The 57,671-nt window shown below is 69.2% G+C and carries 55 protein-coding genes and 1 pseudogene (1 of these 56 running past the window's edge); 44 read left to right on the plus strand and 12 right to left on the minus strand.

Features of this window, described 5'->3' with window-relative positions; all coding sequences use genetic code 11:
• From CcI49_RS36490 to CcI49_RS36500, 3 genes are all read right to left on the minus strand, one after another.
• A partial coding sequence (locus CcI49_RS36490; protein ID WP_198955738.1) for an ABC transporter permease occupies positions 1–759 on the minus strand: 759 nt, incomplete at its 3' end.
• 60 nt (positions 760–819) lie between these two features.
• Positions 820–2,334: an ABC transporter substrate-binding protein gene (locus CcI49_RS36495; protein WP_076834140.1), complete on the minus strand. Its 1,515-nt coding sequence runs from the start codon at positions 2,332–2,334 to the stop codon at positions 820–822.
• A gap of 801 nt (positions 2,335–3,135) precedes the next feature.
• Entirely contained in the window at positions 3,136–3,816 is a 681-nt protein-coding gene (locus CcI49_RS36500; RefSeq protein WP_054571300.1) for an SGNH/GDSL hydrolase family protein, read from the minus strand.
• Positions 3,817–4,083: 267 nt separating this feature from the next.
• Here CcI49_RS36500 and CcI49_RS36505 point away from each other — a divergent pair, with 267 nt between their 5' ends.
• The 3 genes from CcI49_RS36505 to CcI49_RS40245 all read left to right on the plus strand — a co-directional run bounded on the left by CcI49_RS36505 (position 4,084) and on the right by CcI49_RS40245 (position 6,216).
• Positions 4,084–4,710: a TetR/AcrR family transcriptional regulator gene (locus CcI49_RS36505; protein ID WP_054571299.1), complete on the plus strand. Its 627-nt coding sequence runs from the start codon at positions 4,084–4,086 to the stop codon at positions 4,708–4,710.
• 884 nt (positions 4,711–5,594) lie between these two features.
• Positions 5,595–5,774, plus strand: a complete 180-nt coding sequence (locus tag CcI49_RS44305) for a transposase (RefSeq protein ID WP_277872777.1) — start codon at positions 5,595–5,597, stop codon at positions 5,772–5,774.
• Positions 5,775–5,895: 121 nt separating this feature from the next.
• Positions 5,896–6,216 (plus strand): transposase, encoded by a 321-nt coding sequence (locus tag CcI49_RS40245; protein ID WP_347280170.1) that lies wholly within the window; start codon positions 5,896–5,898, stop codon positions 6,214–6,216.
• 241 nt (positions 6,217–6,457) lie between these two features.
• On the opposite strand, the gene CcI49_RS36525 is transcribed toward CcI49_RS40245, so the two are convergent.
• The 3 genes and pseudogenes from CcI49_RS36525 to CcI49_RS44635 all read right to left on the minus strand — a co-directional run.
• Positions 6,458–6,910 (minus strand): MaoC family dehydratase, encoded by a 453-nt coding sequence (locus CcI49_RS36525; protein ID WP_076834144.1) that lies wholly within the window; start codon positions 6,908–6,910, stop codon positions 6,458–6,460.
• A gap of 31 nt (positions 6,911–6,941) precedes the next feature.
• Positions 6,942–7,715, minus strand: a complete 774-nt coding sequence (locus CcI49_RS36530) for an SDR family oxidoreductase (protein ID WP_054571295.1) — start codon at positions 7,713–7,715, stop codon at positions 6,942–6,944.
• A 194-nt stretch (positions 7,716–7,909) separates the two neighbouring features.
• A pseudogene (locus CcI49_RS44635) lies at positions 7,910–8,226 on the minus strand (acetyl-CoA C-acyltransferase); the annotation flags it as partial.
• 207 nt (positions 8,227–8,433) lie between these two features.
• On the opposite strand from CcI49_RS44635, the gene CcI49_RS36540 reads away from it, so the two are divergent.
• Positions 8,434–8,850, plus strand: coding sequence for a zinc-binding dehydrogenase (locus CcI49_RS36540; protein ID WP_158230875.1), 417 nt, complete (start codon positions 8,434–8,436; stop codon positions 8,848–8,850).
• 1,116 nt (positions 8,851–9,966) lie between these two features.
• On the opposite strand, the gene CcI49_RS36545 is transcribed toward CcI49_RS36540, so the two are convergent.
• A complete protein-coding gene (locus tag CcI49_RS36545) occupies positions 9,967–10,698 on the minus strand; it encodes an SDR family oxidoreductase (RefSeq protein ID WP_054571294.1) in 732 nt (243 codons plus the stop codon).
• A 99-nt stretch (positions 10,699–10,797) separates the two neighbouring features.
• Between CcI49_RS36545 and CcI49_RS36550 the strand changes: the two genes are divergently transcribed.
• Positions 10,798–11,256 carry a MarR family transcriptional regulator gene (locus CcI49_RS36550; protein WP_076834148.1) on the plus strand — a complete coding sequence of 153 codons (459 nt, stop codon included), beginning with the start codon at positions 10,798–10,800 and terminating at the stop codon, positions 11,254–11,256.
• 145 nt (positions 11,257–11,401) lie between these two features.
• On the opposite strand, the gene CcI49_RS36555 is transcribed toward CcI49_RS36550, so the two are convergent.
• Positions 11,402–11,836 (minus strand): hypothetical protein, encoded by a 435-nt coding sequence (locus tag CcI49_RS36555; protein WP_076834150.1) that lies wholly within the window; start codon positions 11,834–11,836, stop codon positions 11,402–11,404.
• Positions 11,837–12,533: 697 nt separating this feature from the next.
• Between CcI49_RS36555 and CcI49_RS36560 the strand changes: the two genes are divergently transcribed.
• The 27 genes from CcI49_RS36560 (at position 12,534) to CcI49_RS36695 (ending at position 43,399) form a co-directional block, all read left to right on the plus strand.
• Positions 12,534–13,421, plus strand: coding sequence for a methyltransferase domain-containing protein (locus CcI49_RS36560; RefSeq protein ID WP_076834152.1), 888 nt, complete (start codon positions 12,534–12,536; stop codon positions 13,419–13,421).
• Positions 13,422–13,814: 393 nt separating this feature from the next.
• On the plus strand, positions 13,815–14,624 hold the full coding sequence (locus CcI49_RS36565; protein WP_076834230.1) for an SAM-dependent methyltransferase: 810 nt from the start codon (positions 13,815–13,817) through the stop codon (positions 14,622–14,624).
• Positions 14,621–16,870, plus strand: coding sequence for an ATP-binding protein (locus tag CcI49_RS43905; protein WP_241840467.1), 2,250 nt, complete (start codon positions 14,621–14,623; stop codon positions 16,868–16,870). The genes CcI49_RS36565 and CcI49_RS43905 overlap by 4 nt, the downstream gene beginning before the upstream one ends.
• A 17-nt stretch (positions 16,871–16,887) precedes the next feature.
• Positions 16,888–17,244 carry a hypothetical protein gene (locus tag CcI49_RS36580; RefSeq protein WP_076834154.1) on the plus strand — a complete coding sequence of 119 codons (357 nt, stop codon included), beginning with the start codon at positions 16,888–16,890 and terminating at the stop codon, positions 17,242–17,244.
• Positions 17,245–17,447: 203 nt separating this feature from the next.
• Positions 17,448–17,936 carry a hypothetical protein gene (locus tag CcI49_RS36585; protein ID WP_152991644.1) on the plus strand — a complete coding sequence of 163 codons (489 nt, stop codon included), beginning with the start codon at positions 17,448–17,450 and terminating at the stop codon, positions 17,934–17,936.
• 359 nt (positions 17,937–18,295) lie between these two features.
• Positions 18,296–19,537 (plus strand): IS256 family transposase, encoded by a 1,242-nt coding sequence (locus tag CcI49_RS36590; RefSeq protein WP_076834159.1) that lies wholly within the window; start codon positions 18,296–18,298, stop codon positions 19,535–19,537.
• 800 nt (positions 19,538–20,337) lie between these two features.
• Complete coding sequence (fxlM, locus tag CcI49_RS36595; RefSeq protein WP_076834161.1) at positions 20,338–21,564, plus strand: methyltransferase, FxLD system; 1,227 nt, start codon at positions 20,338–20,340, stop codon at positions 21,562–21,564.
• 74 nt (positions 21,565–21,638) lie between these two features.
• Positions 21,639–21,833 (plus strand): FxLD family lanthipeptide, encoded by a 195-nt coding sequence (locus CcI49_RS36600; RefSeq protein ID WP_054571360.1) that lies wholly within the window; start codon positions 21,639–21,641, stop codon positions 21,831–21,833.
• Positions 21,834–21,918: 85 nt separating this feature from the next.
• Entirely contained in the window at positions 21,919–25,014 is a 3,096-nt protein-coding gene (locus tag CcI49_RS36605) for a lantibiotic dehydratase (protein WP_076834163.1), read from the plus strand.
• Positions 25,011–26,249: a lanthionine synthetase C family protein gene (locus tag CcI49_RS36610; RefSeq protein ID WP_076834164.1), complete on the plus strand. Its 1,239-nt coding sequence runs from the start codon at positions 25,011–25,013 to the stop codon at positions 26,247–26,249. Before CcI49_RS36605 ends, CcI49_RS36610 begins: the two co-directional genes overlap by 4 nt.
• A 12-nt stretch (positions 26,250–26,261) precedes the next feature.
• Positions 26,262–27,107 (plus strand): thiopeptide-type bacteriocin biosynthesis protein, encoded by an 846-nt coding sequence (locus CcI49_RS36615; RefSeq protein ID WP_076834166.1) that lies wholly within the window; start codon positions 26,262–26,264, stop codon positions 27,105–27,107.
• A complete protein-coding gene (locus tag CcI49_RS36620; RefSeq protein WP_076834168.1) occupies positions 27,104–28,255 on the plus strand; it encodes a hypothetical protein in 1,152 nt (383 codons plus the stop codon). Before CcI49_RS36615 ends, CcI49_RS36620 begins: the two co-directional genes overlap by 4 nt.
• 155 nt (positions 28,256–28,410) lie before the next feature.
• On the plus strand, positions 28,411–30,084 hold the full coding sequence (locus tag CcI49_RS43910; RefSeq protein WP_241840469.1) for a hypothetical protein: 1,674 nt from the start codon (positions 28,411–28,413) through the stop codon (positions 30,082–30,084).
• Positions 30,081–30,593 carry a hypothetical protein gene (locus tag CcI49_RS36630; RefSeq protein ID WP_083749937.1) on the plus strand — a complete coding sequence of 171 codons (513 nt, stop codon included), beginning with the start codon at positions 30,081–30,083 and terminating at the stop codon, positions 30,591–30,593. Before CcI49_RS43910 ends, CcI49_RS36630 begins: the two co-directional genes overlap by 4 nt.
• 325 nt (positions 30,594–30,918) lie before the next feature.
• The gene (locus CcI49_RS36635; protein ID WP_076834170.1) at positions 30,919–31,515 is read left to right on the plus strand and encodes a hypothetical protein; all 597 of its coding nucleotides are present in this window, start codon (positions 30,919–30,921) and stop codon (positions 31,513–31,515) included.
• 293 nt (positions 31,516–31,808) lie between these two features.
• The gene (locus CcI49_RS36640; protein WP_076834172.1) at positions 31,809–32,123 is read left to right on the plus strand and encodes a 4a-hydroxytetrahydrobiopterin dehydratase; all 315 of its coding nucleotides are present in this window, start codon (positions 31,809–31,811) and stop codon (positions 32,121–32,123) included.
• Positions 32,124–32,574: 451 nt separating this feature from the next.
• Positions 32,575–33,615 (plus strand): radical SAM protein, encoded by a 1,041-nt coding sequence (locus tag CcI49_RS36645; protein WP_076834174.1) that lies wholly within the window; start codon positions 32,575–32,577, stop codon positions 33,613–33,615.
• Entirely contained in the window at positions 33,608–34,384 is a 777-nt protein-coding gene (locus CcI49_RS36650; protein ID WP_076834176.1) for a hypothetical protein, read from the plus strand. Before CcI49_RS36645 ends, CcI49_RS36650 begins: the two co-directional genes overlap by 8 nt.
• Positions 34,384–34,998 (plus strand): AAA family ATPase, encoded by a 615-nt coding sequence (locus tag CcI49_RS36655; protein WP_076834178.1) that lies wholly within the window; start codon positions 34,384–34,386, stop codon positions 34,996–34,998. The genes CcI49_RS36650 and CcI49_RS36655 overlap by 1 nt, the downstream gene beginning before the upstream one ends.
• 35 nt (positions 34,999–35,033) lie before the next feature.
• Positions 35,034–35,462, plus strand: coding sequence for an NUDIX domain-containing protein (locus CcI49_RS36660; protein WP_076834180.1), 429 nt, complete (start codon positions 35,034–35,036; stop codon positions 35,460–35,462).
• Between the two features lie 182 nt (positions 35,463–35,644).
• Positions 35,645–36,676, plus strand: coding sequence for a Gfo/Idh/MocA family oxidoreductase (locus tag CcI49_RS36665; protein WP_076834182.1), 1,032 nt, complete (start codon positions 35,645–35,647; stop codon positions 36,674–36,676).
• Positions 36,673–37,788, plus strand: a complete 1,116-nt coding sequence (locus CcI49_RS36670) for a DegT/DnrJ/EryC1/StrS aminotransferase family protein (protein WP_076834184.1) — start codon at positions 36,673–36,675, stop codon at positions 37,786–37,788. The genes CcI49_RS36665 and CcI49_RS36670 overlap by 4 nt, the downstream gene beginning before the upstream one ends.
• On the plus strand, positions 37,785–38,297 hold the full coding sequence (locus CcI49_RS36675; RefSeq protein ID WP_076834186.1) for an NUDIX domain-containing protein: 513 nt from the start codon (positions 37,785–37,787) through the stop codon (positions 38,295–38,297). Before CcI49_RS36670 ends, CcI49_RS36675 begins: the two co-directional genes overlap by 4 nt.
• Positions 38,298–38,417: 120 nt before the next feature.
• Entirely contained in the window at positions 38,418–39,587 is a 1,170-nt protein-coding gene (locus CcI49_RS36680) for an IS30 family transposase (RefSeq protein WP_347280171.1), read from the plus strand.
• Positions 39,588–39,826: 239 nt separating this feature from the next.
• Positions 39,827–40,525 carry a PIG-L deacetylase family protein gene (locus tag CcI49_RS36685; RefSeq protein WP_076834189.1) on the plus strand — a complete coding sequence of 233 codons (699 nt, stop codon included), beginning with the start codon at positions 39,827–39,829 and terminating at the stop codon, positions 40,523–40,525.
• Positions 40,522–42,114: a hypothetical protein gene (locus tag CcI49_RS36690; RefSeq protein WP_076834191.1), complete on the plus strand. Its 1,593-nt coding sequence runs from the start codon at positions 40,522–40,524 to the stop codon at positions 42,112–42,114. Before CcI49_RS36685 ends, CcI49_RS36690 begins: the two co-directional genes overlap by 4 nt.
• A gap of 7 nt (positions 42,115–42,121) precedes the next feature.
• Positions 42,122–43,399, plus strand: coding sequence for a glycosyltransferase family 2 protein (locus CcI49_RS36695; protein ID WP_076834193.1), 1,278 nt, complete (start codon positions 42,122–42,124; stop codon positions 43,397–43,399).
• Between the two features lie 14 nt (positions 43,400–43,413).
• Here the strand turns inward: CcI49_RS36695 and CcI49_RS36700 are convergent, their stop codons facing one another.
• Positions 43,414–44,454, minus strand: a complete 1,041-nt coding sequence (locus CcI49_RS36700) for a phosphotransferase (RefSeq protein WP_158230876.1) — start codon at positions 44,452–44,454, stop codon at positions 43,414–43,416.
• Between the two features lie 83 nt (positions 44,455–44,537).
• On the opposite strand from CcI49_RS36700, the gene CcI49_RS36705 reads away from it, so the two are divergent.
• Both CcI49_RS36705 and CcI49_RS36710 read left to right on the plus strand, forming a co-directional pair.
• On the plus strand, positions 44,538–45,245 hold the full coding sequence (locus CcI49_RS36705) for an AAA family ATPase (protein ID WP_076834196.1): 708 nt from the start codon (positions 44,538–44,540) through the stop codon (positions 45,243–45,245).
• A 47-nt stretch (positions 45,246–45,292) separates the two neighbouring features.
• Positions 45,293–45,967, plus strand: coding sequence for an HAD family phosphatase (locus tag CcI49_RS36710; protein WP_158230877.1), 675 nt, complete (start codon positions 45,293–45,295; stop codon positions 45,965–45,967).
• 148 nt (positions 45,968–46,115) lie between these two features.
• Here CcI49_RS36710 and CcI49_RS36715 read toward each other — a convergent pair whose 3' ends face one another.
• Both CcI49_RS36715 and CcI49_RS43915 read right to left on the minus strand, forming a co-directional pair.
• Positions 46,116–46,766, minus strand: a complete 651-nt coding sequence (locus CcI49_RS36715; protein WP_076834200.1) for a 2'-5' RNA ligase family protein — start codon at positions 46,764–46,766, stop codon at positions 46,116–46,118.
• On the minus strand, positions 46,763–48,280 hold the full coding sequence (locus tag CcI49_RS43915) for a hypothetical protein (RefSeq protein WP_241840471.1): 1,518 nt from the start codon (positions 48,278–48,280) through the stop codon (positions 46,763–46,765). The genes CcI49_RS36715 and CcI49_RS43915 overlap by 4 nt, the downstream gene beginning before the upstream one ends.
• A gap of 490 nt (positions 48,281–48,770) precedes the next feature.
• Between CcI49_RS43915 and CcI49_RS43920 the strand changes: the two genes are divergently transcribed.
• The 10 genes from CcI49_RS43920 to CcI49_RS36770 all read left to right on the plus strand — a co-directional run bounded on the left by CcI49_RS43920 (position 48,771) and on the right by CcI49_RS36770 (position 56,533).
• On the plus strand, positions 48,771–49,385 hold the full coding sequence (locus tag CcI49_RS43920) for a hypothetical protein (RefSeq protein ID WP_241840473.1): 615 nt from the start codon (positions 48,771–48,773) through the stop codon (positions 49,383–49,385).
• Positions 49,386–49,642: 257 nt separating this feature from the next.
• Entirely contained in the window at positions 49,643–50,401 is a 759-nt protein-coding gene (locus CcI49_RS40260) for a hypothetical protein (protein ID WP_241840475.1), read from the plus strand.
• 79 nt (positions 50,402–50,480) lie between these two features.
• A complete protein-coding gene (locus CcI49_RS36735) occupies positions 50,481–51,173 on the plus strand; it encodes an SAF domain-containing protein (protein ID WP_241840477.1) in 693 nt (230 codons plus the stop codon).
• A gap of 19 nt (positions 51,174–51,192) precedes the next feature.
• The gene (locus CcI49_RS36740; RefSeq protein ID WP_241840483.1) at positions 51,193–52,014 is read left to right on the plus strand and encodes a hypothetical protein; all 822 of its coding nucleotides are present in this window, start codon (positions 51,193–51,195) and stop codon (positions 52,012–52,014) included.
• Complete coding sequence (locus CcI49_RS36745; protein ID WP_076834205.1) at positions 52,011–53,459, plus strand: ATPase, T2SS/T4P/T4SS family; 1,449 nt, start codon at positions 52,011–52,013, stop codon at positions 53,457–53,459. The genes CcI49_RS36740 and CcI49_RS36745 overlap by 4 nt, the downstream gene beginning before the upstream one ends.
• A complete protein-coding gene (locus CcI49_RS36750; protein WP_076834240.1) occupies positions 53,456–54,355 on the plus strand; it encodes a pilus assembly protein TadB in 900 nt (299 codons plus the stop codon). Before CcI49_RS36745 ends, CcI49_RS36750 begins: the two co-directional genes overlap by 4 nt.
• Complete coding sequence (locus CcI49_RS36755) at positions 54,352–55,272, plus strand: type II secretion system F family protein (RefSeq protein ID WP_076834207.1); 921 nt, start codon at positions 54,352–54,354, stop codon at positions 55,270–55,272. The genes CcI49_RS36750 and CcI49_RS36755 overlap by 4 nt, the downstream gene beginning before the upstream one ends.
• Before the next feature lie 16 nt (positions 55,273–55,288).
• Entirely contained in the window at positions 55,289–55,483 is a 195-nt protein-coding gene (locus CcI49_RS36760; RefSeq protein ID WP_076834209.1) for a hypothetical protein, read from the plus strand.
• A 175-nt stretch (positions 55,484–55,658) separates the two neighbouring features.
• The gene (locus CcI49_RS36765; protein ID WP_076834211.1) at positions 55,659–56,042 is read left to right on the plus strand and encodes a TadE/TadG family type IV pilus assembly protein; all 384 of its coding nucleotides are present in this window, start codon (positions 55,659–55,661) and stop codon (positions 56,040–56,042) included.
• Positions 56,039–56,533 (plus strand): TadE/TadG family type IV pilus assembly protein, encoded by a 495-nt coding sequence (locus tag CcI49_RS36770; RefSeq protein WP_076834213.1) that lies wholly within the window; start codon positions 56,039–56,041, stop codon positions 56,531–56,533. Before CcI49_RS36765 ends, CcI49_RS36770 begins: the two co-directional genes overlap by 4 nt.
• Positions 56,534–56,556: 23 nt before the next feature.
• On the opposite strand, the gene CcI49_RS36775 is transcribed toward CcI49_RS36770, so the two are convergent.
• Positions 56,557–57,671, minus strand: the 3' portion of a protein-coding gene (locus CcI49_RS36775; RefSeq protein WP_198955739.1) for a hypothetical protein. It continues 238 nt past the right edge of the window; 1,115 of the gene's 1,353 nt are visible here — the last part of the coding sequence; the start codon falls outside the window, past its right edge; the stop codon is at positions 56,557–56,559.

Below are 57,671 nucleotides of genomic sequence, written 5' to 3' on the forward strand. Positions count from 1 at the left end.
GGCGCCGGCAATTAATCCGATGAACTGCAGGCCGAGGATCGTAAGCGCGGGCCCGCTAGCATTTCTGAGCACGTGGCGATAAAGTACATGGTTCATCGGGAGTCCACGGCTACGCAGGGTCCGTACATAGTCCCGATCGATCGTGTCGAGAATCGAGCCCCGGATCTGCTGGGCGACGCCGGCGATGGCGCCGATCGCGAGCGCTATGACCGGCAGAATCACGGACGCGAGCCAGCCGCTGAAAGACTGGGTCATCGGTGTGTACCCGGTCGCGTGGAACCAGCCAAGACCCACCGCAAAGATTAGCACCAGCCAGAGCGCGATAAGGAAACCCGGGATCGCGAGCGCGACCACGCTGAGGATCTGGATCAGCGAGTCCACCCAACCCCCACGATAGGCCGCGAGCATACCTAAAAAAATCGCGATGATCGCTGTGAGCGCGACCGTTAGAACGACAAGGGACAAAGTGACAGGAAGACGGCTTTCGATGGCATCCGAAACGCGCTGACCATTCACCCACGAGCGGCCAAGATCACCCGTGACCGCAGACGAAACCCATTCCCAGAATTGCTCCCAGAGAGGCCGGTTCAGTCCCAGCTCCTCGGACTTCCGCGCCACCGTCTCAGGAGTTGCGGATTCACCGAGGAGGCGGCGAGCAATATCTCCACTGGAGCCGTAAAGCATCGCAAATGTGCCGAACGCGACGACAGCCACCAGCATGATGCCGGAGAGTGTCCGCCCGGTGATGTATCTAATCATAATGCCGTCCAAGTCCCTGTCGGCCAGGGCCGGCCCAGTACCGGCCCCGGCGGGATGGTACTACTTGGGCTGGATATCAAAGATCGAGGGATACGTCGTCATCGTCGGCGGGGTGACAGATACATCAGGACTTGAGCCGATAAGGGAAAAGCTGCCCTGAATCGGCGCGAACCACGCATGCTCCACGACATACTTGTTGATCTTGCGCCCCGCTTCTGCCTGAGTGGCCTCATCGCCGGCCTGCAGCTGCTGGATGAGTTCATCCAGCGCCGGATCCTTCGTCTTGAACGGATTGAAGGCGGCGTTCGGCGTGATCACCTGCTGGACGGTTCCCCAGTCAGTAGCGTCGCCCAGCGCGAAGTACACCGCCGAGAACTTCTTGGACAGGATGTCCGTGATCGAGTTCTGCAGCTGGCTCTCGCTCCACTCGACCTTGATGTCCGCCTCGCCGAGCATCTGCACAAGGATCGCATAGTTGTCCCGGTTACCGAAGTCCGGAAGGGTGATCGTGACACCGTCGGGGTATCCGGCCTCGCTCAGCAGCTTCTTCGCCTTTGCAGGGTCGTGGGGATAGGCCTTGTCCAGTTCGGCGTCGTAAGCACGGCCGGCCGTCGGAAAGATCTGCGTGGTAGGACTACCGACACCCGCATTGAGGGCCTTTATCAGCGCCGGACGGTCCAACGCATAGTTGATCGCCTGCCGGACCTTCTCCTTCCCAAGCGGCTCCGAGACCTCGCCGTTCCGATCGAAGAACATAAGTCCGGTAAAACCTCCGGAGTGGATCTCGTTGATTGTCCAACCGGCGCTTCTTGCGGGGCTGACCGCTTCCTTGGGAAGCTGCACGATGTCCGCCTCACCCGCAGTGACCGCGTTCGCGATACTGCCAACGTTCTGCAACGCCTTCACGGTCAGCTCGTCAAAATGCTGGACATCTGGGTTCCAGTAGTTAGGGTTCTTGGTGTAATGATACGTGGAACCGATTACTGTCCCCGACTTGTCCAGCACGTACGCACCGGATCCGACCGGGTCGGTCGCGAGGTCAGGATCTGCAAGCGCCTTGCCTGAAGCGGTCAGTCCGGCGTCCGATGCCAGGTAGAAGAGAAAGTTGGGCTCGGGCTGCGACAGTGTGATGACTACTGTCTTGTCATCAGCCGCCTCGACAGCCGCGACAACTGCCAGCCGGCCGGCGTTCTGCGCGGTTCCGGCCTTGAACCTCTCAAGATTCGCGACTACGACGTCCGCGGTGAGTACGCTCCCGTCCGTGAAGGTCACGTCATCGCGCAGCGTGAGGGTCAGTTTGGTTCGCTTGTCGTCGTAGGTCCATTTCGTCGCGAGCCACGGCTGCAGCTTTCCCGCCGAGTCCAAACGAAGCAGCGTGTCATATACCGCCTCGTAGTAGGCCGCCATCGGGCCCATCGAGGCTGCGGCAGGATCAAGCGAGCCCGGAGCGGCGACGGTGATCAGCGTCGCCGCTCCGCCACCTTTCGAGCCGGTCGCTTCTCCTGCCCCGGAGCAGCCGGTCACTGCGAGAGCGAGAACTGCCGCCGCGCCTACTATCGACTTCCATCTGAACATCGTGTCATTCCCCTTAACCCGAACCGTTCCGCGGGCCAGCACCTCATCTGGGCCCGGGGATTCAAGCGAGATCCATCCGACCAAATGCGCCTGTTGGAAAAATTCTTGAACGCCGAAGGTACAAACTTTCCTAGCGGTACCGGGCGAGGATTCATATGGGAACCTCGGCCGGATCAGAGGCCGGATGAGCCCGGGATAAGCCCTGGAACCATGAGGCCTCGCGATCCGTTTCACAGCTCTTGTTGTCGCTCTCGCCGTTGGTTTCTGGCGACTTGCAGCCTGGATGGAGCTGGGCGCTGGCGAAAGAGTCGGGTCAAGACTCAAACCGGAGTTCGATCGACGAAGCGGGCCTAGCTCTGACACCGTGCTCGCGCGGCACGGACCCGGTGCACCAGATACTCGGATGCAGAAGTATTGGCCCATTTTCTCCGGCGTCCACATTGATGGTTTGGAACGACCTGCGGCAACGAAGCCCGGTACACCGGCCGCCCCTTCACGGTCGATACAGGCGGACGTGGAGTGGTGCGGCAGCAGCCAGGAACTGTCCACCAGAAGTACAGACCGGGCCGCTCGACACAGGTGACCTTCTCTGCGACCACCGTGCCGCCGTTCCGGTTGAAATTTACCACTGGTCGAGGAGCAGTATTGATCTCCGCCTAGCTGCAGCCGCACCCGTTCACCTCCCATCTGATGGCAATCGCATATTTCAGTCAGATCAGCCGAATAGGTTGATTGTCGACGTAGGGTCGCCTACCGCCTTACTCGGCTCTCTATGATTACGTGGGCAGATAGGGGTTCAGATCAGCCGGTAGCTGCGGTAAGCGCCGCTTGATAGCCGTACCGGTATCCGTCCGCGTTGGGGTGCAGCGGAGCAGGGAGACTGAAAACGGGCAAGATCCACGGGTTGACCGAGCAGCGGGCGTGCCCGTTGAACTTCGCCTGGGCGTCGACGAACTGGAAGCCGGCCTGCGTCGCGCGCTGGGCGATGCTGCTGTTGAGCGCGTCGGTACCCTGGTTGATCACCACACGCTTCGGCTGGCTGAGAGCAGGGAACTCGAAGCATGTCCAGGTCGTCTCGAACAAATGCGGGTACCCGAGCACGTAGACCTGCGCGGTAGGAGCCGCCTGGCGGATCGCCGCGTAGGTGGTGTCGAGCTTGGCGTTGAGGGCCGGCAGGCTGGCCTGGAACTGCTGGACCGCCTGGGCACAGCCCTGGTCGGTGGCTAGTAGGCAGTTCGACACCAGTGATCCCAGCCCGACGTCGTTGCCACCGATCGTGATGGTGGCAACGTCGGTCTGCGCACTCAGCCCCGAAACCTGGTTGGCAAGCACGTCCTCAGTCACCGCCCCAGCGCAGGTGACGTCAGTGAAGGTCGTGATGCCGTGAGCGTTGGCCCACAGTGTCGGGTACCCCTGCGGGCTGCGGCCACAGTCAAGGCTTACCCCTGAGCCTCCGAGGCCGGAGGAGTAGGAGTCACCCATCGCCACGTACCGGGTGGCCGAGGAGTATGGAGGCGGCGCCGCGCCGGCGGGAGCGGCAACCACCGTGAGTGCGGACAGTAAGCAGAGAGGGGCCGCAAGTAGGGAGAGTAAGCGGAAGCGGCGTCGTTGCACGGTGTCTCCAGTGGAGGTCGTAGGCCCGTCGGAGGTGGTCAGGGTCGCGCGGCCGCAGCGACATGTGTTAACGCCGAGTGAAGCTATCCATGTCTTTACTTGGAGTCAAGGCTCTATCTTCGTAGACTCCTCAAGGTGTCCGCGTACTCAGTCAGCAGTCTCAGCGGTCGCCGATTCGACGAAGATGACCTCCTCGACGCGGCGCGTGCTGTCTTCCATGCAGAGGGTTACTCATCCGCGCAGGTTGCGGACATCGCACGGCGGGCCGGGACGACCAAGCCGACTCTCTACGCTCGGCTCGGTAACAAGGAGCAGATCTACCTGCACGTCGTCCGACGCGAAGCCACGATCTTCTGGGACTGGGTCGCTGACGCCTACGAGCAGGGCAGCAGCCTCCCCCTCACCGAACTGGCAGCAGTGGGCACCGATCCGCTCTTCCGTTTCGCGGCAGAGCGGGCCGAGGGCTTCGATCTGCTCTTCCGGGGCGACCGGACCGGCGATCGGCCGGCTACGCTACGGAAGGAGGTCGTCAACGGCGTGACCCAGCAACTCACCGCCCTCATCACGCGCCGACAAGAGACTTTCGGACCCAGCCTCGGAGCGAACGCTCACACACTTGCCGCTGCCTGTGTCGGCGTCACCCTCCAGGTCTGCGAGCACACCATCGACCACGGCGGCGACCTGAAGGCTGCCCAACATCTCGCAGCCCGCTTCATCGAGAACGCGTTCCGCAATCTGGATTTTGACGCGCTGACCACGTGATCCGGCCCCTCAACGGAGGCTCGGTGTTGCCGTGGCTCCTCGATGCCGGCCCAGAGCCTTTGAACGCCGGTCGCAGGCACRCCGAGGCCATCCGAGACTGACGGGGATCGCGCAGACATTGCGGAGGCCCGAGGTCCGCACGTCATGTATGCATCACCCGAATGCCAGGTCGCCCAGAGAACCGAGGCGCCGGCCGCCGCTAAATGACGCGTGAACGACTCTCAGAGACGGATCAGCTGACCCGACTGGCCAATAGAAGACGTCTTAAAAGGCCCTCGGCCAGGGACGACAGGCCCAGAAACAGGCGATATTCATCGCGTTTATGATGATCGACACAGACCACTTCAAGCAGTACAACGACCCGTTCGGACAGGCCGCCGGCTACCGATGTATCAAACGGGTCGCTGCGTGCGTGACCGCAAGGATCTGTACCACCGATCTGGCCGTTCGTTACGGAGGTGAGGAGTTCACCCTACGAATTCCGGACACCGGAGATGACCGAGACCCACCCGTTCRGCATCAATGGGATCGTTACCGTGAGTATCGCCCTCAGGGCAGTGGTCCCGGCACCGAACGATGTGGCGTCACGGCTCGCCGATCTGGCTGAAGCGGAGCTGTACCACACGAAACACGAAGGACGGAATCAGCTGAAGATGGCTCCGGTCGGCTCCGCCTGTTAATTCAGGCGGCCTCCATTCGTTCATTGAGGCGGATCCCTTCCTCCGCGCGGGTCGAGTTTTCGGGCCGTTCACGACATACATTAACGAGAGCCGAAACGGCACCCTCTAGGACTTTGTTAGATTTTTGATCGACTGGTTTCGAGGTGCGGATCCGAGTCTGGACCGCTGCTGGGTGAGGCACCGGAGGAGGAGGGGCGTCCACTGGTGGAGGAGCTCACGGCGCGGATGCTGGCGGATCTGCCGCGCAGGGGCCAGCGGGCGAAGCGTGAGTCGTACGTCCGTGGGCTGATGGTCGGCGGGAGGCGGAAGAGCCTGCAGCCGATGGCGCTGCGGCTTGGGGTCGGTCATCGGGGGTTGCAGCAGTTCCTGCGGAACTCGACCTGAGAGTACAACGAGGTCCGCCGCCGCCTGGCCGGTTGGGCGGTCGAGTTCGTCCAGCCCGAGGCGCTGGTCTTCGACGACACCGGCTTCGCCAAGGGCGGCCCGGCGTCCCCGGGGGCGAAGATTGGGGAACTGCCAGGTCGGGGTGTCCATGTACGCGGTCACGGACTGGGCGTCCGCGGCGTTGGACTGGCGACTGTTCCTGCCCGCGAGCTGGGACGACACCGGAGTCGCCGACCCGGCCGAGGCCGCCGCAGTGCGGGCTCGCCGTGCCCGAGCGGGGATCCCCGACGTCGCGCGGCACCGGGAGAAGTGGCGCCTCGCGTTGGACATGCTCGACGAGATCCTTGGCTGGGATGTTCCCGCTCGGCCGGTACTCGCCGACGCCGACTACGGAAACTGCGCGCTGTTCCGCCAAGACCTGACCGACCGCGGCCTGGTCTAGGTCGTCGGCGTCACGCACACCGCGACCGCGCACCCGGCCGCCGCCAAGCCCGCCTGCGCACCGCACTCCGGGAACGGCCGACCACCTGTGCCGGACTACCCGGACCTGCCGCACTCGCATTTCCGGCTCCGACCTTTGCATCCGCGGAGGCTACACACCTTCGATCCTGAACAGTTGAGGGCCACGATCTGAAATTGAATAGATCGGGCGAGCGCTGCCGCATCACCCGAATTCACCCTCGTCAGGGCAGTACAAGACTGAGCGCCTCGACTACGCAGGCGGGTTTGTTGCTGCCTTCACGCTCGACAGTTACCCGGGCAGCTACTCGATACCCGCCGTTCCCTGCCTCTACAGAGAGAAGCTCGACACCGGCCCGCACCTTCGAGTTCACGGGGAGCGGCGATGGGAAGCGAAGCTTGTCGGCGCCGTAGTTGACGCTCATCTTCACTCCCTCGACCCGGTAAATCTGCCCGGTTAGCAGGGGTACCAGCGAAAGAGTCAGGAAGCCGTGGGCGACGGTGGCACCGAACGGTCCCTGTGCCGCCTTGCCGGGGTCGACATGGATCCACTGGAAGTCACCGCTGGCCTCGGCGAAGGCGTCGATCTGTTTCTGGGTGACGGTATACCAGTCGGAATGCCCCAGGTAGGTGCCAACCGCCCGCTCCAACTCGCTGATGCCACGGAAGACCATCATCTTCTACTCCTCATGAAATCGACCGTCCGGGTCAGGATTTCGGCCCGCCAGCGACGTACAAAACCTGACCGGAGACGAAGCCGGCGCCTTCACTCACGAAGAAAGAGACAGTGTGCGCAATGTCATCGGGGGTTCCCGTGCGGGCAACCGGGGTCTGCGCGGCTACAGCTTTCTTGAACTGCTCGTAGGGAATACCGATCGACGCGGCGGTGGCGACGGTCATCTCGGTCTCAATGAAACCAGGGGCGACCGCGTTCACGGTAACACCGAACTTTCCGAGCTCCACCGCCAATGTCTTGGTGAAGCCCTGCAGCCCCGCCTTCGCCGCAGAGTAGTTGGCCTGACCACGGTTACCCAGAGCCGAGGTGCTGGACAGGTTGACAATGCGACCCCAGCAGCCCCTGGTCATGTAACCTTGGACCGCACGAGCCATAAGAAAGGAGCCGCGCAGGTGTACGTTCATGACCGCTTCCCAGTCGCTCACGGTCATTTTGAACAGCAGGTTGTCGCGAATGATTCCGGCATTGTTGACCAGCACGGTGGGCTCGCCGAACTCCACCGCGATCCGCTCCACACCAGCCTGGACAGCCTGCTCATCGGTGACGTCGAGTCCAACCGCGAGTGCCCGGCCGCCGGCGGCTTCGATCGCCTCGACGACCGGCTTGCAGGCCGCCTCATCCAGGTCGACGACCACGATCGCGAGGCCATCGGCAGCGAGGCGTTTCGCGACGCCGGCGCCAATACCACGCGCCGCGCCGGTCACTACCGCGGTTCGAAGAGCGGAGCTGGAGGCGATGCTAGTCATGAAGTCACTCCTGTCAGTGCGAAGGTCGACTCTGGGATCAGCGAGCACGGGTGCGACCAGGGCATGGAGTCATTGCATCGGGATCAGAAACGCGGGCATGCTGATCGGACGGGCACCAGGCACGTCGGGCCCGCTCTCGTCAACGACGACCTGCCGGGCTCGGCGTCAAGGACACTCATGCTCACCCCGAGGTCCTACCGCCCCCCCCAGCTCAGCCGTTCGAGAACCATCGCGATCCCCTGGCCCCAGCCGACACACATGGTCTCCGGGCCGAACTGCTAGTCGTGGTATTGCAGAGAATTGATCAGCGTGCTGGTGATCGGAGCTTAAGTCATGCCGAACGGGTGGCCGACCGCGATCGCGCCGCCGTTCACGTTCAGCCCCTCCCCCTCCATGCCAAGCTCACAGGCTCACGCAATCACCTGAGCGCAACGGGCTCGTTGAGCTCCACAAGGTAGATGCCGCGGATAGCGAGGCCGGACCGGGCGAGCACCCGCTTCGAGGCTTCGACGCGAACGACGTCGCTTCATGGCATCTCCAGAGTGGTCGCGGCCGATCGGAGGTATCCGACCTCACGGTGCCACGACGAGATATGTTTACTCCAAGTAAAGATAGTCACTTCTTTACTCGACGTCAAGGATGTGTGCTCATGGGCCAACTCAGGCGACCACAGCCTCGACCTGCCGCCCCAGTGGCGCTGCCTTCGCCGATTGACAGGGTGAGCCATCTGAGGACGTTGCGGGGCAACCACCCTCGTGCCAGGCTGCCGGGGACGGCCGACGTCGCCATCGAGACGGTCGGAAGGCGACCTGGTCGTACTCGCTCCGGTCACTGCGGCCCGGCAGAACCATCGTCGGTCACCAGCGCGACCGCCGGCACCAACCCGCGAGCGGACCTGGCCCGGGTCTTCTACCTGCAGCAGCGCATCCTCGGCTCCACCGGCTGCACCCGTCCCGAACTCGTCGCCATGCTGCGGACGATGGACGCGACCGGCGTGCGTCCAGTCATCGACCGGGCGCGACCCCTCCGGGAGATCGACAAGGGTCTCCAGCTCATGCTGGACGGCCAGCACACCGGAAAGATCGTCGTTCACCCGCCAACTCCGCACGAGCAGGCGCGAGAAGCGAAGGCCTGATGCCGCCGCGCCCGTAGGACTGTCCCACTCCCCACTGATCGGCAGGAACTGCGGCAAGGTTTCGGGCCGGGTTCCGTTGCGGGCTGCTACCGCCCTCGCCGGCGGCCCGGCTGTTCTACAGGCTGGCCACCCGCTGCGGACGGGTCGAGGAGCGCCGCAGCTTCGCCGAGAACGACTACGCCACACTGATCGCAGCCTCTCACCACCAGCTCCACGCCCCGATCATCCTGTGCTGGGACAACCTCAACACCTACCGCAGTCAGGCCATGCAGCGGTTCTGCACCGCCCACGCCGACTGGGCGCCTGTCGTGACGCGCCCGCCTGCGCCCCCGATCTCCACCCGACCGAAGGTGTCTGCGTGCACGTCAAACGCCAGCTCGCCAACCACACCGCTTGGACGCATCGGCCTGCTCACCGCTGCGGTAACAACCATACTCAAACGTATCCAATACCGACCCGACCTAAGCTCGGTGATCCCGGCCGCCTACGGCAGTCGGGTGGCTGGGCAGCGACGCCGTGCCGCAGCCCACCATCGGCGTCGACGTACCTGCTCCGCCGGCATGGGTCGCAGGGACGATGGTTCTCATCACACCTAGCCTTGGACCGGCGTCCGTACAGCGTCCGAGCCCGATCATCTTCCCATCGACCTTCCACGGGTCGATCCCGACTTACGGAATCGACAGGTCACAGCACTCACGGCTCTTTTTCACCAGGCGTTTTCTCTACGATCTCCGAACGGTCCTCCGCTGGAGACGGTCAGCCGTATCCGATGGCTTCCCGCCCGTCGGCACGGTTCTTCATCGAGCCACTGCTGTCAGACCCGCCTACCCGCTATGTCACCTCCCGTCTGCCGGTCCGTGCGCCGAAGCCAGGCTCTGGCGTCGATGCTGCTTGCGGTGCGGATCAATTTTCAGGCGAGAGCCTGCGCTTCCTACAAGGAGAGGTACTCGAAGACATCACGGGTGAGGGTGCGGTCAACGAAGTCAGCGCCGATGACCTCCGGGTTCGCGGTGGACGCCGTGACGACCTGCTCGATCCACACGCGAGCCGCTGACCGCGGATCGCAATCCGGGAACCTCAGGGACAGCGATCTCCGTGATGCCCGGGGGCGGAGCCTCAGGACTTGTAGCTGCCGCCGAACTGTTCGGGAACGAGGTCGGCTTGCTCGGCGCCCGTTCTGATGAGGTCGAGTATTGCGTCGGCGACCTGTCGGGGTGATTGCGGCTTAGGCGCGTGGCTTGATTCCAGTTGCGACGCGGACTCGGTGTCGCCCCGCAGTGATCGGGTGAACTCGGTGCCCGTGATGAACGGAAACATCGTGGATACCACGATGCCGGCGTTGGCAAGTTCGGCTCGTGCCACGGCGGAGAGTTTTGACAGGCCCGCCTTGGACGCGGCATATCCAGCCGAGCCGGGGAGCGCCGAGAAGGTGATTCCGGAGCTCACGTTCACGATGCTTCCTGCACCCTGCCTGCGCATGACTGGGACCACCGCCTGCATGGTGACCAGGGGTGCGACGAGGTTGAGTTCGAGGACGGCACGGAAGTCGTCGGGATCGATCTTCTCCAGAGGTACGTGCAGCCCTTGACCGGCGATGTTGCACAGCACGTCAATCCTTCCGAAGGTGTCCATGGCAGTACGTACCGCCACCTCGACCTGGCCGGCGTCGGTGACGTCACATCGAACAGCCACCGCGTCGCCGAGTTCGTCGGCGATCTGCCGGATGCGATCCTCTCGACGCGCTGCCAGCACCACTCGCGCCCCGGCCTGCGATGCGGCCCGCGCCGTGGCCGCGCCGATGCCTGATGATGCCCCCGTCACGAAGACAACAGCCTCGCCAATATTCACTGAACGTCACCTCTCGCTTACGTGAGTCGAGTTGATCGAATCGCGTCACCCAAAAGCTATCAGAAGATAGCTATCGTACGGAAGCTATATTGTCAGGCTGTGGATGACAACGAGATCTCCCGGCTCTTCGAGCTCGCGGACCTGATCTTCGCGGTCGGCCGGCAGATCCGCCCCCCGCAGGACCATGCGGCTGAGATGTGCACGCCGGTCGAAAGCGCCGTCATGCGCTTCATCGATCGCCACCCGGGCACCTCCGCCCGAGCGGCAGCCGAGGCGACGCTGCTTCGCTCCAGCAACTTCAGCAGAGTCCTACGCGGCCTCGAGGACAAGGGGCTCGTACGCCGCGACCTTGATCCCCTGGACGCCCGATGCGTACGCCTCTACCCCACGGCGCAGGCACACGAGAACCTCCAGCGGCTGCGCCAGGCATGGAGTCAGACGCTCGCGGGGATAGTGGACGAACCCGAAACAATCGATCTTGTCAACACGACCCTGCGGCGAATCGAGAACGCCTTGGCCGCGCGACGCCCGAGCGGCGACACCAACGACCGATCCTGATCTTCAGCCTGTACCTCTGGTGGCCGGCGCTCGAAGCCACCGCCGACCTACTCGCTCCGGGCTTCCCGTTCGTGTCGACATCCGGCTCGCAACGACCGAGACCGCGCCGGTTATCACAGGAAAGGCGCAAGCTCTCGACTTGAGATCAAAAACCATCAAGATCAATGCGGCTGGCACCACGCGGGGCAGGAGCCGCTGACGGYCATCGGATGACCCGCCGACGCTTCAGGAGATCGCGGCCACCGGCGGAGGACGTCGTCGGGGCGGGAGGGCTGTGCCAGACGAGGCGGAGGCTCCGTCCGGCCACCGCGAAGATCTTCACAGCGTCGTCCGCGTGGGAGCAGACCGTGGTGAACGTCCCGCCGCGCGCGACGACGGCGGCGTGGTCGCTGAACTGGAGTCCCCAGCCGAACACGGTGTCCTCCAACATGCCGATGTCCTGTTCGACGAGCGCGAACATGCGAGGCGCGTGTCCGGCGACGAAGGTCTCCAGCATGCCGGGGGTGTCCTGGATGGCGCCCAGCCAGGCCAGATCAGCCCGGAGACGATCGTCGGGCTGGATGCGGGGTTCAACGGTCATGTGGTCTGTGTCCTTTCCGGATAGCACTGGGCAGGCGGTGCGCGCGCGCGACCGCGCATCGCCCTTCGGTACCGGTTTCCACGCGGGCCGGAACCGGGGCTGGTCGGAGTTCCGCCGGGTCCGCGGGAGAGCAGTGGAACACCGGCGTGGCAGGGGCGCGGTCCCCGTCCGCGGGCATCGGTGGTCCTTTCTGGCGGGAGAGGTGGAACGGTCACACCATCGCCTGGACGGAGGTCGGGCGTCATTCCCTCGCTGACGAACAATCTGTTCGGGACGTGCTGCCCTTCCGACCTGCGCGGATATGCCGGCGGTGGGCTCTTGCTTCGGCGATGACCCCCCATTCCCGGGGTGCGACATGGCGCCTGCCGCCCCTGATCGTCACCGTCGCCTGCTCCGCTCGTCGGCGGCGAACACCGCCAGTCGTCGGCGTGTCACCACAGCCTGTGGAAGGTCGATTGCCGATTGATCCATCGCGGTCCGCCCCGTTGCAGGGCGGCTGTGGGCGTCCGGCAGACCCCATGGCGAACAAACCAGGACGGCATCCATGGTCTTCGCAGGTCACGGCGGTCGCGGCGGGGTGAACGAATCGTTCCCGCTTGTGGGAATGACGGCCCGATCGATGACCGTGATGCTCGCTGTGACCGCTGCCCGCCGTCGCCCGAGTGGGTAGCACCACCGACCAGAAGAGTGATTCGTGATGTCCCAGCATCCGACCAAGACCGCACGCGCCGGCCGGACCCAGAGCCGGTCCGGCCGTCCCGCCGGCGAACACGTCGATTCCGATCTGCTGACCGTGCACCGCGCCGACCGGCGCGATCCCCGTCAGCGGCCCTCCGCGCTGGCGGCCGTCGTGCTGGACGGCGCCGCCGCGCGTACCGGACAGGACCTGCTGGACCTGAGCCTGGGCGCCAGATTGACGCCCGCGGCGCTCGCGGCCGTCGTGCCCGGCGGCAGCGTCACGACCTTGGCCCCGACCGGGACGGCACTGAGCCAGATCCGGCCGACGCCGGAGAACGGCCAGACGTGGGGATCGGTATGGGATCTCGCGGAGCGGCCCCTGCCGCTGCCCGATGCCAGCTTCGACGCGGTCATCGGCTTCAGTGTCCTGGCACCGCTGGGTCATCCCCGCCGCATGCTGATCGACATCACACGGGTCCTCAGACCAGGGGGACGTCTGTCGGTCTGCGAGCTCGTGCTCGCCCGACGTCAGCCCATCGAGCTGGACGGGCTCAGCGCCCACGATGTCAGCCGTGTGGAGAAGGCGATGGCAGCCGTTCGGCCGGCCGCGTACGCGTTCACTCCGGCCCATGCGGTCGGGAACGCGCGTCTCGCGGGGCTCACCGAGGTCGAGTACACCGAGGACACGGTCACCGCCCCGTTGGAGAACGTGATCGTCGCCGAAGCCGCGCTGCACGCCCCAGGCCCGGCCGGCGAGTCGACCTATCAGGTGATCGGCCGGACCCTGGGTGCCGCGTTCGCGCGTCGCTACTCGGAAGCGTGGCGCTCGACCGCCCGCCGGCGCCCCATCCTCCTTCACACCTCCCTCACCTACATCACCGCGATCAAGCCAGACGTCTCCCGCTGACCCCTCCGGCCGCGCGGTCGCCGCCACCGCTTCCCGAGACCTCACTCCTGACTCGCCACCGTAGGGAAACGATCACACTCCGGGGAGATAGGGGCTGGCAACGAGCGAAGAGACGGGCGTTCCCCTCGGTGTTTTCCCAGCTCAGGTGGGGTCGGGACGGGTGAACGGCTTCTTCGCGGTGAGGGGGATGACCACCCGACGCCGTTAGGACGATGGTGTAACGGTTCCGTTTTGCCTACCGTCAGTGAGGACCGTTCCCATGATGAGGATCGCCTGTTCGACGCATCGTGACCATCCCAGAGGGATGAGACCCGGCCCGGTCACACGGTCGGACCGGCCGTGTCAGCCGAGAAGCGGTGTCGCCACCACGGCGCGCTGGTCACGGGGACGGCCGTGAGGGGGACGGACGGCGTCGCCGCTGTGGGGGCCGAGGGGCCGAACGTGGCACGGGTCTACGACTACTTTCTCGGTGGCGCGCACAACTTCCCGGCCGACCGGGAAGCGGCGGCGCAGGTCGAGCGAACGTGGCCGCAGATCCGCGACACCGCCCGGGTCAACCGGCTGTTCCTGGGTGAGGCGGTCCGCCACCTCGCCGGCGAGGTCGGTATCCGCCATTTCCTCGACATCGGGTCGGGTATGCCGACGATGGGCAACGTCCACGAGGTCGCCCAGCAGCTGGCCCCGGACGCCCAGGTCGTCTACGTGGACAGCGACCCGGTCGCCGTCGCGCACAGCCAGATCCTGCTCGCGCCCAACCCGCAGGCCGTGGCCATCGAGGCGGATCTGCTACGCCCCGATCAGATCCTGGACCATCCGCAGGTGTCCCGGCTGCTGGAGCGGGGGCAGCCGGTCGCGCTGCTCCTGGTCGCGGTCCTGCACTTCTTCCCCGACGACACCGGCCCCCGGCACCTGGTCGCCGAGCTGCGCGACGCCCTGCCCGCGGGCAGTCATCTGGTCGTGACCCACGCCACCGGCGACGGACAGTCCCGGCAGGTCACGGAGGCGGCGGAGGTGTATCGGCGCACGACCGCGCCGTTCCAGCTGCGCGACCGCTCCGAGGTGATGTCGTTCTTCGACGACTGCGATCTGGTCGACCCCGGCGTGGTCCTGCTCCCGGGCTGGGAGCGCGACCGGCAGCGAGGCCGGTCACACCTGGCGGAGGGTCGGCTGCCGGTCTACGCCGGTGTCGGCCGCGTCCGGTGAGCCCACGTTCGGGTTGCTCGACATGCTGGAGCGACGGCGACGTCCGCGATCTGCTGTCCCACGCCGACGGGTGGATCGCCACCGCGACCGCCCAGCGATGGCCCCACGGCGAGGCGACATTCGGGCCGATCGCCACGGCGGGCGGGGCGCTGTATCGCCAGGTCCGCGTCGGCGGGGCGGCGCTGTGCGCGACGGTCCGCCTGGCAGGCCGGGCGCTGTCACGCCTCGTCCGCGGCGATCACGGTGATCTCGCCACCGTGCTCGCCGACGGCGACGGCGACGCGGCGACCGCGATCGCCGGCCAGGCCGAGCAGCTCACGGCGCTGGCGGCCTACACCCGCCTGTGGGTGGCTCCCCCGATCGCCTCCACGGAGGGGGTGATGTTCACCCCCTGGGAGGACGGCGCCACGCTGGCCGCCCTGCTCCGGGCCCGGCCGACGGGACTCACCGGGGTGGTGACGGCGCTGATGGACGACCTGAGCGACCTGCACCGGAATCCACCCGCGCACCTGTCCGATGCCGCGACGACGACCCGCGCGCTGCCCCGGGTCGTCGCCGAAGCGTTGAGCCATCCGGTGGACCACCTCCACGTCGGCGACACGACGGCAGGAGAGATCGGAGAGCTTCGGGCGCTCGCCGGCAGCCTGTCGGCGCGGCTCGGCCGGCTGGCCGCCCAGCTGGACCCGATGCTGCTCAGCCGCGGCGGCGTCGCGTTCGGGAACCTAGACCCACGCGGCGTGCTGTATCCCGACGGATCGTCACGGGCGGTCCTGGTGTCCCCCGTGCTCGAACCCGGCGGGGACCTCGTGGACACCGGAACACTGCTCGGCCATCTGCACCCGCTGATCCTCGGCTGCCCGCCACCGGTCCGGACGGAACTCGTCGACGGTGTCAAGGCGTGGCTGTCCGGCCGGCTGGCCGCCAGCCGGGACCAGTGGCGGGACTGGCTGCACGCCGTCCTGACCGTCTGGGCGGCCACCGTCTACGACCAGGCGATCACGTGCTCACCCGGGAGTTGCGCCGACGCGGCGCTGAACGCGCCCTCGCAGCCCTCGCCGACAGCCCGGCCGACCAGCCGGCACGGCAGCTCGACTCCGCTGACCACTGACCTTTACCCGTTCGCAGACCGAAGGTGCACGTCCATGGCTATCAGCCTGAGCCGGCCACCGGGCAGCCGACCACACCCCGCCCCTCCCGCGCCGTCTGTTTCCGCCCCCGCTTCTCCGCCCGGTCAGGGCGTCGCCGTTCGCGGCCGATCCACCGACCCGTTGATCGCTCTCGGTCCAAAGACGACCGCCCAGCCGCCCGAGCGTGCGTTCGAGCTGCTGCGCGGCAGCGCGGTGCGCCTCCTGGACCGGCACGTCCCACGCAACGGTGCGTGCGAGAAGTGTGGATGCGCCTGGCCGTGCCGCGTGGTGGTGCTCGCCGAGAACAACCTCACGCTCGTCCACGACGCCCCACCCGCCTCCGCCAGCCCCGGCCGCGCGGCCGTCACACCACGGGCGGCGGCCAGCCGCATCTCCTCCCACCCGCCCACGCCCCCTCGACGCGACGGCGAGAACAGCCAGGAGAGCCACATGACCACCGCCGTGGTCACCACCACCGCCAGCGCACCCGAACCTGCCGTTCACCTGCTCCCGCACCGCGTCTGGCACTACCCGACCAGACCCCAGTCCGCCAGCGCCGCCCGCCGCGACGTCACCGGGCAACTCCACCAGTGGAACCTCAACCACGTGATCGACACGATCACCCTGCTGACCTCGGAACTGGTCACGAACGCGCTCGCCTCCAGCCTGCGCGGCGACGACGACCTGACGTCCCAGATCGCGATGCGCCTGACCTACAGCGACCACCATGTGATCGTCGAAGTCTGGGACGGAGGACCAGGCCACCCAACCCGCAGGGCCGCCGGCCTCGACGCCGAGGACGGCCGCGGCCTACACCTGATCACCGCGCTGACCCCGCGTACCGGCTACCACACCCCCGACGGCAGCCACCAGAAGCGAGGCAAGGTCGTCTGGGCCGCCCTACCCCACCACACCCCTCGCCCTCACCGCATTCCGACCGCCCCGACCGACGGCCTGCCACGACGAGAATGCTTCGCCGCCCACGCCGCGACCCCGCCCACCCCGGACGTCTTCGACCTCGACCTGCTGCACCGGGTCCGCGACCGGCTGCGCACCCTCGACATCCACCCGGCACGCCCCACACCCACGGGCTCCGGCCATCACGACCCAGCCACCTGACCCGAGAGGCGAACGCCATGCCTGACCCTGCTGCCAGCTCTTGCCCGTCGTGGTGCGAGCAGCCCGCCGGCCACCTCGACGTCGTGCCCGCCGGCCCCGGCGACTACCACGCCTCCGAGTTCACCGTGATCGACCTGCCACCCATCCCCGGGGTCCGTGACCAGACAGCGATCCAGGTCGCGATCGAGCAGTACGTCACCGCGACGACCACCTACCAGCCGATGATCTCCCTCGGCGCCGGAGAAGAGGACCCCGACAGCGAAGCCTTCACCCTCGACGAAGCCGCCCTCCTCGCCGCGACCCTCACCCGCGCGGTCGCCGCCGCCCGCAACGCCCAGACACAGCCCTCTCCAGAGCCGGATGACCGCGCGTGACACCCCCCGTCGCGCGCCTGAAGGTCCGCGGGCACTTCCAGCCGGACAGACGATAGCCAGCCAGTAGAGCGGCACGCCGCCACTCAACCCACTGCACTCGACAGGAATCCGATCTCAGTGGACTGCGCCTTGCGATCAGCCCGCCGGCCTCTTCCGGCGAGGCGTCCGCGCGACCGCAGACCCGCGACGGCGAAACGGCCCGCATGTCACCTCACCCCCGCACTGTCCCACCCGCACTCCGCCCGATCGTGCTGCTCGCCAGGATGCGCGAGATACTCCCGCCAGCGCGGCTGGCGGACCTGCTCGCCGCCTTCGACCCGCCTGTCGCCCCGACGGCACCAGAATGGACCGGCCTGTGCTCGGCGCTGGATGCCTACGACCAGGCGGCACAGTTCGGCCTGAGCACCGAGGAGGCCCGGAACCAGGTCGACATCGCCGCCATGATCTTCCACTTGCGCTACGGCGGCGCTGAGCACCAACCGAGCAGTGGCGTCCACGAGCGTCGAGCCGTCCCCCGCCCGATAAACGCCCCGCACACCGCGACATCACCGCGAACCGCACCCCGTGACCTGGCGGCAGCGATGGCGAGCTCGTGCGTGTCCGTATCGGCCGATGTCGCGGGCACCTCGAAGGAGAGGCGACCTGCCGCCAGTCCGGACGCGGGTCGGCGGAGCCCCTGGCCAACGCCGTAGCCGCCCGGCACATGTCGCCAGACCAAGGCCGAAGCGCACACCTAGCCGCCGCAGCCGAGGACAGCGGTACGCCTGCCCTGACGCGGCCGGCACCGGCAGTCGATCAGCTTTGAGGCCGGGGGCCGCCTCCTGCTGCTGCCGGCCGAGCCCGTAGCCGTCCGCTCAGGCTCAGCAGGGAGAGGGTGCGGGTCGAGCGAAGGAGCCGCATCCTCGGTGGAGCCGGACAGTGGAGTCCACGGACGTGGTGTACGGATCGTGATCGTCTAACGACTCGCCGGCGTGGCAGTTCGTGACGTAGAGCGACCACCGCGTGATCCTCACGAGAAACCTGCGAAAGCGACTCGATGAGGAGATACGCGATGGCCGTGCGTCCGACTGTGACCGATACCGAAGGGCTCGGCAAGGAACTGCTGGCGGCGAGTCCTGATCTGCTGGGCTCGATGGTGAAGGCGTTCGCGGAGGCGTTGATGAGCGCCGAGGCGGACAGTGCCTGTGGCGCCGAATACGGCGAGATATCACCGGATCGCACGAATCGCCGTAACGGTTACCGGCCGCGCGAGTGGGATACCCGGGCCGGAACACTTGATCTCGCGATTCCGAAGCTGCGGACCGGGTCGTACTTCCCGGAATGGCTGCTGACACGCCGCCGGCGGGCGGAACAGGCACTGATCTCGGTCGTCGCGACGTCGTATCTGCTCGGGGTGTCCACCCGCCGTGTCGACAAACTCGTCGAGCAGCTCGGGGTGGCGCACATCTCGAAGTCACAGGTGTCCGAGCTGGCGAAGCATCTCGACGGCCAGGTCGAGGCGTTCCGGTCGAGACCGTTGGACGCCGGTCCGTACCGGTTCGTGCAGGCCGACGCGTTGACGATGAAGGTCCGCGAGGGCGGCCGCGTGATCAACGTGCACTGTCTGCTCGCCGTCGGGGTCAACGGCGACGGGCACCGGGAGATCCTCGGCCTGGACGTCGTGAGCAGCGAGGACGGCGCCGGCTGGCTGGCGTTCTTCCGCGGCCTGGTCGCCCGTGGCCTGTCCGGGGTGCGGCTGGTGACCTCCGACGCCCACCGCGGCCTGGTCAACGCGATCGGAGCGACCCTGCCCGGCGCCTCGTGGCAGAGATGCCGTACCCACTACCTGCGAGACCTCCTCGTCCTCACACCGAAATCGTCGCAGCCCTGGGTCGCCACCGTCGTGAGAACAATCTTCGATCAGGCCGACGCGAACGAGGTCGTCGTCCAGTTCGACCGGGTCGTCGACGGGCTCACCGAAAAACTTCCTCGTGCCGCGGAACATCTCTCCGAAGCGAAAGCAGACCTGCTCGCGTTCACCGCCTACCCACGGGAGATCTGGCGGCAGATATGGTCCTCGAACCCGCAGGAACGCCTGAACAAGGAAATCAGGCGACGCACCGACGTCGTGGGCATCTTCCCCGACCGCGGAGCCATCATACGTCTCGTCGGCGCGGTTCTCGCTGAACAGCACGACGAGTGGATCGAAACCCACCGCTACTTCGGTGTGGAAGTCCTCGCCAAAGTCGATGCCGCGAACAACCCATCCGACACACCCGAGATCAGCGTGACGCCCGAAGCCCTCGCCGCATAACCTTCCATCGGGATCACGCGGAGTCACTCTCCGTACACCACACCCCCGGACGTGACCGAGCCGGACCAGACGCCGTCGGAACGCGGGAACAGGTTCAGGTCGCCGTGGTCCCAGACAGGTGATCGAGGTCGAGGCCGGCGGGCCTGCCGAACGAATCGGCATGATCACGCCGGATAGATGCATCCTAACACCACTGTCTGCGCAGGTCAGGTGTCTCTCGGGAGCCGAAGAGAAGCTTCGTCGTGGTGGGAATGACTTGCCCCCCGGGCTCCAGCCATCGTGGCGTGGCGCCATACGCAGCATCCACCGATCTTGATCGGTGCGCGGGCCGTACCACCCGAGGGAAGCGAGATGATCATGTCCTTGTGTCGCGTTCGCGCCCAATCCGCGGGCGCGCGTTTCGCCGTCCCCCCGCAGCCCTGGGACGATCGGCGTTCGCCGACGGTCTGCCCTGGCCGACCGGGGAAGCTGCGTCGGGTCAATGGGGCCGGTACCGGCTTCGAGCACATCACCTGTACTACCTACGCACCCGGCGTGGCCGTAGCCGCGAAGCGGATGGCCGACCCGATCCACCGGTGCGGTACGTCTTCCCAATCGAACCATTCGCGAGAGTCGGCGTCCGGAAGGGCTGGCGCTGGACAGACAGGGACCCAGTCGCGTCGTTCTCACCCGGCCGTACTCGACATTGCCGCCGACACATCATCAGAGCATTCCCTTCACCTAGCTCATCGCTACTTCCATATTCTGGGTCAGAGGAGCGACCTAGACTGCCATTTCCCGTCTCATTAAGGTGTCGAAAAATGACTTCAGTCCAAGATTCGAGCGCCACCGACAGTGCGGCCACGTTGCGTGCCGCGATGGTGGACCAGCTTCGCACCACGGGGGACGCGATCAAGACTGGGCAGGTGGCCGCAGCTGTGGGCAGGGTGCCTCGGCACCTTTTCGCACCCGACGAACCGCTGGAGGCGGTCTACGCCGCGAACAAAGCACTTGTGATCAAACGTGATGGGAACGGTGCGGCGCTCAGCTCGCTGTCCGCCGCGCACATTCAGGCGGTCATGTTGGAGCAGGCCGAACTTGAACCGGGCATGCGTGTCCTGGAGGTTGGCTCGGGCGGCTACAACGCCGCCCTCATCCAGGAGATGGTCGGTAACGGCGGCTCGGTGACGTCCGTCGACATCGACCAGGAGATCGTGAGCCGGGCCCGCGCCTGTCTGGGCGCGGCCGGCTATCGAAATGTTGAAGTCGTGGCGGCCGACGCCGAGGCCGGCGTACCCGAAAGAGCACCCTATGACCGGATCATCGTGACCGCCGGGGCCTGGGACATCCCACCAGCCTGGCAGGAGCAGCTCACGAACGACGGCAGGCTCGTCGTGCCGCTCCGCCTGCGGGGGCTGACCCGGTCGATCGCGTTCGACTGGGTCGACGAGGACGGTGACGTCGGTCTGGTCAGTCGCAGCTATCGCCTGTGCGGATTCGTCCCGATGCAGGGGCTCGGGACGTTTCGCGAAAGGCTCGTGCCTATTACCGACGAGGTCGTGCTTCGGGTCGACGACCCGTCCCAGGAGTTCGACGTCGAGGGGCTGCGCGACGCGCTGGACACGCCGAAACTGGAACGCTGGTCCGGAGCGGCCTTCGATCTCCCTGACGAGTTGGAACTCTTCCTCGTGACGAATTTCCCTCAGGTCGCACAGCTGCATGTAGACGAGACACAGGTCCAGAACGGCCGATTCGCGCCCTCGGCCGCCAGAGGTGTTCCCACGCTGGTCAACGGTGGCAGTTTCGCTTACCGCACCAAGCGCCCGAACGAGAAGACCGGCGGGTTCGAGAGCGGCGTCGTCGCGCATGGTCCCGACGCTGACCGCGTTGCCGAGCACTACGTGGAACTGCTCCGCCGGTGGGCCAGCGATCACCGCCGTTCCGGTGCCGCCCGCATCCAGTACGTCCCGAAGGCCGCAGGGACGCCGGCGCCGTTCGTGGGGCTGGTGCCGAAACGGCATGGCGCTGTCGCTGTCCGCTGGCCCTGAGTTTCCGCGCTCCCGAACGGATGTCCGGGCGCCGGAATCGCACCACCACCACCACCACAACCCAGGAGGTCTTCATGCCCATCCAGCTCGATGACCCGGTGTTGACCATGCCCCCGCAGGCGCGGCGGGACCAGGAGGAGGACTTCACCACATGGGACCTGGACGTCTCGATCGTCGAGTCCGGACCGGCCGCTGACCGGCTCATCCGGATGACCGACGACGGCTGCGGCACGACGTGCCAGTCGGCCTGCTCGACCACCTGCCCGTAACCAGCGCACCGACGACCTGAGAACGCGGCGTCCGTCCGGCCGGCCTCGGCGGCCGGACGGACGCCGCCCGACTGCGGAGCGGCTGGTGTATCAGCATCTCGACTTCCTGGTGGTGCGTGCCGCGGTGAACCCGGCCGTGGACGCGGTCGAGCGATGGCCCGACCTGGTCGGACCGGCGGCCTTACCAGAGTCCTGGCGCCTCTGGTTACGGCAGGTGATGCAGAATCGCGCCTTCGAGACGGCGCTGGAGCAGGCCAGCCCCGTTCTCGCTCGCCGCGTTCGGGAGATCCGCGACGGACGCCAGGTGCCCGAGGCCGGGGTGCGGCGCGCCGTGCTGTCGGTGATGCGCTACCTGCTTCGTGCGTCGGGACGCGCGACGCCGTTCGGCCTGTTCGCAGGGGTCGCGCCAGCGTGTGTCGCTGACCACGCCTCCGTGCGCGCAGGCGCGGCGCACCGTGCCGTCGCGCGGGTCGAGGCTGGCTGGCTCTGCGCGGTGGTCGACCGGTTGGAAGCCGATCCGGCCGTCCGAGCGCGGTTGGATGTGGTGGCGAACAACCTCGTGTTCGAGCGGGACGGCCATCTGGTGCTGGAGCACCGTGCCGGAGAAGGCACCGACGGTGCCCCCACGCGCGTGCAGGTGCGGGCGCACGCACCGGTCCGCGCCGCAATGGGCATCAGCCGCCGCTCGGTGCGGCTCTCCGACCTCGCGGCCAGGCTCGCGTCCGAGTTCGCTCCGGTCCCGGCCGACGTCGTCGACAGACTTCTGGCCGATCTGGTGGCGCAGCGGTTCCTGCTCACGAACCTGCGGCCTCCGATGACGGCGACCGACCCTCTCCATCAGGTCGTGGATGTGCTCCAGGCAACCCTGGACGGCGCGCCGGTCACCGCCGAGGCGGCCCGGGTCGCCGAACGCCTAAACAGGATTGTCGATGGGCTGCGGAACCATGACAGCGCGTCGAGCTGGGCCGTCGCGCGCAGCAGCCGCGAGCGCCTCGGCCAGGACATGGCTGAGGTCCACCCTTCGGCGGAGCCGGCACTCCGGGTTGATCTGCGGATGGACTGGGCGCTTGCTGTGCCCCGCTCGGTCGCGGCCGAGGCCGCCGCGGCGGCGGGCGTGCTGGTGCGCCTGGCGCGGCGCTCGACGCTCAGCTCCGGCTGGGACGCCTGGCATGGCCGGTTCCTCGAACGGTACGGGCCGTGCGCTCTGGTTCCCGTTCTCGACGCGGTCGACCCCGAGATCGGACTGGGTTATCCCGCCGGTTATGCCGGAAGTCCCGCACCACCCGTGGGCGTGACGTTCACCGATCGGGACGCGAAGCTGTTGGCGTTGGCGCAGAACGCCGCGCTGCGCCGCGAACGGGAGATCGTCCTCGACGACAGGATGATCAGCGACCTCACGGTCGTCGATCAGGACGCCCGCGTTCAGCCCACCACGGAACTCACCCTGCGCGTCCACGCCGCGCGCACCCGCTCGCTCGACGAGGGCGCGTTCACGCTCGCGGTCGTCGGGGTGTCGCGCAGAGCCGGCACCACGACCGGACGATTCCTGGACCTCTTTGACGCGCAGGACGATGCGCGGATGCGCGCGCTGTACGCGGGTCTTCCCACCGCGAGCCGCGACGCGCTGAGCGTGCAGATCTCCGCGCCCGCCCGCTACACGAACACCGACACGGTGGGACGCGCCCCCCAGGTCATGGCGCACCGGCTGTCCCTCGGTGAGTACGACGACAGTGAGGGCGGGGGCTCGCTGTCGCTGGACGACATCGTGGTGACGGCCGATGTGCACCGGATCTATCTGCTCTCGCTCTCCCGTCGCCAGCTGGTGGAACCGGTGGCGCTCAACGCGGTGGAGCCGGTGCGACGCGCGCATCCGCTGGCGCGTTTTCTCGCTGAGGCACCGGCCGCGCTGAGTGTTCCCTGCGCCCCCTTCGGCTGGGGGGTCGCGGCTCGGCTGCCGTTCCTGCCGGCGCTGAGGCATGGACGAACGGTCCTCTCGCCGGCGCGCTGGCTGCTGGGGGCCGCGGACCTGCCCGGCTCCGCGGCCGGCTGGACGGAGTGGGATCGTGCCCTGGCCAGCTGGCGGGAGCAGGTCAACCTCCCCTCGGCGGTCTATCTCGGCGACGGTGACCAGCGCATCGGACTGGACCTGTCCGAGCCGGCCCACCGGGTACTGCTGCGCTCCCACCTCGAGCGCTCCGGCGCCGCGCTGCTGCGCGCCGCCCCCGGCACCGACGCGGCCGGCTGGGTCGGCGGGCATGCCCACGAGATCGTCGTACCCCTGGCAGCGGTCGCCGCGCCGGCGGCGTCACCGGGCTGGCTCAGCCGGGCGCAGGTCGTCGGCCGTGATCACGGGCATCTGCCGGGCTGCGACGCACGGTTCTCGGTCAAGCTCTACGCCGGCCTCGGTTGCCAGGACGACATCCTCACCCGCCATCTGCCGCACCTCGTCGACGAGCTGAACGAGCAGGCCACGGGCGAGGCTCGGTGGTGGTTCCTGCGTTACCACGACCCCGACGACCATCTGCGCCTGCGGCTCGCGGTCACCGCCGACGGTGTGGCGCCGACCGCCGACCGGATCGGCGCCTGGACCCAGCGGCTCCGCCGCGCCGGCCTGATCTCCCGCGCGCAGTGGGACACCTACTTCCCCGAGACCTCGCGCTTCGGGGGCACCGCCGCGATGGACGCCGCGGAGGCGTACTTCGCCGCCGACTCGGCGGCGGCCCTCGCCCAGCTCGCCGCCTCCAGGGAGAAGAGTGGGCCCGACCGTCGGGCGTTGACCGCCGCCAGCGTGGTCGACATCGTGACCGGCCTGATCGGCGACACCGCCGAGGCGACACGCTGGCTGATCAGCCACACCCGGACGGAGTCGTCCGCCCCGGCCCGCACGCTGTACCAGCAGGCCGTCGCCCTGGCGAACCCGGCCGACCCACGCGCCTTGGCCGCACAGCCCGGAGGCGAACGCGTCCTCTCCTGCTGGGCGCACCGGCGCGAGGCACTCGCCGCCTACCGACACGTCCTCCAGGAAACCCGCGCGGAGGCTCCCAGCGCCCTACTGCCTGATCTTCTGCATCTTCACCATGTCCGTATGGCCGGAGTCAGCCTGGCCGGGGAACGCGCCTGCCTGCACCTGGCGCGCGCCGCCGCACTGAGCTGGACCGCGCGCACGAGGAACCCATCATGACCAGCTCCGATCCGGACGCGCTCGCCGCCGCTGACGCCGTCGCCGAAGCACTGGCCGACCCGCACACCGCCTGGGCCGCCCAGCGACCGGCCGGGGGAAGGGCGTGGCCGCAGTCGCTCGCCGGCGGCGCGGCGGGCGTCGCCCTGCTCCACATCGAACGTGCCCACTTCGGGCACGGCGACTGGAGCACCGCGCACGCCTGGTTGTCCGCCGCCGCGTCCGACGACCTGACCGCGGCGGCCAATGCGGGCCTGTACCTGGGCGCTCCGGCCCTGGCCTTCACCCTGCACACCGCAGCCGGACCATCGGGCCGGTACCACCGTGCCCTCGCCCATCTGGATCTGGCCGTCGTCGCCATGACCCGCACCCGACTCGCCGCGGCCCACACCCGCATCGAGCAGGGTCGGCGGCCCGCGATGAAGGAGTTCGACCTGATCCGGGGCCTGTCCGGAGTCGGCGTCTACCACCTGCGCCGCCACCCCGATCACCCGATCACCGGCGAACTGCTGTCGTACCTGGTCAGACTGACCGAACCACTGACCGGAAGGGACGACCTCCCACCCTGGTGGACGGACTCTGCACCCAACGGCGAACCCAGCCCCGAGTTCCCCCAGGGACACGGCAACGTCGGCCTCGCGCACGGCATCGGCGCCGTCCTCGCCCTGCTCTCCCTGGCCCACCTGCACGGCCTGCCGGTCCGTGGCACCGACGAGGCGATCGCACGGATCTGTGCCTGGACCGACCGCTGGTGCCAGCACGGCGACACCGGCTGCTGGTGGCCCGGATTCATCACCCTCCGCCAGGTCCGCGAAGGCAGGGTCGCCGCGGCCCTGCGGCCCCGCCCCTCCTGGTGCTACGGCGTCAGCGGCACCGCCCGCGCCCAACAGCTCGCCGGCATGGCCCTGCGCGACACCGCACGCCAGCAAGCCGCCGAGAACGCGCTCCTCGCGGCACTTCGCGATCAGGCGCAACTCGACCGGCTCACCGAGATCGGCCTGTGTCACGGCACCGCCGGTCTACTCCAGTCCGCCTGGCGCATGGCGACCGACTCCCACAATCCCCAGATCACCGCCGAACTCCCCGGCCTGTCAGCCAGGCTGATCGCGCAGATGGGCACAACCGTGCGCGACCCCGAACTTCTCGACGGCGCCGCCGGCGCCGCCCTCGCCCTGCACACCGCCGGCACCGGCGCCGCCCCGACGTCGGGCTGGGACGCCTTCCTCCTTCTGGCCTGATCAGGAGCCGACATGGACAACCGCACCTGGCAGCAGGTCAACGTCGCCTTCCCCGACTGGGCGAACGCCGAGGGCACCGCCGTGGACCACCTCGCCCCTCTGCTCGACACCGCCGAGACCGACGGGCTCATCACCTCCTGGTTCTTCGTGCGCAAGGCGCCATGCTGGCGCATCCGCTACCTGCCCCACCAGCCGGCAGGAGCGGCCGAGGCGTACGTCCACACACGTCTCGCCGATCTCCGGGAGCCACGCCGCATCCAGGACGCCACGTCCACCATCTACGAACCAGAAAGCCATGCCTTCGGCGGCGCCGAGGGCATGGACACCGCCCACCGGCTCTTCCACCTCGACAGCCGACACCTGCTCACCTACCTGAACAGCACCAGCCACAAACCGGCCGACCGGCGCCGCCGTGAACTGTCGGTCCTGCTGTGCTCGCACCTGCTGCGCGCCGCCGGGCTCGACTGGTACGAGGAAGGCGACGTGTGGGCGCGAGTCGCCGAGCACCGGCAACCACCTGAGCGCACCCCCGACGACAGGCTCCGCACCCTGCACGACGGCCTGCGACGCCTGATGAGCATCGACACCGACAGTCTGGCCAAGGACACCCTGCCGCCGGCTTTCACCGCCTGGACCAGCGCCTTCGCCGCCGCCGGAACCGAACTGGCCGCCCTGGCCACCGACGGCCGGCTACGCCGCGGCCTACGCGCCGTCCTCGCCCACCACATCATCTTCGCCTGGAACCGGCACGGCCTTCCCCACACGGCGCAGGCCGTCCTCGCGCACACCGCCAAGACCGTGGTGTTCGGGCACGACCCCGCCTCCGATCACCAGCCGCACGATCGGGAACCGGCATGACGAACATCGGAACAGACCCGGCCGACGAGAACCTGCTCGCCTGGTTCCCGCTGGTCCAACGCCCCCGCCCACCCGGCCTCCCCCTCGAAGACCGAGTCAGACAACTACAAAGTCTGGCCGCACGGACAGCGGACGGCCTCCCACTCGTCCGAGCCGCCGAAATCTGCAACAAGGCGGCGCTGATCGCCTCCGACTCCGGACAACCAGACCTCGCCCAAGACCTGTGCTGGCGCCAACACATGGTCTTCGATCAGGCGCGCCCCCTGCCCGCCTCGGCCGCCGAACTCGCCCTCCAACCGGTGCTCAACCTGCCGCGCCAATGGATACGCGACGGTGAGGGCAACCGCGCCTACGCGATCCTCCAGGCCCTGCACGAGGCCGCGCACACGCAGACCAGCGCACTGATCGACGGACGGTCCATCAGTCTCCGCAACGTCACCTGCGCCCCCGACGACCATCGGACCATGCGCACCCTGACCTGGACGGCGCTCCTGGCGGACGGAGTCCGGGCGCTGGCACGGGCCGGGCGCTGGCACGAAGCCGCCGAACAAGCCGCGGCCCACAGAGGAGTCGGCCGCCGGCTCCTCGACGGCCGACAAGCGACCGTCCTGGCACTCGCCCAGGCAGGGCACACCGAGCAGGCCGCCGCGCTGGTCGACCAGAGCACCACCCCCGAGCCCTGGGAACAGGCGGTTCAAACGATCCTGCGGGTGTACTGCCTGCGACAGGCCGGCACCGACACCGGCCCGCAGATCGCCCCGCTCCTCACCGCCGCACTCACACTGATGCGGCAGTCCGACCCCTCGACCATGGTCTTCCGTGCCCGAGCAAGCATGATCGCGCTCGACCTCGCCGACGGCCACGACCATCCGTGCATCGACGCGCTACGCCGGGCGCTGATCGCGGGTGCGCTCAAGGACGCGTACACGGCCCGCGACACGCTCGCACACCGCCTCCAGGAGTCGATGACGACGACGCAGCGCCATGCCCTGACCGATGTCATCCGTGCCGCCGGGCTCGATTCCGGCAGCGTCCCCGAACCGTTGTATGGCGACCTGATGGACACGGTGAACTCCGCCGAAGCCCAGCTACGCGGACATCTGAGCCAGCACGCCAGGCGCTGCGAGTGCACAACAACGCCAAGCTGAACAACGGGCCGACGGAGAGGTTGCACGATCCCCTTACCGCTCGTTCCGTGACAGAAGGATTACCCTGAGATGGTTCCAGTCATCAGGAACGGAAGATCGGTCAGCTGGCTTCGGAGGGGGTCAAACGCGTCGTGACGACCAAGCCAAGTCAGCGGATGGAGCAGGACGAACTGCGGGAGCGGATGCGTGCTGTGGGGATGTCGCACGACGAGATCGCGGTCGAGTTCGCCCGCCGCTACCACTACCGCCCCCGCGCCGCCCATCGCCAAGCCCGCGGCTGGACCCAAACACAGGCCGCGAACCACATCAACGCCCACGCCGCCCGCGCCGGCCTCGACCCGGACGGCGCAGCCCCCATGACCGGCCCGAAGCTGTCGGAACTGGAGAACTGGCCGCTGCCGAACAACCGCCGCCGGCCCACCCCCCAGCTCCTCGCCCTGCTCGCCGAGGTCTACGGCACCAGCATCCACGGTTTGATCGACCTTGACGACCGCGAGCATTTCGGCCCCGCCGACCTGCTCCTCATCGACAAGACATCGAGAACCGCACGGCCGCAGCCGGTAGAACTGTCGGGACAGACGAGGCGCCAGAGCGACAGAACCGATGTCGGCGCCATGGTACAGCCCACCGCCGCCCGAGGAACTCGATCGCTGGTGGAACTGTGCACGAGTCCCATCGGCCGCCTTTCCGAGGAAACGGCAGGTCCCATGACGTGGGAAACGGTACCGACGACAGAGGCGGTGAATAAGATCGCCAGGGACGATCTCTCCCTTGATCGCCGCGAGGCGGCTCGCGCAATGGCGGACGTGATCGTCGGCGCTGCTCTTCTTGAGGGAGCGGAGCGCTGGCTGAATACCATCGAGCCACCCGCCGGGCAGCGTCGCACCGCTGGCGTCGGCGATGAGGAGATCGAGCAGATCGAGCTGGCCGCGCGAACCTTCCGAGCCTGGGACAACCAGTTCGGCGGTGGCCTTCGACGGAAAGCGGTCGTGGGTCAGCTCGCTGAGATCGCGGACGAGCTTCGCGACTTCTCGCATCCACAGGATCTGACCCAGCGGCTGCACGGCGTGATGGCCGATCTTGCTGAGACCGCCGCGACGATGTCCTGGGACTCGGGGCAGGGAGGGATAGCGCAGCGCTACTACCTGCTCGCTCTTCGAGCAGCCAAGGCCGCTGACGATCCCGCGTTCTGCGCGAACATCCTCGCCGGCATGGCGCGGCAGCAGTTCTATCTCGGCCGGACGACCGAAGGACTTGAGCTCGTCCGCCTCGCGCAGGACGTCGCCGGCCCTCGGGCGACCCCGGCGGTACGTGCGATGCTGTTCACGCGCGAGGCATGGGCCTACGCCCAGCAAGGTCGGCTCTCCGCCTTCCGGCGCGCGACAGGCCGGGCGCAGGACACCTTCCGCGACGTCGACCCGGCCGTTGAACCGCACTGGATCTCTTACTTCGACCAGGCGGAACTGGCCGGCGTCACCGGAGGTCGCCTCCTCGACATCGCGCACCAGGCGCCCGAGTACGCCGACGAGGCAGCCACCTGGTTGAGCCAGGCCGTCCGGGCTCGGGGCGTCGGCAGTGTCCGCAGCACCGCTCTTGATCAGCTCGGGCACGCCGAGATCAGACTGGTGCAGGGCGAGTTCGACGAGGCAGCACGGCTAGGCCACGCCGCCGTGACAACGGTCGAGCAGACCCGGTCCAGCCGCGTCCGGGTCAAACTAGGCCAGTTCTATCGGCACGCCGAAACCAGAACATCCGCCCGCCCCATCGCCGAGCTGTGCGGGAGGATCAAACCCATGCTTCGCGCCGAAGACACGGCCGCCCAGATATGAGACGTGAGGAAGGTCAGGACTTGACCCGCATCGGTGTCACCGGCCACATGGACCTCACCCCCGCGACCGTCCCCCTCGTCCGGGCCGCTCTCACCGCGGCTCTCCTGCCGTACGCGCCAGACCTGACCGGCGTCAGCTGCATCGCGGCCGGCGCCGACAGCATCTTCGCCGACATCATCCTGGAAATCGGCGGCACACTCGAAGTGATCATCCCTGCCGCCGACTACCGCACGAGGAAGGTCAAACCCGACCACGCCCCTCTGTTCGACGACCTCGTCCGTCGGGCCGCCACCGTGCGGGTCCTGCCATACGAGATCTCCGATCGGGCAGCGTACGAGGCCGCGAACGAGGCACTCCTCGACACCGTCGATCTACTCATGGCAGTCTGGGACGGCCAGGCTGCCGCGGACCAGGGCGGCACAGCCGCCGTCGTCGCTCACGCCCAAGCGAACGAACGCGCCGTCCAGGTCATCTGGCCAACCGGGGCAGCGCGACAGCGACACCTGTAATCCGGGCTTTGCTCGGACAAGCGAACCATCGCCAGACGAGCGCCGAGCACGGCGAAGACGTCGGCTGGCATCATCTGATCGGCCTCGCGGGCGCCGGTCATGCGCCCTATCCGACCACAGGGCGGGCAACCCCTTCGGGTCCCTCCGCCAAGATCGCTGTAGCCGGGTGAGAAGAGTGATCGACGATCGTAGATCGCCGGCCTTCCCGTGAATCATGCGTTGGCGGAGAAGGACCAAGCCCGAACACCACGGTCCCCCCGTTGACGACGAGACCCGCCCGCCGGGCGCCACGCGGGAACAGTATGCTGAGACGATCCGGGACGCATTGCGCGCCGCCGAGTGTGCCGAATGCGGCGAGCGGCACGGCGGGTTCGTCGTCGAAGCCCAGGAGAGGCACGAGGCACTTCGCGTGCGCTGCGTCACCGACGACGACGTTCTCGACCGTCCTTTCGAGGAACAGCGCTACCGGCATGTCCTGGCCGCCGCCGGATTCGGTGTGGTGACCGGTGTCGAGGACGACGGCGGACTGTGGGTCTGGCCGGTCGGAGTTCGACCGGTAGTGCCCCGGCCGTCGCCGCGGGAGCTGGCCGAGGGCTGGCTGCGCACCCTGACGATCACCGGCGAACCAGGCATCACGCCAGCGCGGGCGATGGAGCTGATCACGCAGGTCAACCAGCCGCGCACACTCGGGGTGCGGATGCGTACCCCGCTGCCCCCGGAGGACGTGCAGATCCTGGAAGACACACTGGCCTGGCACGCCGAGGTGCGCACCCGTGAGGTCGGGCTACATCTGCTGCTGGAGGGCCTGCTGATCGGCTGGCTGGCCGACGCGACCGGACAGGGGCGTGACGCGATCGTGCAACGCCTGGCCTTGGCGGTCGAGAACATCCTGCCTTCGGATGCCGGCTCCTCAGCTGGTTGAACGGGTAAGCGGGGCCGGAACACGTGCGGCGGGGCCGTCTCCCGCTGTTGTCATCACGGCGGGACCGCGGCGTCTCTGGCCCGCCAGGCCACCGTCTGTGTCCAGAACGGAGATCTGGAGCACGCGGTCGATGCCGGACAGCTCGCGGCGGACGTGGCGGACGTGCCGGTGGAAACTAACTCTGTTCGGCTTCGCCGTGAGCTCGTCGGCCCACGGCATGCCGCAGAACGTGGAAGGGCACGGCCGTCGGCCGGACCTCGACGAGATCTTCGCGCTGGAGAAGGAGACCTGACATGCCGGACATTCCCGCGCCCCTGGCCGACGACGAGATCGAGGACCGGCTACGCGAGCTACCCGGCTGGGCCCGAGTCGGCCAGGAGATCACCAAGTCCTTCCGCATCCGCTACCACGGCGGAGTCGCCCTGATCGTGCATGTCGCCGACATCGAGCGGCTCATTGGCCACCATGCGGACATCGACCTGCGCTGGGACAGCATCCGCTTCGGGATCACCACACACGACGCCGGGCATCGGATCACCGCAGCCGACTTCGATCTCGCGCGGCGCATCGACACCATCGCCCAAGCCCAGAGCGCGGAACTACTCTGACACACCTGTCAGGATCAGGATCAGATCTTGGTGGCGGAGTTGCCGGCACGTTCGCCCGGCCTGGGTTCGAGGCACCCAGAGCCATACTCACACCTACTGGGACGACCAGCCGGGTGACCTAAGCAACGTCCCACGCCCCGCAGGCAGCGGTAGGGCCAGGAGTAGTGCCGAGCTGGTCTGAGGCGGCACATGACAAAGGCCAAGTTCAGGTGTTGGCGGAGTCAGCCGAACGAATCAGCGGGTTCGAGCCGAAGAAATACGCCCGGCCACTGCCGTCACCGCAGGTCAGCGGCGCTGTACGGACCCGAAGCGGATGTTCGTTTCCCGGGGAATGACGGGCGTACGGTCGGTTGGGAAGCTGAGGACGTTCAGCGTCGGCGCGTCAGCTTGCCGTCACGATGGCGGTGGTCTGCTGGCTCGGTCGTCGAGGCCCTACATCGAGGAGGACCTGATGATCGCCACTTCTCCGTCCCCGCCAGCCGCGGATACCACGACGAGGCCCGGCCGCCCTGGGATCTGCACACGGGCGGACGAGCCTTTAGTCTTCACCGACGGGCACCATTTCCAGCTGCGGGCTCCGATGGATCTGGACGCCGTCGCCACCGCGGCCATAGGGCCGCTGTCGGTGATTCTTCAGGTCACGAAGAAATGCAATTTCGACTGCTCGTTCTGCTCCGAGACGCTCCAAGAGCCGGACCCCACGCTGGGCGCGATGGAACGGATGCGGGACAACCTGGCCGGGGTGCCCCGGGTGTTCCTGTCCGGCGGCGAGCCGTTGCTACGCCGGGACTTCGTCGACATCGTCGACATGTTCGCGGGGACCGTGATCGGTGTGCCGACCAACGCGACCCGCGGCCTCCAGCAGGCCGCACGCCTGTCGGGCAAGGTCGCGTTCGTGAACGTCGGGTTGGAAGGGCCGCGGGCGACGACGAACCGCGTCCGCGGCAACTACGACGCGGTGATGGCCGGGATACGGGCGTTCCAGGACGCGGGGCTGCCGTTGTCGCTGTCGGCGGTGGTCTACCGCTCGACGGTGGCCGCGTTGCCGTTCACGTACCAGATCGCCGATCTGTTGGACGCCGGGAAACTCAAGCTGATCATGCCGTTGAAGAAAGGCAACGCGCTCGACCTCGCGGACAACGAGTTCCTCAGCCTGGAGGAGGCCACGGCGACGTTCGGCCGGCTGGCCGAGTTGCGGACGGTGCACGACTGGCGGCCAGCGCTGCGGCTGACGGCGTGGACCCCGGACACCGAAGGCCACATGATCGTCGTCGGGCCGTCGGGGCAGGCCAGTGCCTGGCCGGTTTACGACGCCCCCGACCTGCTCGAACCGCTGGGGAACCTGCTCGACGAGCCGATCGACGTGATCTGGGCGCGGTACCGGTTCGGGCGCAACCACTACGCCAAATACCTGGGGCGGTCGATCCGCGCCCTCACCCGCGCCGACCGGCCGCCGGCCGAGCGTCCTGTGCTGCGGATCAGCCATGCGTGAGGCGACGAACCTGGGCTGGGCCGACACGCCGTTCGGCGCGGAACGGCGGCCGTTCGCCGAACGCACCCCGTTGTTGGCCGCGTTCGCCGTCCTGTGCGATGCCGCGGTACCAGCGGCCATGGGGGCGGTGTACCTACGCTTGCCGCGGGGCCGCACCGTGACGGTGACCGAGGCGACCTTGCGGTTCGGCTTCCACGCCGTCGCAGCCGAGGAACCGGCCGAGGCTCCCACTGTCGCGGCCCGGCTTGATGCCCTGCTGGTGCAGGCCCGACGCCGGGCGGCGATTCTCGCCGGCCACCGTTTCGCCGGCGACTTGGCGAGGCTCGCCGCCGCCGGCGAATCCACGCGGGGAGTCACCGCGCTCGCCGCCGTCTGGCCGGGTCCGACCGCGCAGCCCGGTCTCGCCCGGCTCCACGACACGGCGCACGGCCACCCACCGGCCGCGTTGCACGAGGTGTGCGGCGCCGTTCACCTCCGCGGCCTGCCCGCCGACCCGGACCCTGTCTCGGCGGTGCCCATGGCCTCCGCGGGTACTCCACAGATCCTTAAGCGGGTCCTCGTTCGCACCTTGGGGATCGCGCTCGTAGCGGCGCGTAGCAGCGGCTGTTACCAGTGGGACAAGCTCGATCTGGACACGGTCGTCGAGGTCGCTGCCTGGGACCAGACGACGGCGACACCTATGACGATGCCCTTGGCGCAGCCCTCGTCTCGCCACGCCGTCCCGGCCGGCCGCGACGGCCAGATGTCGGCTGCGGAGGAAGGCCGCTGATGCTGCGTAACTGCCGTGTCATCGCAGTCGAGGGCACCCACGCCTCCGGGAAGACCACCCTCACCCATGCCCTCGCCGCCTACTACCGGGAACGCGGCGTGCACGTCGCCTGCGTCCCCGAGCCCGCGCGCAACAGCCCGTTCATCGAGGAGATCGTCGTACACGGCCACGGCGAGTTCGACCTGGAGACCGAGGTCGACCTCTTCGCGGCCCAGCTATCCAGTCTGCTGCGCACCGCCCGCCAACACACGATGGTCGTCGCGGACAAGACGATCGCGAACGTCCTCGCCTACGCCTGGCTCGTCCTACCCGGCGGCCCCGAAGGACCCCACGCCCCCGTGCTGCATGCCATGGAGACGTTCTGCCGGGCCTGGGCGCCGTTCTACGACGCGGTGTTCTACTGCACCGACAAGTTCGACCAGCACCAGATCGGTGACCCCTACCGGTCCAAAGTCCTCGACATCCAACCCGCCGCCGACAGGGTCGTCCGTAGCATCTGCGCCACCGTCGGACAGCGGATCTACGACATCCCGCCGAACATGTCCACGAGCGCACGGGTCAGCTGGATCGCCGAGCAGCTGACCCTTCTTGGGCTCGACCCGACCAGTCGCTGACCACCTCAGCCCGCCCTTGGGAGTGCACTGCCGCCATGCCGTACCGCAGCGTCATCGACGTCATGCTCCTATTCGTCAGAGATGACACGGTTCTGCTGGCTTTGCGCTCCGGTACCGGTTTCGCGGATAACTGGTGGAATGTTCCCTCGGGCAAGCTGGAGGAAGGAGAGGATGTCGCTACCGCCGCGTGTCGTGAGGCCCACGAAGAAGTCGGCCTTGACATCGATCCTTCATCGCTGATCCTTGCTTCGACAGTGCATTTTCGGAACGCGTTCGGGGAAGGGCGCCTCGGCCTGTTCTTCCGGCCGGAGCGCTGGCAGGGTGACCCTGTCAACGCCGAGCCGCATAAGTGCGCCGAGATCCGCTGGTTCCCCCTCGACAGCCTTCCAGACAACACCTATCCTTATACCCGCGTAGGCGTGGATCTTTACCGGGGTCGAGGAAATTTTGCGGCGGCCGGCTGACAGGCCGGAATGGTTCACACGCCTCCGGGTTAGGAATATCCAGCTTCTCATCACCGCGGGCACCAGGGTCGACAATGCCCGCGCACCGTCTCCTTCCTCGTAGCCGCTGTCTACTCCTGCCCATTTCCCTTTTTCCTTGCCGATCTATGTCGCGTTGCTCGAAGTGAGAAGGATGAGCATTCATGCCCCTGGTGCAGACGGAGCGTTCCGGTAGTTCGTCGGATGCGGACCGGGTGGAGGTGAGGGTCGCGGTCGTCGGTGCGGGTGAGCAGGCGGTGGCGCATCTGCTTCCCGCGTTGGTGCATCTTGACGGTGTCCGGCTGAGCGCTCTGGTCGATGCGGACGACACCGTCGTCGACCGGGTCGGGGACCGTTTCGGGGTGTCATGCCGGTTCGGGTCCGTCGAGGCACTGCTCGGCGAGGTCGCGGTGGACGCCGTGGTCGCGGCCTGCCCGCCGCAGGCCCATGAGGAGATCGCTCAGATGGCGGTCGAGCACGGTGTTCCGGTGTTTCTGGAGAAGCCGCCCGCGGTCTCCACCGCGCGGCTTGGGCGGCTCGCGGAGGCGGCCGAAGCACGGGAGGTGACGACGGGTGTCGGGATGAACATGCGGTACGCCGGCCCCTACCTGCGGATTCGTGAACTGTTGGCGCGGCCGGAGGTCGGCGTGCCGGTGTCGGTGACGGTGCGGCATGTGGCCAGCAAGCCGCGGGGGGCGCTGTGGGACCTGCCGCCGTTGCGCAGTTTCCTGCTCGCGCAGGCGATCCATCCGGTCGACCTGCTGTTGAACCTGACCGGCCCGCCGACGGCGGTGGAGCCCGTGTGCCTGCACAACGGGACGGACACCCTGGTCTCGGTGCAGACCCAGTCCGCGTCGGGGGCGGTGGGCTACGTGCTGACGGGAACGTACGCGCCGCGGTTCGAGAGCCGGGTGGAGATCCTGACCGACGCCGGGGTCGGGATCACATTGATGGGACTGGCGGAGCTCACGGTGACGGGGTTGCCGGCGGCGGACGCGGCGGGCGGGTCGCGTGGCTGGTCGCAGCAGTGGCGTCCCAGCCCGTTGGACACTGGCTTCGAGCGGACCGGTTTCCAGCACGAGCTGCGCGCCTTCCTGACCGCCGCGGCCTCGGGGGTGCCTTTCACGCCGGGGTTGGCCGATCTGCTGCCGACCTTCGAGCTGCTCGATCTGGTGGAGCGGAGGGCAGCCGCGTGACCACGAGGACGGTCGACACCGCGCATCCCGTGCTCGACGAGACGGATACGGCGGAGGTCGTGGCGGCGTTGTCGAGCGGGGATCTGTCCGGCACGGCGCCGGTCGTCGCCGCCTATGAGGCGGCCCTCGCGACGACGTTCGGTGTGGACCGGGCGGTGGCGTGCTCGTCGGGGACCGCTGCGGTTCATCTGTCGTTGCTGGCCCACGGTGTCGGTGCCGGGGATGAGGTGATGGTGCCGGCGACCGCGCCGGTGATGACCGCGATGCCGGTGCTGGCCGTGGGTGCGCGGCCGGTCTTCGTCGACGTCACTGACAGCGCGTCGTTCGCGGTGAGTCTGGCCGATGTCGAGGCTCGTCTCAGTGCTCGGACGCGGGTGGTCATGTCGGTGGCGATGTGGGGTTACCCGGCCGACGGCGACGCGCTTGCAGCGCTATGCGACCGGCACGGGCTTGTGCTGGTCGAAGACGCCACGCAGGCCCATGGCACCCGGACCGGAAATCGTCTTGTCGGGACCCGCGGCCGTATCGGCGCCTTCAGCACCCATCTACGCAAGCTCGTCAACACCGGCGAGGGCGGGTTCCTGCTCGTCGATGACGAGGCCACTGCGGACCGGCTGGTCGCGCTTCGCAACGCCGGGAAGGCCGCCTCGGGTGGGCAGTTCGGCCGCGGTTTCGGCCTGAACTTCAAGCTGCCGGCGATGTCGGCGGCTCTCGGGCTGCGCCAGCTCGCCCGGCTCGATCAGCGGGTCGCGGCGCGGCGGGCCATCCGGGACCGGCTGGCCACGGCGGTGGAGCCGGTGGACGGGGTGACACCGTTCCCGGTCCGCGACGGCATCCCGAACGGATACGCCATGCTCCTGCTGGCCGACGACGCCCACTTGGCGGTCGTCCTCGCCGAGGCGCTCGCGCAGGCCGGGTTCGTTTCCGATCCGCGCCGTTACGGCTATCGGCCGTTGTACGACTACGACGCGTTCGCGGAGGTCCCTGCCGATGCCTGCCCGAACGCCGCGGAGCTGTGTTCTCGGCTGGTCAGCCTGCCCTGCCACGAGGGTGTGAGCCCGGCCGACGAGCAGCGCATGATCGACACGATGTGTCAGGTGGTCGGCGCATGACGGGCCTGCCGGGAGTGCGTCATGCGACGGCCAGCGTGTTTCTTCTTCGCGGGCCCGTAGCCGGCGGGTCCTGGGCGCTCGGTCTGATCCGTCATCCCCGCTTCGACCGGTGGATGGTGCCCGGTGGTCATGTCGAGCAAGCCGAGAACCCCGCTCAGGCCGCGCTGCGTGAACTCGTCGAGGAAACCGGTCACACCGCGACACTGGCCGCCCCGCCGTCCCGCCTCCCGACACCGTGGGGGTTCGGCGTGGACGGGGAAGCGGTCATGGCGATGCCGTGGTGGATCGTGGAGGAACCCGTCCCGGCCGATCGGTATCCCGCACCTCACATCCATGTGGATCATCTGTACGTCTGCGTCGCCGGTGCGGACGCGCCGGACAGCTCCGAACATGGCCGGCCTGTGCTGCGGTGGTTCCTCGCCGAGGACCTCGGCGGTCTGGACATGTTCGACGGGACTCGTCGGCTCGCTGGCTCCGGTAGCGAGTTCTGGCCCCATCTTCCAGCTTGAGTTCTAGCGGTGGTTGCAACACCAGTCCCGAAAGGTGTTGCAGTGACCGGATCCCGACGGAACATCCGCAAGCGCGGCCCCGAGCCCGACCAGGCCAAACGTGATCACTACCTTCGGCTGATGGCACAGGGCGTGAGCAACTCGGCGGCGTGCCGGGAGGTCGGGATCAACCGCAGGACCGGAACACGGTGGCGCTACGGGCGCACCAGCACCGACCATGCCGGCCGGACCCGCTCCTACCCGCCGATCACCCAGCAGCCGCGTGTGCTGTCTACGCGGTTCCTGTCCGAGGACGAGCGGGTCCGCATCGCGGACCTCCTCCGTGCCGGGAACTCGATGCGGGAGATCGCCCGCCAGCTCGACCGCGACCCGGCCACGATCAGCCGGGAGATCCGCCGCAACCGTGACCCGCGCTCCGGGGTCTACCACCCTCACCAGGCCGAACAGCGCGCCGCGGTGCGCCGCTCCCGCTCCACGCAGGGCAAGCTGCGGCGCAATCCCGCGCTGCGCCAGTTCGTCCAGCAGCGCCTCGACCAGCACTGGAGCCCCGAACAGATCAGCGTCGCGCTGCGGCACGAGTTCACCGACGACCCGGAGATGCGCGCCGCGCCGGAGACCATCTACCAGGCGCTCTACCGGCCCGAACGTGGCGGCCTGGACCGCGACGCCGCCACGAAACTGCGCACCCGCCGACGTGCTCGCCGCCCCCGCCGCCGCCTGGACCAGCGCGCCACCCGCTTCATCGACCCAGGCACGCTGATCACCCAGCGGCCCGCCGAGGTCCAGGACCGGATCCAGCCCGGCCACTGGGAAGGCGACCTCATCGTCGGCCAGGGCAACCGGTCCGCCATCGCGACCCTGGTCGAGCGCTCCACCCGCTTCGTGATGCTGCTCCACCTGCCCGACCGGCACGGCGCCGACCAGGTCCTCGACGCGCTCGTGCGCCGGATCTCCAGCCTGCCCAGCCCGCTGGTGCGGTCGCTGACCTGGGATCAGGGCAGTGAGATGAGCCGTCACGACGAGTTCACCGCGGCTACCGGTGTCCCGGTCTACTTCTGCGAGGCGGCCAAGCCATGGCAGCGCGGCTCGAACGAAAACACCAACGGGCTGCTACGCCAGTACTTCCCGAAAGGCACCGACCTGTCCATCCATACCGCGGCGGATCTGGCGGCTGTCGCTACCGAGATCAACACCCGACCCCGCAAGATCCTCGGTTGGACGACTCCGGCGAGTCAGCTCGATAAGCTCGTCGCAACACTCGACCTCCCGGATGTTGCAACCATCGGCTGAATCCGCCGTTCCGTCGGGATCCGGTCACTGCAACACCTTTCGGGACTGGTGTTGCAACCACCGCTAGAACTCAAGCCGGAAGGTGGAGCCACTCGAATCTCTCAAAGCCAGCTCGCCGGCGACGTCCTGACCCGGGCCGCAGGCGGCCAGCTCAGCGTGGCCGGTGACGCGGTGCCCGGACAGGACGGCCGGAGGGGCCGCACGCGCCGGTTCTGGACGCCGCTCGGGCGGGTGGCGCGATGACCGAAGTTCTCGTGGTCGCGCCGCATCCCGACGACGAGGCGCTCGGCTGCGGCGGCAGCATCGCGCGGCACCGCCGGGCCGGGCGCACCGTCGGCGTGCTCTATCTGACCTCCGGGGAGCACGCGAGCCCGACCGTGCCGCCCGACGAGCTCGGGCCGATCCGGGAACGCGAGGCGGTCGCCGCGACCGCTGTCCTGGGGGTGCCCGAGGACGYGCTGATCTGGCTGCGGTTCCCCGACGGCGGGCTCGACGTCCGCGACCCTGACCAGGTCGGTGCGGTGATGGCGGTGCTGCGCCGGTTGCGGCCCACGGTGCTGTACCTGCCGCATCCCGATGACGGCTCGTTCGACCACCGGGAGGCCGCCGCCCTGTGTCTGCGGGCGGCGGGGATGGCGGGCAGTGCGAACTTCCCCGAGTGGGGCGGGCGGCCGTGGTGGGTCCCGACGATCCTGGGCTACGAGGTGTGGAGCCCGATCGTCGACCCGGTCTACACCGAGGACATCACCGACACCCTCGACGCCAAGGTCGCGGCGTTGGGCTGCTACCGGTCCCAGGCTCAGGCGGCGAAGGGCGGCGGGCAGGCCGACTACATCGGCGAAYCGGCCCGTTACCTGGCCGGCTACCGCGGTGCGATGACCGGCGGCGGGTTCCGGGAAGCCTTCACTGTGCACCGCCTCGGAACGGTCCCCCTATGAATCTGACGCGCCGGCCTCGGCGCCGACGTCGAGGGTGGACGTGGTGGTGCTGGGCCGCCGCCGCGGCCACCACCGTCCGTGGCCTGCGCGGGACAGGGAACACGATCTCCTCGCTGCGCTGGCTGCGCACGGCCATCCCCGGCCACGCGGACCCGGTGCCGTCCGGGCCGGCACGGCCCTTCTTCGTGCTGGTCCTTCCGATGCTGCGGGAGCAGAGGCTGATCGCCGACACGGTCAGCCTGTTCAGCCGGATGGCGGCCGGCTACGGCCCCGCCCGCGTCGTGGTCGTGACCACGGCCCGTGAGGAGGCCGAGCGTGACCGGGCCACCGCCCGCCTGCCCGAGCTCGCCGCGGCCCTCGCGGCGGGCACACCGGTCGACCGCCTGATCCGGAACTTCCGGTCAGTCCTGCCCGCCGCGCAGCTGGCGGGCCTGGCGGAGACCTGCCGCGGGTCCGCCGCCGCGGACTGCGCGGCCACCGTCCGGGCCGTGTTCGAGGCGCTGCCGACCACCAGCCAGCTCGCCGCCGACCTGACCCGCGACCGCCCCTCGGTGCGCCACCTGCACTACCCCGACCCGCAGGGCACGATGGCCGACCAGGTCAACCACGCGGCCCGCGTCGAACTCGACCGGCTCGCCGCCGACGGCGTGGACACGAACTGGGTGTACCTCGCCCAGTACACCGCCGACTCCCGCCCCGACCCGGCAACCCTCAACGTCGCGGCCCACCGCATCGCCGACCTGCACCAGGCGACCGGGCAGCCGCCGCGGGTACTGCAACAGTCCGCGCTGTTCCTCGCCAACCTGTCCACGTTCCCCACCGGGCCGGCCGGCCGGTACCTCACCGGCGCGGCGCTGCTCCAGTCCCGGTGGAGCCTGGCGCGGGAGATCCCCACTTGGCGTCGCCACCGCCGGCCAGCCGCCACCCGCACCGGCCTGCGGTTGCGCTGGCCGCGCTATGCCCACTGCACCGGCCATGGCCTGTTCCTGCACGCCGAGACGTTCCTGCGCTGGGGTGGGCTGCCCACCCGCACGATGAACGAGGACCTCGCGCTGGGATTCCTTGTCTCGGCCGCGGGTGTGCCGATCGATCCGATTCCCGCCGTGGAATGGGCCGACAGTCCGACCTCCCCGGCGGAGGTCATCCGGCAGAAGCGGCAGTGGTTCTGGTCCTACGTCGACTACCCGACCCTGCTCCGTCTCGCCGCCACGGGTCTGCCCGGGGAACGCACCGCGCCGGGCGGGGTACGTGGGCTGCTCGCCGTCCAGGGCCTCGGCCGCGGGGCGATCTGGCTAGCGACCTCGCCCACGCTGGCTGTAACCCTGGCCCTTCCGCTGGTCGCGCGACGCCCGGCCGCCGGCGGGATCGCCGCGGCGGCGGCGATCGGGATTTATCTCGTGCCCGGCTACCTGATCGTCGAGGAGCTACGCCGCCGCGGCCTGCGCCCCGACCGTCTCCACGCGGGTGAGGTCGCCGGGCTGCTCGCCGCCTACCTCACCCACAGCGCCGGGCCCTGGTGGTGCCTCGCCAACGGCCTGCACCGCGCGGCCACCGGCCACCGCTATGTCCACGACAAGACCGAACGGTGACGCCCCCATGACCCTCACCAGCGAGACGGCGACGCTCGACCGTCTCGTCACCGACCTGACGACCACCCCGCTGAACCTCACCACCGTGGCGGACGGCCATCGCACCGGGCGCGGCGTGTCCGCCCTGCTCACCACCTACAACCGCTGCCCGTTCGACCCGGCCGCCGGCCGGCTGCACGACAACCCGCTGACCTGGGCGCTGGACACCCTGCTCGCCCAGGCCGGCGACACCCTCGCCGAGATCATCGTCGTGGACGACGGCTCCACCGACCACACCGGCGACGTCCTCGACCATTACACCGCCCTGCCGGGCGACGTCCCCGTCCGCCCAGTACGGCTGGCCGCGAACACCGGAATGACCGTCGGGCGCAACATCGCCGTCGAGGCGGCCTCCTGCGACTGGCTGCTGTTCGGCGACGACGACTGCCTGTTCAGCCCGCACTACGCCGCCGGCGCCGCGCACACCCTCGCCCGGCTCCGCGACCACGACCGCAAGGCCGGGCTGGTCATGCTGCCGTTCTACTACCGCGCCCTACGCCCCCGCGACGTCGTCGACCAGGACGAGATCGGAAAGCTTCACCTCACAACCGCCCGCTTCTCCACCCGGTTCCACGCCCCCTACCTCCACGGGCCGGCACCCCGACTCGACACCGCCAGCGGCCTGCTCGCCCCCCTGCCGGTCCAGCTCGTCGGCGGCACCTTTCTCACCGACCGCCGGCTGCTCGCCCGCGCTGGCGGGTTCGCCGACCAGACCCGGTGGCGCAGCGCCTACGCCGAAGCGCTGCACCTGTCCGCGGACCTCACCCGCGCCGGCGTCAGCCTGTACTTCACGCCCGACCCGCGGCTGTCCGCCCCCCACTTGAAGTTCGGCGCTGCGGGCCGGTTTCCTCTGCACCCCGACGACCTGGACGCCGTCGTGCCCGTCCTCGACCGGCCCTTCGCCGACTTCGTCGCCCTGTCGAGCGTGCCACGCACGAACACCGGCGCACGGGTCCCCGACCGCCGACTCCTCACCGAGATGGTCGGTTCCTTCTTCGCGTTCTTCGTCGCGCACAGCCCGGCCGGCGGCTACGCCTGGGCGACCCGCATGCACCGCGAGCTCGTCATCGACGCGACCGTGCACTCCCTGACCATCACCCGCCCGCCGAACCTGGCGGAACGGCGAGCGGCGTGGCACGACGGCCTGACCGCCGGCGGACGAGCCGCCAACGGCGGCGTGATCGACGTCCAGGCCGTGCTCGACGACGTCACCCGCACCGTCGGCGAGCCCCGCATCCTCCTGTGACCACCCCCGGCCTCTCAGCCCTGGGCCAGCACCTTCAGCACCTGGTCATAGTGCTGGGTCCACCAGACCACCAGCGCCGCCGCGCCGGGAAACAGATGGTCACGGGACCGGTCGCCGCGCAGATACCGCCACTCCAACATCCAGAAGTCGTGCAGCCGTTCCCACCACAGCCGCCACACCGCCCCAGCGAGATCCTCTACCGGCAGAAGGGACGCCCGCTGGTAGCCGGCGACGAACCTCCCCGCCCGCTCGAGGTCCAAGCCGCGCTCGTCGCCGAACCCGAACAGCAGCGTCGCCGCGCGGACCACCTCCGCGGCCAGCGGCCCAGCCATAAGCCGGTCCCAGTCCAGGACCGCCGCGACCGTCCCCGCGTCGTCGTAAAGCAGGTTCAACGCGTGGAAGTCCCCGTGGACGTGACCGCCGGCTCTCGCCCGGCCGTCCGGGGGCCGCCGGTCGGCCAGCTCGGCGAGCATCGTGCGGCGCTCCACCAGCACCCGCGCAGCCCTCTCGTCAAAGGCGTCCCGCGACCGCGGCGGCGGCAACCGCCCGACCAGCGTCTCGATCAGCTCCCCTGTGGACGCCGGGTCCGCCGCTGGCTTCCACGCCACCTCCGGGACCGGCGGAAGAACGTCCCCCAGCGCCCGATGCACCCCGCCGAGCAGCCCACCGAGCTCGCCACACTGACCCGCGGTCAGCTCCAGACCCCTCCGATGCCGCCCGGCGACCCAGGGATAAACGGCGAAACGGCCCTCCTCGGTACACACCAACCGGGCGCCATCCACGGTCGGAATCACCGCCGGGACCGGAAGGCCACTCGCCGCCAACCAGCTGGTGACCTCCTGCTGAAAGCCGATCTGCTCCCGGTCGATATCGAGGAACTGCTTGACGAAGAACACCCCCGCCGACGTCGTGACCTGCCAGTTGCGGTTCATCAGCCCCTCGGCCAGATACCGCACCCCCGTCGGCGCCCCGATCGGCCAGAACCGCAACACCGACAGCGGCAGCACCGGACCGCTGTCCTGGCTCACCTCGCCACGTCCGGGCTCAGCGCTCACCGCCATGGCCGTCCTCACAACTGTCGGTCCCTCCGACTACGGTCCGCACCGTACACCGGCCCTCACCCCGCCCCGGAGACACCATGACACCGCCACCTCAGCCCACCGCCGGCCCCCAGCTGGTCGCCCTCGACGGCGGATGCTTCACCGGCAAGACCACCCTCGCCACCGTGCTGGCCAGCCAGCTCGGCGCCACCGCCATCCCCGAATACGCCGACCTCGCACCGCTGCCGCCCTACCCACCCCGCACCCTCGACGACGTCCACGCCGGCCTCGACCACCTGTGCCGGCTCGAACAACAACGCACCGACCTCGCGAGGCGCCTGCGCACCCACCTCGTGCTGTTCGACCGCAGCCCCCTGTCCTGCATCGCCTACCAGCAGGCCATCTCCCACCTCGGTGTCCCCGCCGACCCTCACTACGCCGCCGGCGTCTTCACTGACGCCGTGCACGCGGGCGCGGCGCTGCCGCCCGACCGTTACCTGTACCTGCGCCTGCCTCGCGAGACCGTTCTCGCCCGGCAACGCCACCGCGGCCCCGTGCAACCCCACCTCGTCGACCCACGCTTCACCACCGCCAACGACCACGCCAGCCTGCGCTACCTCGCCATGCTGCCCGACGACCGGCGCCTCATCCTCGACGCCGACCGGCCCATCAGCCAGCTCGCCGCCACCGCCGCGGCCTTCTTCGCCACACCGCCGACCTCACCAGCCCCGACCGCCTGGACCCGCATGCTCGACACCCCCCACGGCCAGCCGCGCACACCGGCTCCGGCTCCACACCCCGCATGAGCCGCGTCTCATCGGAACGACGGCCACCTGCACCTCCCGACGCCGTCGTGTTCGACTGCGACGGAACCCGCGTCGACACCGAGATCTGCTGGAACCACGCCTACACCACCCTGTTCCACCACCACGGCCACACCTTCACCGCCACCGACCACGCCACCCTCATCGGCCAGCCCATGCCCGTCGTCGGCCGCCTCCTCGCTACCGTCCTCGGCTTCCCCACCCACCACAGCGCCCGCCTCGCGGGCGACATCCTTGACCTCGCCCTCACCGAACTTGCCGCCGGCGCCCCCGCCCGTCCCGGCGCCATCCACCTCGTCCGCGCCCTCCCTGACCGCAGCTACCGCCTCGCCGTCGCCTCCAGCGCGCCCCGTGCCCTCGTGCACCAGCACCTCGTCGCCGCCGGGCTCACCGACGCCTTCCCCGTCGTCCTGTGCGCCGAAGACACCGACCAGCCCAAACCCCACCCCGACATCTACCTCCGCGCCCGCACCCGACTCGGCGCCACGCCAGCGCGAAGCATCGCCATCGAGGACTCACCCCCAGGCGTCCTCGCCGCCCGCACCGCCGGCATGTACGTCATCGGCGTCCCGGCACACCCGATCATCGCCCTGGCCGCCCACCTGACCGCCAGCGACCTCCACACTCCACCCCTGCGCACCGCCCTCGGTCTCCCGACCGGCGAGACCCCGTGCCCGTCCCGTTGCAACCCCCGCACCGCGTGACGCGGGGCGCGACCCGCAGGGCGCTACCCACACCATTTCAGGGGAAGCCGCAGCGTCCCCATCAACGGCCGATGTGCTGGACCGCTATTGACCGGCATCCGATGGGTGCGGCTCGCGCCGTCCGACCCGGGCGACCAGACGAGACGTGTCAGGCGCTCAGAGGGGCGACAGCCGCGGTGCCCCACTGGTAGGTCCGGCCTTCCCGGTACAGCCGCACCAGCCGTAGATCGGCCACGGAGACCTCGACGGGGGGCAGGTCACGCAGCCCCGCGACCCGGTGGATGAGCGGTTCCGCAGGCGTATCGCGGTTGCAGTAGGCGATGCCGACGTGCGGCCGGAAACGCCGCTCGACGGCGGGCAGGCCGCAGGCGATGGACGCGTCGTCCACGGCGTCCCGCAGCCGGGCCAGGGGTTCCCAGGGGGTGACGGTGAAGCGGACCGCGCCGCTCGATCCGGCCAGCGGTCCGACCCTCAGCCGAAACGCCGGCTGGTGACCGCACTGTTCAGCGACCCGGCGGGTGACCGCGGCGAGGGTGGCGGGGTCGATCTCGTCGGTGAACGCGAGCCGGCGCACGGTGAGGTGCAGCCCGTCGGCGGGTACCGGGTCGAGACAGGCGAGGTCGTGCAGCTGCTGCTGGCAGGTCGCGGCGAGGTCGCGTAGCGCGGCGCTGTCGAAGGTCAGGAACCAGTGGAAGCTGCTCCGGCCCGGGGTCCAGCCGGGCCGGTCCCAGTGGTCGATCATGGAGGGTAGGACCCGGAAGCGTTCCCAGTCGTCATGGACCGGATCGTGCTCGCTCACTGTGACGCGCCGCGGGGCAGCGTCTGGGTCACCTCGGCGAGTTCGGCGACGGCGGGCAGGATCCGCCACGGCGCGGTGCGGCGGGCCAGTTCCTGGCCGCGTTGGCGGATCGACTCGATCGGGGCGGCACCGGCACGGGTGAGGGCCTCGACGCCGAGCGCGGCGCTGTGTTCCGGATCGGGGTCGGCGCCGGCCGTCAGCGCGGTGGCGACATCGAGGGTGATCAGGACGTCGCTCCACCGGGAACGGTCCGCGCCCGGCATGCCGCTGGCGGTCTGGGCGTAGCTCTGGACGAGGGCGGTCTCGCCGGTGCCGACGTGGGCGGTCGCGGCGTTCGCCGCGATCCGCGCCAGGCTGTAAGCGCCGAAGGAGATGCACGGCGACATGCCCTCGGGTAGCTCGGTGTCCGCGGCGAGGTCGAACGCGCGGCCGACGGCTTCCCGCACACCGTCGCGGTCGCCGAGCTGACCCAAGGCGCGGGCTTCACCGTTGACGGCCAGCCGGGTCGCCTGCGGCCCGCCCGCGGCGTGGGTCTGTCCCTCGCGTGCCCGTTCCAACGCCAGCCGGTAGTCACCGGCGTAGTAGGCGCACAGGCTTTCGGTGCCCCGTACCCAGGCCGCCAGATCGCTGTCCTCGACGGCAACTGCGAGGGTGAACGCCTCCACACAGTAGGCACGCGCGAGTGGGAAGTCCCCGAGGTTCACCGCCATATAGCCGGCCAGCCCCGACAGCCGCCCCGCGGCCCGCAGCAGCCGGACCCGGTCCCGGGACGTCTGCCAGCCCTCGACGAGGGTCTGCACGCCCTTCCGCTGGCGCACGACAACGGGCATCAGATGCCCCGGGCCCCGCGCCTCATAGGAGGCGACACAGTCCTCGATGAAAACGTCGAGATAGTCGAGGAAAGGCGTTTGCGTCGAGGGTCCTGCGAGATATTGAAGCCGAAGGCCGATGTCGAACATTTCCGCCTGCCGGTCAAACCCTCCACCAAGCGACGCAGCCGGCGACGTGATCCCCGGAGTAGGCGGCCTGATGCCTTTTCCTACGATCTCTACCTGTACCGCACGTCTGGGTTTCGGTAGTTCTTCGGGTCCGACCCGCGCGGTTTTTGGCGTCATGCTGAGAAGGAGATTGTCGGCGGGGGCGAGGTTTTCGCGGTCGTCGAGGTCGATCAAACTGTGGACGCTGGTGTCGTAGACCTCGGCGAGCAGCGCGAGGATCTGGGGGGTGGGCCGGCGGCGGTTTTTCGGCAGCGGCCAGTTCTCCAGCTCCGACAGCTTCGGGCCGGTCATGGGCGCGGCGCCGTCCGGGTCGAGGCCGGCGCGGGCGGCGTGGGCGTTGATGTGGTTCGCGGCCTGCGTCTGAGTCCAGCCGTGGGCGACGCGGTAGGCAGCACGGGGGCGCAGCTGGTAACGGCGGGCGAACTCGACGGCGATCTCGTCATGGGACATACCCACAGTGCGCATCCGCGCCCGTAGCTCCGCCTGCTCCACCCGCAGACTGGGCCTGGTCGTCACGAGGTCTTGGGCTCCTCCCTCGTTCCGCACCACAGCTGGCGGCGGACAGCGAGTCGGAATGCGCCAACAGTAGCCCTCGATCCTCATCGTCCCAAGCGGTCCGGTACGGCCGGCTGCGCCGTGTCCCCCGGCTCGACCTGCCTTGGCGTGTTCGCGGGCTGCCGAAGGGCTCCTGTGGGTGTGTGCGGGTTTTAGCGGTGCCCGCGTTGGCGCGGGTTGCCGTCCGCCTTCGGCCGCGGTTCGACGAGGATCTCTGAGCACCTCCTACTGGTCCGGATGGGCTAGCACAACGATCCGTTGTGCTAGCCCATCCGGACCAACGAGGCTAGCTCTTCTGAGTCATTTCGTGCTGGGACGCCGATCAGACCGAAAAGTTAGAACGCCACAAATCGCTTCCACCGGAGTAGTCCTAGACGGTAAGGGTCATCTGAGGGCCACCCGTCCGGGCGGGTGATCGCCCTGCGTGGAACGGCCTACGAGGTGGAGCGCTGTGGACGGGACTCGTCGGTCTGAACGGCGCCGCGATACACGGCTGCGCCTCGCGAGCGCGGGCGCCCTGATCGCCGCGGTGCTGACTCTCGCCGCTGGCTGCGATTCGGGGGATGGTTCGCAGCCCGCCCCGACTCCCAGCGCCGCCGACGCTTCCGCTCAAGCTCCCGCGTCTGTGTCACCTACGCCGACGTCTCCGGCGGATGTCGCGCGACGGGACGCGGTGGCGGCGTACCTCGGGATGTGGAAGGCGTACGCGCAGGCCAGCCACACCTCCGATTGGCAGGCGCCGTATCTGTCGCAGTACGCCGCAGGTGACGCTTTGCAGGTCATCACCGGCAACCTGTATGCCGACCACTACAACGGTCTGGTCGCCAGAGGCGAACCGGTGAACAACCCGCGGGTGACGTCGGTGACTTCGGAAAACGAGCCGAAGTCGGTGATGATCGAAGACTGCGGCGATGACAGGAACTGGTTGCAGTACAGAACCGACGGGTCTCTGCTGAACAGCACGCCGGGGGCGTCGCATCGGATTGTCGCCGAGGTACGGCTGCACACTGATGGCAAATGGCGGGTGACCAAGTACGGGATCGACACCGCCGGAACGTGCCAATGAGAAGAACCGCCAACCTCGCCGTTCTCGCGGTGGCAACCATCTGCCTATTTGCCTCCCCGGCCGCCGCCGGTGGCATCTACGGCAGAACGGATTGCAGCCAGAACCCTAAGCCCGGGTGCGACCTGCTCGCCGGGGACGACGGCACTACCGCCCCAGCGCCGGATGGCGCTCCTGCGCCCGCCGTTCCTCCGGCGGGTGGGAGCGGCGGGCAGGCGCGTTCTGCCCCTCCGGGTGACAGGGCTTTGGACCCACCCGCATTGCCGATCGCGGATTGCGCGTATGTCCGCAGTGACTACCAGCCGCCCGCTGGCGGGGTGCGGCCCGTCTCCTATCAGCCGTCGGCAACGGGCGGCCTGATGGTGCGGCCCGCGGTGCTCGGCTCGTCGGGCCCGTCGGTGCGTCCTGTGGCTTCCCAGCCGGGGCAGGGGCCGGGTGCTTGGTACATCTACCGGTGCTCGACGGCCGGGGTGCGGGATGCGCTGTACCGGCCGCCGGTGTGGATACCGAACGCCGGTCCGGGAGCTGCTCCTGCGCCGGACCCGGAGGCGTTGGCGGAGCAAGCACGCAGCCAGTTGCGGCTTTCCGGCCCGCAGATCGTGATGAACCCTGTGGTGGATCAGCTGGTGGGGTTGCCGACGTGGCTGTGGCTGGACGCGGCAGGGTGGAACCAGGTGGCGGCGACCGCGGCGGCGGGCGGGGTGTCGGTGACAGCGGTCGCCAAGCCGGTGCAGGTGTCCTGGTCGCTCGGGGACGGCGCAACCGTGGCGTGTACGGGTCCGGGCACGCCGTTCCCGGATGGGGCCGATCCGAAGAGCGCGTCGCCGGACTGCGGCTACACCTACCGCCACCGCTCGCTGGACACGCCGGGCGGGACGTTCGCGGTGACGGCGACAGTGCGCTGGGACGTGACCTGGGCCGGCGCCGGCCAGGCCGGGACGTTCCCGGGACTGACGACTGTGTCGACGACGCAGGCCCGAGTGATCGATGTTCCCGCGCTCACAGCAGGCGGTGGCTGATGACGACCACGATCGATACGGCCCGGCGAGCCACTGAGGCGCACCCACCCTGTGGGTGCTGCGGCGGGGAGGTGTCGTGGTGACCACCCCGTCGTCGGCGCCGCGTACCGCCGGCGCGGAGCGCGGCGCCCGGCACGCCGGTGCGGCGCCGGCCGCGCGGCTGACCGGCGGCCCACGGCGGCGGCGCCGGCTGCCGTATCTCCTTCTCGGGGTCGTCCTTGTGATCGGCTGTGCCGCCGCGGGTCTGCTCGCGGGCGCCCGCGTGGGGTCGCGGGAACCGGTGCTGGTGCTGGCCCGTCCCGTCGCGGTGGGCCACGTCCTGGCGGCGGCCGATGTGCGGGAGGCGCGGATCTCCACCGACGGCCTCGACACGATCCCCGCGGGGTCGAAGGACACCGTGCTGGGCCGGCCGGTGGCCTACAGCCTTCCGGCGGGCACGGTGCTCAGCCGGGCGGCGGTCGGTGCCGCGCAGGTCCCGCCGCGGGGAGAGGCGATCGCGGCGGTGGCGTTGAAGGCCGGCCAGTTCCCGACCGGTCTGTCGGCCGGCTCGCGGGTGGCTGTGGTCGTCGCCCCCGCGACCAGCGCCGTGTCGACCACCGGGTCCTCGGAGGCGGCTCGTTCGTGGCCGGCGACGGTCGTGGCCGTGGTGGCGGCGGACACCGATCAGACGACGGTGGTGTCGCTTCAGCTCGCCGAGGCCGATGCCCGCGCGCTGGCGGCGGCGCCGACCGGGCAGATCGGCGTCGTGACGGTCAACGGAACGGGCAGGTGACCCGTCCTTGATCATCGCGGTGGGTTCGTTGAAAGGCAGTCCGGGGGCGACGACGTTGGCGCTGGCGCTGGCGGATCGCTGGCCGGCAGGCGGCGGGGAGCCGCTGGTGGTGGAGGCCGACCCAGCGGGCGGCGACCTCGGTGCCCGGTTCGGGTTGCTGGCGGGTGGGCGGGGGCTGGTCACGCTCGCTGCTGCCGGCCGACGGGGCGGGCAGGCCCGCCCGGTCGACGACCACGTGCATGAGCTGCCTGGTGGTCTTCAGGTGATCCCGGCCCCCGCCGGTGCGGAGCAGGCCAGTCAGGTGCTCGGCGAGCTGGACGGCGGGGGCTGGTCTCTGCTGTGGTCCGCGGCGCGGACGGGTGGGCGGACGGTGATCGTGGACTGCGGCCGGCTCGATCCGCGTTCACCCGCACTGCCGGCGTTGCGAGTGGCGGACGTGCTGTTGCTTGTGGGACGGGCGCGGGACGACGAGCTGGCGCATCTGGCGGCGCGGATGCAGGCGGTGCAGGGCTGGGGTGTGCCGGACTGGTATGTCGTGGTCGTCGCCCAGCCCCGTCAGGCGCCGGAGTACCGGGTGCGCGAGATCGCCCGAGTGCTGGGGTCGCGGGTGCTGGGTCCGGTGCCGTATGACACCCCGGCTGCGGAGGTGCTCGCCGGTCGTCGCCAGACCCGCACCGGGATCGGCCGGTCGAAGCTCGGCCGGACGGCGGCGGGCATCGCCGGCCATCTCGCCGCCACCGCGCCGGCCGATGTGGAACGTCCGGCGCTGGAGGCGGCGCCCGGCGGGATTGATGGCCGTGTCGCGTTGCCGCCGGCCCCGACCCGGGCGGGGCGGCGATGACGGTCCCGTCCTGGCCCGACGACCCGCGCCGTCCGGCGTCGGGGAACGGGGCGGGCTGGCCCGGTCCGCTCGCGGCCTGGAGCGGTGGCGGTGGGGGTCCGTCCGCGCCTACTGATCTTCCGGGCCGGGCCACCGGGTCGGCGGCTGATGCCCTACGCGGTCGACTCCGAGGCGGACTGCGGGCCGCGCTCGCCCGCCGGCTGCGTACGGACGAGGACGCCGGCTCCCCGCCGCTGACCGCAAGCGCGCGTGAGGCGTTCGCCCGGTCCGTGCTCGTGGACCTGACCGAAGCACACACCAGTGCCGAGCTGGCCCGCGGTGTGGGGGTCCTGACGCCCGAGGACGAGCAGCGTGTCCTCGCGGAGGTCCTCGCCGAGGTCCTCGGGCTCGGCGGTCTCGAACCGCTGCTGGCCGACCCGTCGATCGAGAACATCAACATCAACGGGGATCGGGTGTTCATCCGCCGGGCCGACGGCAGCCGGCAGCGGCTGCCAGCGATCACCGACTCGGACACCCAGCTGATCGGGCTCATCCGGGACCTCGCAGCCCACGCCGGGGTGGAGGAACGCCGCTGGGACCGCGGCGCCCCCATGGTCAACTTCCACCTGGCCGACAAGAGCCGCGTGTTCGCGGTCATGGCCGTCACCCAACGGCCGAGCGTGAGCATCCGGCGGCACCGGTTCCGCCACGTCACCTTGGCTGGACTACGGGCCAACGGGACGATCGACTACGGGCTGGAGGCGCTGCTCGGCGCGCTGGTCAGGGCGCGGAAGAACATCGTGGTCGCCGGCGGGACGGCGATCGGGAAGACCACGATGCTGCTCGCGCTCGCCGACCAGATCCCGCCCAGCGAACGGCTGGTCACGGTCGAGGACGTCTACGAGCTCGGGCTCGACGCCGACGAGCGGGCCCACCCGGACGTGGTCGCGATGCAGGTCCGCGAACCCAACACCGAAGGCGAAGGCGCGATCTCCGCCTCCGACCTTGTCCGGGCCGCGCTACGGATGTCCCCGGACCGGGTGATCGTCGGCGAGGTGAGAGGCAGCGAGGTGATCCCGATGCTCAACGCCATGAGCCAGGGCAACGACGGCTCAATGACCACCCTGCACTCCTCGACGTCGCGGGGTGTGTTCACCCGGCTGGCCAGCTACGCCGTGCAAGGACCGGAACGGCTGCCCGTCGAGGCGACGAACCTCCTGATCGCCTCAGCGATCCACGTCGTCGTCCACCTGGCCGAGCCGCGCGGCGAACGCGGCCGGCGGGTGGTGTCGTCGGTGCGGGAGGTCGTAGACGCCGACGGCACCCAGGTGATCACGAACGAGCTGTACCGGCCGGGTCCAGACCGGCGCGGCCTGCCTGCCGCCCCGCCGACCGGCGACCTGCTCGACGACCTGATCGACGCCGGGTTGAACCCGGACCTGCTGTCCCAGGGGTGGTGGGGATGACCGGTCTGTTCGGGCTGCTCGGCCTCGGGGTCGGCGCCGGCCTGCTGCTGATCGTCTACGGCTGGCGTGGGTCCGACGACGACGCCGGGCGTCCTCGTCGCAGGCTGGTGGTGCCCCGGCCGTGGCGGACGAACCCGCGGTTCGGCCGGTGGGCCGCCGCCGCGGCGGCGGCCGGGATCGTCGCGGGCGCGGTGACGGGCTGGGTCGTCGGCGGCCTCCTGATCGCGATGGGGGTCTACGGGCTGCCGCGGATGCTGGGCCCGGACCGGGAACAGACCCGCCACGTCGCACGGACGCAGGGCATCGCGGTGTGGGCTGAGCAGCTGCGTGACACCCTCGCCGCCGCGGCCGGCCTGGAGCAGGCGATCGTGGCGACCACGCCCGCCGCCCCGGCGGCGATCCGCGGCGAGATCGCGCTCCTGGTTGCCCGCGTCGAGCGCCGCGAGCGGCTGGGTCCGGCGTTGCGGACGCTCGCGGACGATCTGGATGATCCGCTGGCCGATCTTGTGATCGGCGCGCTGATCCTGGCCAGCGAGCATCAGGCCCGGCAGCTGTCCGGGCTGCTTGGCCAGCTCGCGGCCACGGCCCGCGCCCAGGTCGACATGCTGGGCCGCATCGAGGTCGGCCGGGCACGGATGCGCACCACGATGCGGGTCGTCGTCGTGACCTCGCTGGTGTTCGCCGGCGGGCTTGTGATCTTCAACCGTGCGTTCCTGGAGCCGTACAGCTCAGCTACCGGGCAGATGGTCCTGCTGGCCGTTGGGGCGATCTTCGTTGCCGGGTTCGTGTGGCTGAAGCGCATGTCGAAGATTGAGAACCCGGGCCGGTTCCTGCGCGGCGAGGAGACCGCGCCGGCGGAGGCAGCGGTTCCCGCGGTGGGGCGGGTGCTGGGATGAGTGTGCTGTTGATGCTCCTGGCGGCAGGGGTCGGGGTCGGTCTGTGGGCGCTGGCCGTGTGGCTGTTCCCACCACGGCCGTCATTGGAGGAGGTACTGGCCCGGCAAGACCCCATCCCGGCGGCTCCCGCCGCTGCGACGCCCGACGTTGCGGTGGGCGTTCCGGACGAGCAGGACGGCTGGGCTGTGCGGGCGGGACGGCCGTTCGTCGGTGTTCTGCGCGCGGCGGGCCTGCCCACCACGGCGCTGCGCCAGGACCTGACGGCACTTGGCCGCTCCGTCGAGGCCCACCTGGCGGAGAAAGCCACCGCGGGCCTTGCCGGTCTGCTCTTCCCGTCGGTCGTTGGGCTGGCCTTCGCCGCAGGCGGCCGGCCGTTTCCCCCGGTGGTGCCGGTCGCGCTCGCGCTGTTCCTCGCGGTCGGCGGATTCCTGCTGCCCGACCTCACCGTGAAAGCCGAGGCAGCGCGTCAGCGTCGGGCGTTCCGGCATGCGCTGTCGGCTTACCTGTCCCTGATCCAGGTTCTTCTCGCCGGCGGGGCGGGTGTGGAGACCGCGCTGACCGACGCGGCGACCATCGGCACCGGCTGGCCGTTCGTGGCGATCCGCCGGACGCTGCGGACCGCCCGCGAAACGCGGGTCAGCCCCTGGGTCGCGCTGGGCCGGCTCGGTGCGGATCTTCAGATCTCGGAGCTGACGGAGCTCGCGGACGCGGTTGCGCTGGCCGGTACCGAAGGGGCCCGGGTCCGTCAAAGCCTGGAAGCCAAGGCCGGCGCGCTGCGGGTCCGCCAGGCCCAGGACGCCGAAGCGGACGCGAACGCCGCAACCGAACGGATGAGTGTCCCCGGTGTTCTGATCGCCATCGGCTTCATCGTCTTCGTCTTCTATCCAGCCCTGACCCAAATATCCAACTCGCTGTGAAAAGACGGAGGATTCGGTGTTCGCCAGTTTCTACGCCTGGTGGTTGCAGGCTGTCGACCGCTACACCAAGGCACCGCCCGACGACCGCGACCGGGGCTCCACCACCGAGCAGGTGATCTGGATCGCCTTTCTGGCAGCCCTCGCACTCACCGTGATCGGAATCTTCGGACCACAAATCTTGGAAGCTGCCCGAAACGTCGTTTTCGAGTAGACGGCCAATGATGACAGCACCTGTCCGGCCGGTCCATGACCGACGACGCCGTCCGGCCTCCGGCCGCCCCAGGGCTGGACGTCCACCGAGGGACGGTGGCGCCCGGTGGCGCCCACGCCGTGGCCGTGCCCGTCCGAGGAACGGCCGGCGGTCCTGCCGACCCGTATCCGCGCAGGTGCCGCGCCGTCGGGCGGATACCGGCGCGCTGACCGTCGAGATGATTTTCGTCCTGCCGCTGGTGCTGACGATCGTGCTGATCCTCGCGCAGGTCACGGTCTGGGCTCATGCCAGCCACATCGCACAGACCACCGCCACCCGTGCCCTGGCCGCCGCTCGCGCCGACGGCGGCAGCGTCGCCGCCGGCGAGCAGCAGGCGCAGGACACTCTCGATCAGCTTGGCCGGGCCAGCCTCACCAGTCCGCAGGTCACGGTCACCCGCGACGGCGAGGCTGCGACCGTCCACGTCCACGGCACCGCTGCCAGCGTGATCCCTGGGCTTCGGCTCGGGATCGATGCTGACGCGGCCGGGGCCGTCGAGCGCAGGCGGCCGGTCCTGTGACGCCCTTGCCCTCCCCGCCTGCGGCGACGGGCTCGGACCGGGGTTCCGCGACGGCCGAACTGGTGCTGATTCTGCCCGTGCTGCTGCTCATGCTGCTGTTCCTCGTGCTGTGTTACCGCGTGTCCGATGCGCGCCTGCGGATGGCCGACGTCGCGCACCAGGCCGCCCGCGCGGCCTCGATCGCCGCCACCCCCGCCGAGGCGGTCGCTGACGCCCGCACCACCGCGCAGACCGCCCTGGCCGGGGCCGGGGTCACCTGCCAGGATCTGACGGTCGACACCGACACCGCCGGGTTGGCTCCGGGCGCTCTGGTCCGGGTGACCGTCGCCTGCACTGTTCGGCTCGACGACCTCGCGATGCTCGCGACCCCGGGCAGCGCGACCCTGCGCGCCTCCTCGACCTCGCCTGTGGACACGTTCGGCGACAAGGCTCTTGGGTTCGCGATTTCTGAAGCGCCGCCGCCGGGGAACCGAAGTGGTGGTGGGGTGTGATCGCGGCGGGTTGGTGCTTCGGTTCACGAACCGCTTGGAGACCGCTGGGCGTCGGCGGTGAGGTCTGGGTGATCGAGGGTGGCGGTGTAGCGGCCGGAGGCGGCGATGCTCAGGCCGAACAGGTCGGCGAGGCGGCGGGAGTCGCCGCCGGTGGCGTGGGTTTCGTTGAGGATGCGGTCTTCGCGGATGGCCGAGGGCGACAGCTCGGGTCCGACGATGCGGTAGATCCAGCGCCTGCCGACGGGTTCGGTGCGTGTGGCGCTGAGGTGATGGATGAACAGGTGCGGGTTCGCGGTGTTGGGCCAGCGTCGGCGGCGTTCGTTGAGGTAGGCGGCCAGGCGTTCGCGGACGGGCTCGGCCAGGACGATGGTGCGCCCATCGACGTAGGCGCGGCCGTCGCGGACGTCGGTCAGTTTCAGGCGGAGCAGGTGGCCGGGGCGCAGGCCGTGGAAGGCGACGAGCGCGACCACGGCGGCTCGGGTGGGGTTCGGCGAGTTCAGGCCGCGGCGGATTGCGGCGACATCAGCGGGCAGGGGTTCGCGCTTCTGGTGATCACCGGTCTTGACGCGGCTCGTGGGGTCGATGAACAGGACGCCGCGGGCCTTGAGCAGCCTGAATATCGACTTGAGGCCCTGGCCGGCTGTGGAGCGGGGGTTGCCGGAGGCGGGCAGCGCGTCGAGGACGTGCTCGCGGGTGATCTCGCGCAGCGAGGTGTGGCCGGCGGCGGCCCAGGTGCGCAGGGTGGGCAGTGCCCAGCGGGTGTGCACGTTGATCGTGATTTCGGCGCGGGGCCTTCGCCGGGGTGGGGTCGGGCTGCCGTGCTTCATCACGCCGAACCAGATGCCGAGTTCCTCGGCCATCGGTGCGGGCAGGCCGGCGGTCTGGCTGGCGAACCAGATGTCGAGGGCCGGGGTGCGGTCTTCCTCCAAGATGTCGGCGCGGGACAGCACGGCCAGGACGGTCCAGACGGGAAGGTCGATGTCGGCGAGCAGGTTCACGTCGCTGGCTTTGATCGGCCCTGCGGTGGCGTCCTGGAGGCCGAGCACGATGCGCAGGCCGTAGTAGGTGTCCTTGACTTGGCGGGTGCTCCAGCCGAGTTCGGCGGCCAGGTCGCGGGCGTGCTGGTCGAGCTCGGCCG

This window comes from Frankia sp. CcI49 (assembly GCF_001983215.1).
Taxonomy (GTDB): domain Bacteria; phylum Actinomycetota; class Actinomycetes; order Frankiales; family Frankiaceae; genus Parafrankia; species Parafrankia irregularis.

What these genes read in the sequence shown, in the direction of transcription:
- CcI49_RS36675 (WP_076834186.1), top strand. Translation starts at nt 37,785, where the DNA reads ATGACGGGCCTGCCGGGAGTGCGTCATGCGACGGCCAGCGTGTTTCTT.
- CcI49_RS36745 (WP_076834205.1), top strand. Translation starts at nt 52,011, where the DNA reads ATGACGGTCCCGTCCTGGCCCGACGACCCGCGCCGTCCGGCGTCGGGG.
- CcI49_RS36640 (WP_076834172.1), top strand. Translation starts at nt 31,809, where the DNA reads ATGCCGGACATTCCCGCGCCCCTGGCCGACGACGAGATCGAGGACCGG.
- CcI49_RS36580 (WP_076834154.1), top strand. Translation starts at nt 16,888, where the DNA reads ATGCCTGACCCTGCTGCCAGCTCTTGCCCGTCGTGGTGCGAGCAGCCC.
- CcI49_RS36560 (WP_076834152.1), top strand. Translation starts at nt 12,534, where the DNA reads ATGTCCCAGCATCCGACCAAGACCGCACGCGCCGGCCGGACCCAGAGC.
- CcI49_RS36630 (WP_083749937.1), top strand. Translation starts at nt 30,081, where the DNA reads ATGAGACGTGAGGAAGGTCAGGACTTGACCCGCATCGGTGTCACCGGC.
- CcI49_RS36525 (WP_076834144.1), bottom strand. Translation starts at nt 6,910, where the DNA reads ATGATGGTCTTCCGTGGCATCAGCGAGTTGGAGCGGGCGGTTGGCACC.
- CcI49_RS36660 (WP_076834180.1), top strand. Translation starts at nt 35,034, where the DNA reads ATGCCGTACCGCAGCGTCATCGACGTCATGCTCCTATTCGTCAGAGAT.
- CcI49_RS36610 (WP_076834164.1), top strand. Translation starts at nt 25,011, where the DNA reads ATGACCAGCTCCGATCCGGACGCGCTCGCCGCCGCTGACGCCGTCGCC.
- CcI49_RS36500 (WP_054571300.1), bottom strand. Translation starts at nt 3,816, where the DNA reads ATGGGTGACTCCTACTCCTCCGGCCTCGGAGGCTCAGGGGTAAGCCTT.
- CcI49_RS36655 (WP_076834178.1), top strand. Translation starts at nt 34,384, where the DNA reads ATGCTGCGTAACTGCCGTGTCATCGCAGTCGAGGGCACCCACGCCTCC.
- CcI49_RS36690 (WP_076834191.1), top strand. Translation starts at nt 40,522, where the DNA reads ATGAATCTGACGCGCCGGCCTCGGCGCCGACGTCGAGGGTGGACGTGG.
- CcI49_RS43910 (WP_241840469.1), top strand. Translation starts at nt 28,411, where the DNA reads ATGGAGCAGGACGAACTGCGGGAGCGGATGCGTGCTGTGGGGATGTCG.
- fxlM (WP_076834161.1), top strand. Translation starts at nt 20,338, where the DNA reads ATGACTTCAGTCCAAGATTCGAGCGCCACCGACAGTGCGGCCACGTTG.
- CcI49_RS36695 (WP_076834193.1), top strand. Translation starts at nt 42,122, where the DNA reads ATGACCCTCACCAGCGAGACGGCGACGCTCGACCGTCTCGTCACCGAC.
- CcI49_RS36645 (WP_076834174.1), top strand. Translation starts at nt 32,575, where the DNA reads ATGATCGCCACTTCTCCGTCCCCGCCAGCCGCGGATACCACGACGAGG.
- CcI49_RS36755 (WP_076834207.1), top strand. Translation starts at nt 54,352, where the DNA reads ATGAGTGTGCTGTTGATGCTCCTGGCGGCAGGGGTCGGGGTCGGTCTG.
- CcI49_RS36600 (WP_054571360.1), top strand. Translation starts at nt 21,639, where the DNA reads ATGCCCATCCAGCTCGATGACCCGGTGTTGACCATGCCCCCGCAGGCG.
- CcI49_RS36680 (WP_347280171.1), top strand. Translation starts at nt 38,418, where the DNA reads ATGGCACAGGGCGTGAGCAACTCGGCGGCGTGCCGGGAGGTCGGGATC.
- CcI49_RS36585 (WP_152991644.1), top strand. Translation starts at nt 17,448, where the DNA reads ATGTCACCTCACCCCCGCACTGTCCCACCCGCACTCCGCCCGATCGTG.
- CcI49_RS36620 (WP_076834168.1), top strand. Translation starts at nt 27,104, where the DNA reads ATGACGAACATCGGAACAGACCCGGCCGACGAGAACCTGCTCGCCTGG.
- CcI49_RS36615 (WP_076834166.1), top strand. Translation starts at nt 26,262, where the DNA reads ATGGACAACCGCACCTGGCAGCAGGTCAACGTCGCCTTCCCCGACTGG.
- CcI49_RS36590 (WP_076834159.1), top strand. Translation starts at nt 18,296, where the DNA reads ATGGCCGTGCGTCCGACTGTGACCGATACCGAAGGGCTCGGCAAGGAA.
- CcI49_RS36750 (WP_076834240.1), top strand. Translation starts at nt 53,456, where the DNA reads ATGACCGGTCTGTTCGGGCTGCTCGGCCTCGGGGTCGGCGCCGGCCTG.
- CcI49_RS36665 (WP_076834182.1), top strand. Translation starts at nt 35,645, where the DNA reads ATGCCCCTGGTGCAGACGGAGCGTTCCGGTAGTTCGTCGGATGCGGAC.
- CcI49_RS36705 (WP_076834196.1), top strand. Translation starts at nt 44,538, where the DNA reads ATGACACCGCCACCTCAGCCCACCGCCGGCCCCCAGCTGGTCGCCCTC.
- CcI49_RS36495 (WP_076834140.1), bottom strand. Translation starts at nt 2,334, where the DNA reads ATGTTCAGATGGAAGTCGATAGTAGGCGCGGCGGCAGTTCTCGCTCTC.
- CcI49_RS36650 (WP_076834176.1), top strand. Translation starts at nt 33,608, where the DNA reads ATGCGTGAGGCGACGAACCTGGGCTGGGCCGACACGCCGTTCGGCGCG.
- CcI49_RS36530 (WP_054571295.1), bottom strand. Translation starts at nt 7,715, where the DNA reads ATGACTAGCATCGCCTCCAGCTCCGCTCTTCGAACCGCGGTAGTGACC.